General features: G+C 65.0%; 48 protein-coding genes and 1 pseudogene (1 of these 49 running past the window's edge). 23 read left to right on the top strand and 26 right to left on the bottom strand.

Annotation, left to right across the window (positions count from 1 at the left end):
* The 10 genes from M3330_RS24300 to M3330_RS24255 all read left to right on the top strand — a co-directional run.
* A protein-coding gene (locus M3330_RS24300) for a DUF3560 domain-containing protein (RefSeq protein ID WP_059175155.1) crosses the window boundary here: on the top strand, positions 1-377 show its final stretch. The gene continues 565 nt to the left of window position 1, outside the view; only the last 377 of its 942 coding nucleotides appear in the window; the start codon falls outside the window, past its left edge; it ends in the stop codon at positions 375-377.
* Positions 378-440: 63 nt separating this feature from the next.
* The gene (locus M3330_RS24295) at positions 441-836 is read left to right on the top strand and encodes a hypothetical protein (protein ID WP_119699181.1); all 396 of its coding nucleotides are present in this window, start codon (positions 441-443) and stop codon (positions 834-836) included.
* A 481-nt stretch (positions 837-1,317) separates the two neighbouring features.
* A complete protein-coding gene (locus tag M3330_RS24290; RefSeq protein WP_119699180.1) occupies positions 1,318-2,118 on the top strand; it encodes a ParA family protein in 801 nt (266 codons plus the stop codon).
* Positions 2,115-2,456 (top strand): hypothetical protein, encoded by a 342-nt coding sequence (locus M3330_RS24285; RefSeq protein ID WP_059175156.1) that lies wholly within the window; start codon positions 2,115-2,117, stop codon positions 2,454-2,456. Before M3330_RS24290 ends, M3330_RS24285 begins: the two co-directional genes overlap by 4 nt.
* Positions 2,457-3,148: 692 nt before the next feature.
* Entirely contained in the window at positions 3,149-3,373 is a 225-nt protein-coding gene (locus tag M3330_RS24280) for a hypothetical protein (RefSeq protein WP_059175157.1), read from the top strand.
* Positions 3,374-3,521: 148 nt separating this feature from the next.
* Positions 3,522-4,991, top strand: a complete 1,470-nt coding sequence (locus tag M3330_RS24275) for a ParB N-terminal domain-containing protein (RefSeq protein ID WP_119699179.1) — start codon at positions 3,522-3,524, stop codon at positions 4,989-4,991.
* Positions 4,992-5,257: 266 nt separating this feature from the next.
* On the top strand, positions 5,258-5,530 hold the full coding sequence (locus M3330_RS24270) for a hypothetical protein (protein WP_059175158.1): 273 nt from the start codon (positions 5,258-5,260) through the stop codon (positions 5,528-5,530).
* A complete protein-coding gene (locus M3330_RS24265) occupies positions 5,527-6,084 on the top strand; it encodes a DnaB-like helicase N-terminal domain-containing protein (RefSeq protein WP_119699178.1) in 558 nt (185 codons plus the stop codon). Before M3330_RS24270 ends, M3330_RS24265 begins: the two co-directional genes overlap by 4 nt.
* A 65-nt stretch (positions 6,085-6,149) precedes the next feature.
* Entirely contained in the window at positions 6,150-6,374 is a 225-nt protein-coding gene (locus M3330_RS24260; protein ID WP_059175160.1) for a hypothetical protein, read from the top strand.
* On the top strand, positions 6,371-8,287 hold the full coding sequence (locus M3330_RS24255; protein WP_119699177.1) for a Fic family protein: 1,917 nt from the start codon (positions 6,371-6,373) through the stop codon (positions 8,285-8,287). Before M3330_RS24260 ends, M3330_RS24255 begins: the two co-directional genes overlap by 4 nt.
* A gap of 146 nt (positions 8,288-8,433) precedes the next feature.
* On the opposite strand, the gene M3330_RS24250 is transcribed toward M3330_RS24255, so the two are convergent.
* Together M3330_RS24250 and M3330_RS24245 are read right to left on the bottom strand one after the other, a co-directional pair.
* The gene (locus M3330_RS24250; protein WP_119699176.1) at positions 8,434-8,619 is read right to left on the bottom strand and encodes a hypothetical protein; all 186 of its coding nucleotides are present in this window, start codon (positions 8,617-8,619) and stop codon (positions 8,434-8,436) included.
* Between the two features lie 222 nt (positions 8,620-8,841).
* Positions 8,842-9,033 carry a hypothetical protein gene (locus M3330_RS24245; protein ID WP_059175162.1) on the bottom strand — a complete coding sequence of 64 codons (192 nt, stop codon included), beginning with the start codon at positions 9,031-9,033 and terminating at the stop codon, positions 8,842-8,844.
* An 886-nt stretch (positions 9,034-9,919) separates the two neighbouring features.
* Between M3330_RS24245 and M3330_RS24240 the strand changes: the two genes are divergently transcribed.
* The 3 genes from M3330_RS24240 (at position 9,920) to M3330_RS24230 (ending at position 16,974) form a co-directional block, all read left to right on the top strand.
* Entirely contained in the window at positions 9,920-10,741 is an 822-nt protein-coding gene (locus M3330_RS24240) for a hypothetical protein (protein WP_119699175.1), read from the top strand.
* A gap of 372 nt (positions 10,742-11,113) precedes the next feature.
* Positions 11,114-14,227 carry a BPTD_3080 family restriction endonuclease gene (locus M3330_RS24235; protein ID WP_059175164.1) on the top strand — a complete coding sequence of 1,038 codons (3,114 nt, stop codon included), beginning with the start codon at positions 11,114-11,116 and terminating at the stop codon, positions 14,225-14,227.
* A 14-nt stretch (positions 14,228-14,241) separates the two neighbouring features.
* Positions 14,242-16,974, top strand: a complete 2,733-nt coding sequence (locus M3330_RS24230) for a site-specific DNA-methyltransferase (RefSeq protein ID WP_161995221.1) — start codon at positions 14,242-14,244, stop codon at positions 16,972-16,974.
* A gap of 289 nt (positions 16,975-17,263) precedes the next feature.
* Here the strand turns inward: M3330_RS24230 and M3330_RS24225 are convergent, their stop codons facing one another.
* The 4 genes from M3330_RS24225 to M3330_RS24210 form a co-directional block, all read right to left on the bottom strand.
* A complete protein-coding gene (locus tag M3330_RS24225; RefSeq protein WP_255029352.1) occupies positions 17,264-17,431 on the bottom strand; it encodes a hypothetical protein in 168 nt (55 codons plus the stop codon).
* Positions 17,432-17,542: 111 nt separating this feature from the next.
* Positions 17,543-18,301: an ATP-binding protein gene (locus tag M3330_RS24220; protein WP_007633699.1), complete on the bottom strand. Its 759-nt coding sequence runs from the start codon at positions 18,299-18,301 to the stop codon at positions 17,543-17,545.
* Positions 18,298-19,953, bottom strand: coding sequence for an IS21 family transposase (gene istA / locus M3330_RS24215; protein WP_247848311.1), 1,656 nt, complete (start codon positions 19,951-19,953; stop codon positions 18,298-18,300). The genes M3330_RS24220 and istA overlap by 4 nt, the downstream gene beginning before the upstream one ends.
* 89 nt (positions 19,954-20,042) lie before the next feature.
* Positions 20,043-20,561, bottom strand: a complete 519-nt coding sequence (locus tag M3330_RS24210; protein ID WP_255029461.1) for a CBS domain-containing protein — start codon at positions 20,559-20,561, stop codon at positions 20,043-20,045.
* Between the two features lie 255 nt (positions 20,562-20,816).
* On the opposite strand from M3330_RS24210, the gene M3330_RS24205 reads away from it, so the two are divergent.
* Positions 20,817-21,308, top strand: coding sequence for a hypothetical protein (locus M3330_RS24205; protein ID WP_161995220.1), 492 nt, complete (start codon positions 20,817-20,819; stop codon positions 21,306-21,308).
* A 373-nt stretch (positions 21,309-21,681) separates the two neighbouring features.
* Here the strand turns inward: M3330_RS24205 and M3330_RS24200 are convergent, their stop codons facing one another.
* A complete protein-coding gene (locus M3330_RS24200; protein WP_255029460.1) occupies positions 21,682-22,188 on the bottom strand; it encodes a hypothetical protein in 507 nt (168 codons plus the stop codon).
* Positions 22,189-22,326: 138 nt separating this feature from the next.
* A complete protein-coding gene (locus M3330_RS24195) occupies positions 22,327-23,049 on the bottom strand; it encodes a YfbU family protein (protein WP_161995219.1) in 723 nt (240 codons plus the stop codon).
* 241 nt (positions 23,050-23,290) lie between these two features.
* Here M3330_RS24195 and M3330_RS24190 point away from each other — a divergent pair, with 241 nt between their 5' ends.
* On the top strand, positions 23,291-23,878 hold the full coding sequence (locus tag M3330_RS24190; protein WP_006937976.1) for a recombinase family protein: 588 nt from the start codon (positions 23,291-23,293) through the stop codon (positions 23,876-23,878).
* Here the strand turns inward: M3330_RS24190 and M3330_RS24185 are convergent.
* Entirely contained in the window at positions 23,873-25,177 is a 1,305-nt protein-coding gene (locus M3330_RS24185; protein WP_162919257.1) for a hypothetical protein, read from the bottom strand. The genes M3330_RS24190 and M3330_RS24185 overlap by 6 nt on opposite strands.
* A 620-nt stretch (positions 25,178-25,797) precedes the next feature.
* Between M3330_RS24185 and M3330_RS24180 the strand changes: the two genes are divergently transcribed.
* The gene (locus M3330_RS24180; RefSeq protein ID WP_119699199.1) at positions 25,798-26,802 is read left to right on the top strand and encodes a DUF4192 family protein; all 1,005 of its coding nucleotides are present in this window, start codon (positions 25,798-25,800) and stop codon (positions 26,800-26,802) included.
* 231 nt (positions 26,803-27,033) lie between these two features.
* Here the strand turns inward: M3330_RS24180 and M3330_RS24175 are convergent, their stop codons facing one another.
* Positions 27,034-27,258 carry a hypothetical protein gene (locus tag M3330_RS24175; protein ID WP_119699198.1) on the bottom strand — a complete coding sequence of 75 codons (225 nt, stop codon included), beginning with the start codon at positions 27,256-27,258 and terminating at the stop codon, positions 27,034-27,036.
* A gap of 597 nt (positions 27,259-27,855) precedes the next feature.
* Positions 27,856-28,311: a hypothetical protein gene (locus M3330_RS24170; RefSeq protein WP_255029458.1), complete on the bottom strand. Its 456-nt coding sequence runs from the start codon at positions 28,309-28,311 to the stop codon at positions 27,856-27,858.
* Between the two features lie 228 nt (positions 28,312-28,539).
* On the opposite strand from M3330_RS24170, the gene mobF reads away from it, so the two are divergent.
* Positions 28,540-32,958, top strand: a complete 4,419-nt coding sequence (gene mobF, locus M3330_RS24165) for a MobF family relaxase (RefSeq protein ID WP_244213157.1) — start codon at positions 28,540-28,542, stop codon at positions 32,956-32,958.
* Positions 32,959-33,116: 158 nt separating this feature from the next.
* Positions 33,117-34,778 carry a hypothetical protein gene (locus M3330_RS24160; protein WP_162919255.1) on the top strand — a complete coding sequence of 554 codons (1,662 nt, stop codon included), beginning with the start codon at positions 33,117-33,119 and terminating at the stop codon, positions 34,776-34,778.
* Between the two features lie 175 nt (positions 34,779-34,953).
* Here the strand turns inward: M3330_RS24160 and M3330_RS24155 are convergent, their stop codons facing one another.
* The 14 genes from M3330_RS24155 to M3330_RS24090 all read right to left on the bottom strand — a co-directional run bounded on the left by M3330_RS24155 (position 34,954) and on the right by M3330_RS24090 (position 52,348).
* Entirely contained in the window at positions 34,954-35,574 is a 621-nt protein-coding gene (locus tag M3330_RS24155; protein WP_119699195.1) for a hypothetical protein, read from the bottom strand.
* Positions 35,571-37,382 (bottom strand): type IV secretory system conjugative DNA transfer family protein, encoded by a 1,812-nt coding sequence (locus M3330_RS24150; RefSeq protein ID WP_244213151.1) that lies wholly within the window; start codon positions 37,380-37,382, stop codon positions 35,571-35,573. The genes M3330_RS24155 and M3330_RS24150 overlap by 4 nt, the downstream gene beginning before the upstream one ends.
* The gene (locus M3330_RS24145; protein WP_119699204.1) at positions 37,379-38,812 is read right to left on the bottom strand and encodes an ATP/GTP-binding protein; all 1,434 of its coding nucleotides are present in this window, start codon (positions 38,810-38,812) and stop codon (positions 37,379-37,381) included. Before M3330_RS24145 ends, M3330_RS24150 begins: the two co-directional genes overlap by 4 nt.
* A gap of 65 nt (positions 38,813-38,877) precedes the next feature.
* Positions 38,878-40,470: a hypothetical protein gene (locus tag M3330_RS24140; protein WP_119699194.1), complete on the bottom strand. Its 1,593-nt coding sequence runs from the start codon at positions 40,468-40,470 to the stop codon at positions 38,878-38,880.
* Positions 40,470-42,593, bottom strand: coding sequence for a hypothetical protein (locus M3330_RS24135; protein WP_119699193.1), 2,124 nt, complete (start codon positions 42,591-42,593; stop codon positions 40,470-40,472). The genes M3330_RS24140 and M3330_RS24135 overlap by 1 nt, the downstream gene beginning before the upstream one ends.
* Positions 42,594-42,595: 2 nt before the next feature.
* Positions 42,596-43,336: a hypothetical protein gene (locus M3330_RS24130; RefSeq protein ID WP_119699192.1), complete on the bottom strand. Its 741-nt coding sequence runs from the start codon at positions 43,334-43,336 to the stop codon at positions 42,596-42,598.
* 33 nt (positions 43,337-43,369) lie between these two features.
* Positions 43,370-43,687, bottom strand: a complete 318-nt coding sequence (locus M3330_RS24125) for a hypothetical protein (RefSeq protein ID WP_225623901.1) — start codon at positions 43,685-43,687, stop codon at positions 43,370-43,372.
* A gap of 106 nt (positions 43,688-43,793) precedes the next feature.
* A complete protein-coding gene (locus tag M3330_RS24120) occupies positions 43,794-45,308 on the bottom strand; it encodes an AAA family ATPase (protein WP_119699203.1) in 1,515 nt (504 codons plus the stop codon).
* Between the two features lie 10 nt (positions 45,309-45,318).
* The gene (locus M3330_RS24115) at positions 45,319-45,918 is read right to left on the bottom strand and encodes a hypothetical protein (protein WP_119699191.1); all 600 of its coding nucleotides are present in this window, start codon (positions 45,916-45,918) and stop codon (positions 45,319-45,321) included.
* The gene (locus M3330_RS24110; protein WP_244213148.1) at positions 45,915-46,589 is read right to left on the bottom strand and encodes a hypothetical protein; all 675 of its coding nucleotides are present in this window, start codon (positions 46,587-46,589) and stop codon (positions 45,915-45,917) included. Before M3330_RS24110 ends, M3330_RS24115 begins: the two co-directional genes overlap by 4 nt.
* 37 nt (positions 46,590-46,626) lie before the next feature.
* On the bottom strand, positions 46,627-48,231 hold the full coding sequence (locus M3330_RS24105) for a peptidoglycan DD-metalloendopeptidase family protein (protein WP_244213147.1): 1,605 nt from the start codon (positions 48,229-48,231) through the stop codon (positions 46,627-46,629).
* Positions 48,232-48,389: 158 nt separating this feature from the next.
* The gene (locus M3330_RS24100; RefSeq protein ID WP_119699189.1) at positions 48,390-50,366 is read right to left on the bottom strand and encodes a cutinase family protein; all 1,977 of its coding nucleotides are present in this window, start codon (positions 50,364-50,366) and stop codon (positions 48,390-48,392) included.
* Between the two features lie 6 nt (positions 50,367-50,372).
* Positions 50,373-51,131: a hypothetical protein gene (locus M3330_RS24095; protein ID WP_255029446.1), complete on the bottom strand. Its 759-nt coding sequence runs from the start codon at positions 51,129-51,131 to the stop codon at positions 50,373-50,375.
* Positions 51,132-51,157: 26 nt separating this feature from the next.
* Complete coding sequence (locus tag M3330_RS24090; RefSeq protein ID WP_244213146.1) at positions 51,158-52,348, bottom strand: insoluble domain protein; 1,191 nt, start codon at positions 52,346-52,348, stop codon at positions 51,158-51,160.
* A gap of 229 nt (positions 52,349-52,577) precedes the next feature.
* Between M3330_RS24090 and M3330_RS24085 the strand changes: the two genes are divergently transcribed.
* The 5 genes and pseudogenes from M3330_RS24085 to M3330_RS24065 form a co-directional block, all read left to right on the top strand.
* A complete protein-coding gene (locus M3330_RS24085; RefSeq protein WP_174824749.1) occupies positions 52,578-53,075 on the top strand; it encodes a helix-turn-helix transcriptional regulator in 498 nt (165 codons plus the stop codon).
* Between the two features lie 141 nt (positions 53,076-53,216).
* On the top strand, positions 53,217-53,402 hold the full coding sequence (locus M3330_RS24080; RefSeq protein WP_003939322.1) for a toxin-antitoxin system HicB family antitoxin: 186 nt from the start codon (positions 53,217-53,219) through the stop codon (positions 53,400-53,402).
* A gap of 341 nt (positions 53,403-53,743) precedes the next feature.
* The gene (locus M3330_RS24075; RefSeq protein WP_119699187.1) at positions 53,744-54,754 is read left to right on the top strand and encodes a replication protein; all 1,011 of its coding nucleotides are present in this window, start codon (positions 53,744-53,746) and stop codon (positions 54,752-54,754) included.
* A 233-nt stretch (positions 54,755-54,987) separates the two neighbouring features.
* Positions 54,988-55,989 carry an IS481 family transposase gene (locus tag M3330_RS24070; RefSeq protein WP_119699186.1) on the top strand — a complete coding sequence of 334 codons (1,002 nt, stop codon included), beginning with the start codon at positions 54,988-54,990 and terminating at the stop codon, positions 55,987-55,989.
* 29 nt (positions 55,990-56,018) lie between these two features.
* Positions 56,019-56,219: pseudogene (locus tag M3330_RS24065) on the top strand (IS30 family transposase); the annotation flags it as partial.
* 459 nt (positions 56,220-56,678) lie between these two features.
* On the opposite strand, the gene M3330_RS24060 reads toward M3330_RS24065, so the two are convergent.
* The gene (locus M3330_RS24060; protein ID WP_082661309.1) at positions 56,679-57,671 is read right to left on the bottom strand and encodes a helix-turn-helix domain-containing protein; all 993 of its coding nucleotides are present in this window, start codon (positions 57,669-57,671) and stop codon (positions 56,679-56,681) included.

The raw sequence follows: 57,671 nt of genomic DNA, 5'->3' as shown, positions 1-57,671 counted from the left end.
TCGAACGACAGAGCGCCGAACTACGCAGCATCGAACGCCGCCTCACCAAGTACCGCGCTGCCGGACACACCGCCGAGACCAGCAGCCACATGCACCAGCTCGAACTCAACAAAGCCGAGCTCGAGCGCGACATCGAATACTGGACCGCAGTACGCGCCGAACAGGACGCCACCGACGGCCCCAAGCTCTACAGCCGCGCCGACCTGCGCCCCGGATGCTTCGTCAACTGCTCTGGCACCTGGCACAAGGTGATCCGAGTCAACGCAAAGTCGGTCACCGTCGCCACCGCCTACAGCTGGACCGACCGACTGCCCTACGACAAGATCACCGACGCCCGCGCCGAGGACGCCCAAACCCCCATCCGCCCAGGTCAGTAACCCGCAATCCGGCGGCCGCGACCCCCGTCGCGGCCGCCGGTCCCCACTCGCCGCGAGGACGCCATGACCGCCGAATCCCTGTTCGCCGAGTGCATCATCCCCGGATGCACACAGCCCGTCGCAGACGAACTCACCCCCTGCCAGACCTGCCGCACGATCTTCGGACCCATGCTGCAAGAAGCCGACCGCCCCCCGAGCTACACCACCGCCGACCTCGCAGAACGAGACGCAGGCACTGCCGCCGCCTACCGCATGATGCGCGCACTACATACCGCGGCCGAGCACGACGACCTGGACTCCGAACGAGAACGCCGCACAGCCGAACACGAGAAAACCGCAGCACAAGAACGCGGCGAAGCCGAAAAAGCCAACCAGACCTGCTGGCTCTGCGAAGAACGACGAACCTGCCATCTCCGCCCCCGAGGGTGGGAGTGCCGCCAGTGCCGCAAGATCCGCTGACACACGGCCCGAGCCGGACGCTCCTCACGGCCCCGGCTCGGGCCGCCGCCACATCCGCCACACCCCTACGGGCTGCCGCCACCGCAAGGCCGGCCGAGAACCGAACCCGAAGGAGCGGCTGCGCCGCGCAGGCCCCACCGCCGACCACGAGCCGGCGCGAATCCCAGCGGCCCCCTGTGCACGAGCGCCACCGATAGTGTTGGATGTTGGCTAGCGTCACGCACCAGCCGCCAGGGCTGGAAACCCCGCGAACGCAACCAGATTCAACCCACCACCCCACCCCAGTGGCAGCGGTGGCCGACGGCCAGGGCATCGAGCCCTGGCCGTCGCCGTTCCATCCACCACTGACATGAAAACCGCACCTGAACAGATGCAACACCACCCAGTCCGCGCCAGTCACGAAACTGCCATCCGATAAGAACCAGAAAAGCACGTTTTATGAATCATAAGTGATGTATTCTTGCATCAAGAAAGGGAGGCCATGAGTTCGAAAATCATTCTGATCGGCAACGAGAAGGGCGGGGTGGGCAAGACCACCACCGTGCTCAACGTCGGTGAAGCTCTCGCCCGTGCCGGCGCGAAGGTGCTCCTGGTCGACCTTGATCCCTCCGGCAACCTCACCCACACCCTCACCAAGTTGCAGCCCGACCTCCGCGCCGCAGCGAAGGTGACCGCCGACCACATCGTCGATATAGACCCGGAGACCCGAAAGCCTGCCGCCGAGGCGATCCTCGACGCAGTGCGCCCCGGCGTCGACCTCATCGCCGCCCCAGCGAACGCGGCCCACCTCATCGGTGCCGAGAAGAACATCACCAACGATCCCATCGAAGGCCCCCACGTCCTGCGGGAATCACTCGAGCCGATCCGTGACCGCTACGACTACATCCTTGTCGACTGCTCCCCCACGCGAAATGCCCTCGAGATGTGCGCGCTCGTGGCCGCTGACCAGCTCATCGTCCTCAACGAAGCGCATGATTTCAGCATCGCGGCCATGCAGGGCGTGACCTCGTACGCCCAGAGCATCAAGAAGCGGCACAACAGCAATCTGTGGGTCCGCGGCACCATCCTCAACAAGGTGCAGTCCGGAACGGTCCTCGCTCGCGCCTGGACCACCCAATTCACCGAGGCCGGCATCCCCGTCCTCGGCAGCGTCCGATCCGCCGAGCCGATCAAGAGGGCCGTCAACGACGGGGTATCCCTCGCCGACACGAAGGACGGTTGGCGTCACCTCTGGGTCTATGACGACCTGGCCACCACCATTACCCAAAGGAAGAAGTCATGAGCGACATCCGCAGCATGTTCGACGCCGAAGCTCCCGACGAGAAGGTCCCGGCACGGGCCGCAGCACCGAAGAAGATCGTGCAGCAGCCCATCTTGACCCGGCGCACGTTCACCCTCGCCGAATCCGTCATCGACGCTGCGACCAACGCTCAAAAGGGTCTGCGCGGTGTCTACCCCGGCGCGCACGGCAGTCTCAACAGCTTCATCGAGGCCGCCATCGCCGAGTACACCCGCAAGCTCGAAGAGGAATACAACGGCGGCGAGCCCTTCCCCGAGGTGGAGAAGGTGCGCCGGCGCAAAGCCCGAGGCAGCAAGAACGACAGCACCGACGAGGACTGACCGCCCCGCAGTCCAACCGTTGAAGGCCCCGACCTCCTGGTCGGGGCCTTCGGTTTATGCGGGGTCCCGCCTACGGGCACAGAAACTCCCGGCCCGACTCGCATCGTTCTACCGACCGGGGGCTCCGCCCCCGGACCCCTGTCCCTTCCTCCCGAGGTTCCCGCTGCTGCGCGTGTACCGCGCCCGGTCGCCACACCACGGCCCTACCGGGCCCGTCGACCACCGAGCAAGGGAAAACCCGCCCTTGCCCGGCAGCCGCCGCGCCCGGTTCACCAGGGCTGCATCGACCGACCGAGGTACCCGCTCCACCACCGCCACCGAACCACCCCGCTACACCCGCAAAACCGCAGGTCAGAACCTAAAAGCATGTGACCAGCATCACCAGAAAAGCACCAGGCAAGCACCAACGAAACATCTAAAAATCATCAAAACAGATGTAAATTAGAGTCATGAACAACCACGAGAACGAACCATCGCCCCGCCGGTCTCCTGCTCGATGTCTACCGCGCCCACCGCAACGGCGACTGCACCAACGGCGGTATCAGCGCCGCCGCCGACACCCTTCTTCTGGTCGGCGTCCTCGACGAGCGCCGCGCCCGCACGGGCCGCATCGCGCCACTGCCATCCGGCTGCACCCCCACGGAGCGCGAAGCCACGTCGGCGGCCGCGAGCAGATCAGCCCCACCGTCGCCGTGCAGGTTCGCCGCTACGCCTTCATCGAAGGCAGCCATGCCGCTCTGGTCGGAGTCGAATGGAACGCCGACCATCGTCGGTACGAACTCACCGAGTCGGGGCGAGTGGTGATGTTCGGAGGCAACTACGCCGGAACCTCCGACTCGAGACTGGGCGAGCTGTCCGAACGGTATCTCGGCCACCGATCCATGATCCTGCCCGTCCACGACCGCATAGAAGACTGAACCAACGGCCCCGCCCCGGCGGGGCCGCTGTCATTGCATGGAAACCCCAGCTCAGAGCGTAAAAAGTGTGACAGCAGTCACCAGAAAAGCACGAGAAAAGAACCAAACAAACATCGAAAAAGCATCAAAACAGATGTAAACTTGAGTCATGAACAACGGAAGCACCGCCGAATTCGCCACCCTCGACCCCGCTGACCTGCTCACCGACTCCAACATCCGCCATGACCTGCGCCTGACCGATGCCTTCCGCGAGTCGATCGCAGAGCAAGGAGTTCTGACCCCCATCACCGTGTGCCGCACCGCCGCCGGACCCCTGCGCGTGCTCACCGGCCACCGCCGCACCGCCGCAGCCCTCGAGGCCGGACTGGCGCAGATCCCCGCCCTCATCGTCGGCGACGAAGGCGATGGCACCGCCGCTGCCGTCGAACGCCTCGTCACCCAGTGGAGCGAGAACGAACACCGCGCCGCGATCACCAACGGCGAGCGCCTGGCACTGTTCGAGACCCTGGCCGACCACGGACTCACCTCCACCAAGATCGCCCGTCGCACCAAGGCGCCCCGCACCGAGGTCGAGGCGGCCCTGACCCTGCGCGACACCGACCAGCGCGACGCTGTGCAACGAGGCGAGCTGACCATCGAACAAGCCGCCGCCCTCGCCGAGTTCAACGACGATCCCGCCGCCGTCCGCCGCATCGAGTGGGCCATCGGCAGCGGACGACTCGACCACGCACTCTCCGCCGAACGGTTGCGCCGCACCGAACGCAACGCCGCACTGGCCCGCGCCGAGGCGTACCTCGCAGAACACTCCATCGCCGCCGTGCCGCTCGGTGCTCTTCACGAGCGAGTGGGGGAGGGGACCAGCCATCTGGTCGAGCGCGTCACCGACGAAGAAGGCAACACGCCCGCCATCGAAGAAGTCGCCGCCCTCGGACACCTCGGGCTGTACGTCTACAGCTGCACCACCTATTTCGACCGCGAGAGCGGCGACGAGATCGACCCGGATTTCATCGTGGACGAGCTGCCCGACGGCGATGCCCGCGAAGACTGGATGATTCCCCGCGAGAACGTCGTCGAAGACCACGAGACCACGCTGTACTGGCACGTCGTCAATATCGAAGACACCCCCTGGCGCACCTGGTGGGGACACCGCCGCCCCGCCGAGTCCGAACAGGAACAGAGTGCCGAGGACCGCGCAGCTCAGCGGCGCGAAGTGATCGAGAACAACCGCGAATGGCGAGCCGCCACCGAGGTCCGCCGCAAGTGGATCGCCCAGCAGACCACCCGCAAGACCGCCCCCAAGGGCACCGCCTCATTCATGGCAACAGTGCTGAGGAAGTGGCCCCAGATCCCCGCCGCCTATCACGCCCGCACCCTGGCCGAACAGATGCTCCCCACGTCCGACACTCTCGCGAAGCTCGCCAGCGCCACCGACCCCCGCGCCCTGGTCCTGCTGCGCGCCCACATCCTCATCGCCCTCGAGTCCCAGGTCGGCGTCGAGCACTGGCGCAAGCCCACCGACCTGTCGCAGTTCTACCTGCGCGCCGTCGAAGCCCAGGGCTACACCCTCGCCGACATCGAGCGCCGCGCCGCCGGACTCGACCCCCTCGACGAGCAGTAACGCCCCTTCCGGTGGGCCGGTCGTATCGGCCGCCCACCGGGCCGGACCACTCGCCGGGTGCCGGCCTCCGGCACGCATGGCCGTCGACCGGGGCATCGAACCCCGGTCGACAGCTCTGGCACGGCCCTCATCTATTCATCACAAAAGAATCAAAAAACAACCATAAAATCATGTAAAAATCATCGAAAAGGCTTCACAAAGCATGTCAATTAAGCGACAATGGACGAGTGCCTGGGTAAACCCCGTCGAGCCGAAGGAGCGTCGCAATGATCGTCTGGACCGTCACGCTGGCCGCGCCCACCGTCGCGCGCTCCGATTCTGGCTGCACCTTCACCCTCGCGGCCGCCGCCTCCGACGCCGCCGAAGCAGCGCGCACGCTCGCGCTCGCTTACGGTGCGCCCGCCGGTAGCGCAGTCACCATCACCATCGACGGAAGCGTCATCGCTCGCGCCGTCATCGGCCATTCGGCCATCGGCCACCCCGACCCGACTCCCGTGCTCGACATCGCCGACGCCCTCGACGAACGGATCAGCGCATGACCGTAACCGACCAGACCGATCTCGACCGCTACCTCAGCGCCGACGAGTGCGCGCCCCCAGACGCCGACACTGAAACCCTGCTGCTGTGCGCGCTGCTGTTCTCCACCCGCGCCGCGGCCGCCGGCATCGTGGACCTGCTCACCACCGACGACTTCCACCAGCCACTCCACGCCGAATTGTTCGACGCCATCGCCGCACTGATGAGCACCGGCCAACCCCACGACCCCGCAATGGTCCTGGCCCACCTTGAGCGCCACGGCCAGCTCGCCAGTCACCACGGCCGCCGACTCGCCTACGCCCTGACCGCCGCCACCACCGCCGGTGCCGACCCCACCGCCGCGCCCTACTACGCCCATGCCGTCATCAGCGCCGCTTACCGCCGCAGCTTTCGCACCGCCGGAGCCGCCATCACCGAAGCCGCCGAAACCCTGCCCGAGCACGACCTGTTCGACCACATGGTCGCCATCGGTCGCACTCAACGCACCGCCACCCGCCGGCTCGAGCACGTTCGCGCCCGTATCGGCGCTACGCCTACCGTCGGAAACATCAAGTAGACATGGCGATGGGGGAGGGGAGCCTGCCTCCGCTCTGACAGTCCGACGCTCGCGAGGGGGAAACCATGACCGACAAGGAAAACCACGATCAGACACTCCGAGAGATATTCGCCCCACACGGCGAAGAAGCTCTCAAGAACCACATTGCCCAGAACATCCGCGCTGCCAACGCAATGGCAGGCAAGTTCGACATCGAAGACCCCTGCACAATCATCGACAGGCTCGAGGCCGGTGAAACGCTCGACGATCTGATCAACGAGCTCCTCCCGCACAGCGAGGACGCGGAGTGACCGCATCGGCCGCCGAATCCGAGGGCTACATCCCCGGAACCGACGTCCGAATCAACCTTCTCGGCATCACCGATGCACGCCTACTCGAACGCATCGAGGACCGAGCCTTCGCGGCTGGGATGTACGAGTTCGCGCAGGTCCCATCGCCCGAGAAGTTCACCGGCGATTTCCTGCGAGAGATCCACCGGCGCGGTTTGTATCGCGTGTACTCATGGGCCGGCCAGTACAAGACCGTGGCCACCACGCAGGGGAACCTTCCGATCACGCACTCGAGCCCGGAGGACGCCGCCACCGACGTCGAGGAACTGTTCGCCGACCTCGCCGACGAGAACAACCTGACCGGACTCGATCACCGCACCTTCGTCAGCCGCCTCGCCGACTACTGGGCACGCATGACGGAAATCCATCCCTTCCCCGACGGAAATTCTCGAAGCCAATTCGAGCTGTTCCGGCGCGTCGCCATCAAGGCCGGATGGGTGATCGACACCGATCGCGTCGATCTCGCTGCATTGTCCGCAGCCCGCTACGTCACCGCGGAGAGCGGAGACCCCAGACTGCTCGCCGATGTCCTCGCGCCCGCCGTCGTGCCGGCCACCGGCTACGCACCCATCGAGCCTGCGCCCGGCCGACCCGTTTTTTCCCTGGTCAGCCACCTGGCGATGATGCGCGACTACGACCGCGACCGCAGTGGCACCTACACCGCCACTGAGACATTTCGCGAGGTAACCCGAGAGCGATCCTTGAGCGGAGCCGAACTCGACAACGCTCACGCCCTGGTCCGCATCGGCCTGAACCTGGCCGAACGCACCGACTACGGCCCCGAACACGATGCCGCCGTACGCCGGATCCTCGAGGGCACCTCCACCCTCGCCGCCGAACGCGCCGCCGCAGCACTACCCGAGCCGAACCACCGCTACAAGGACCTGTTCGACCCCGCAGCAGGCAAAAACACCATGCGCTACGACACCGGAGCCCCGGTCAACGCCTTCGACGAGCGCGACCCCGCCCGGCTGCGCCGCCTCATCACCTGGGAGTTGGCACTACGAACCGCCGACTACCTCGCCCACCGCGAAATCACCGGTGACGGCAGCGAACTACACGCAAGTGTCATCCACCGTGAGCTGCACACCGACTTCATGCCGATCATCAGCGACACTCCCGCCTACACCAGCCCGGTGATCGCCGCCCCGGACGAGGACACCCTCACCGACCCCCACCAGCTCGGACGCCACATTGCCGCCATCCAGGAGGAAACCGAAGGCGTCCAGTCAGTCGCCGTCGTACTCATGACCGACCAGCTCGTCCACGACCGCCCCGACCGCACGATCGACTGGCGCACCATCGACCCCGAAGCGCTCCGTGCCGCCACCCACGCAGCGAACTACCACGACGATCCCCCCGAAGGCATCGAACCGGACCCTGCCCTCGAGGACGCCATGCGAGTTGCCGGCAGGGAAGCCTTCGCCGCCGAACTCGCCCGCGCCACCACCACTGAGCTCCCCGCCGCCGCCCCGGACCTCGGCACCGTCGACGCCGCGCAACGGTACGAGAGGCACTGGGATGTGCTGGCCCACCGCAGCTACGCCCTGCTGGAGAATTCCCCGGAACGCAACGAGACCTACGAGCCGCTGACCACCGCAATCCAGGCGGACGAGGAACCCCGTCACGCCACGTCGACCAGGACCGACGATGCCCCAGAGGAAGCGAAACCGAATCCCGCCGACGGCGAGCCGCACCGGAATCTCACGCATGCCGACGAGGTGGGGGAGGAGCAGGGCCCGCTCTCAACAGTGAAGGCCCTCCACGGACCACCGCAGGTGCACCACACACCACCACAACCGAACAGCCGACCTCCGGCCATGCATGAACACCAACCACCCACACCCGATCTGCACCTCGGGCCGCAGCTATAGGGCCTACGAGGCGTGAAGGTGTCGGGTAGCCGAGAGAGATACGTCAGCCGCGCGCAGTGGCACTCTGCGAATCTGCTCCACAGACCGCTCAACGAATACCGCAGCAGACAGAAATGAAGAAAAAACCGAATCAGTACGAGATCCGGCTACCGCCGACCTTCCAACGTGGAGAGCAGAACGAACTTCGTACTCATCAGATCGAACGCCTCCTCGCTGTCCCCGGCGACGAGAAGTTCCCGCTCACGGGCGTGCAGCGCCGCAATTGCGGTCTCGAGGTCATCGTCGGTCATCGCATCGGCGGCGTCGCCGATCGCTCGCGTCCTGTCCTCCACGCCGCCGAGAGTAGCCACGGTGTCGTCCGCTGCACGCACAGCCCGGCAACAGAAAGGCGATGGTCCCCGGCGGAGGGCGCCGGGGACCATCCTTCGACCCGTCAGGGAATCACTCACCTGTCGGGGAACTCGTGGGATTGCAGCGGTCACCGTAGCGGAAGGGCGTATCGGCACCAAACGGGTGAAGCGAGAGCGACCGGCAGGAGGAAGGAACTTTCGGAGTCAGTTCTCGACGGCCACGAGATCGGTCAGACGCGCCGGCCACGGATACGTGAGCGGGCTGTCGGCGTCGACCTCGATCATGGCCAGGCCGGTGTCCTCATCGATGTCTTTGACGGTGAACACGAACGTGCCGCGTGTGCTGACCTTCACCTGATCGCCAGGCTTCATGGTGGTGCTGTCTCCGATCGACACGACAGAACGGGACGTGTCGTTTTCCCAGTTCACACCACAATTTCAGCGAAGCTAAATGTTCTGGATCCTGGTGGGTCGCCGCGTCTGCGATCCGGCCGGCTCGCTCGCCTCCCGAGCCGGGTCGCGGCGGCTCCTGCGTCTGTCTGGGCGGGCCACTGCACCCCGGAGAACGGTGGCCCCGTATGGGGCGGAACGAGGATTTCCGCATCGCAGACGGGTGCACAGATAGGTGCGGTGTCCGGTCGCTCCCGAGGGGCGCAGGGCTGTCGCGCAGGTGCACGGTGTCCACCCACGACCACCCGGTGGGGTCCCAGTCGGTGGCCCGTGCGGGCACCGTTTCGGTGCGCGTTCGTAGGACACCACACCGCAGATTTTCGCACATGTGTTCGACTCGGGCGTTATGGTCGGTGGGCGGCAGGTCGACGGAGGGACGCGAGAGCGGACTTCGGGAAGCATCGGCCTGCCGCATCTTTCCGCAGGAAACCCAGCGTCGAGAGCGGGAGAACCTCCGATACCGGGCACCTTCGCACCGGCCTGCACACCCGCCTCGGCCGCGGTCCCTGCCGTCCATGAGGCGGGGGGGAAGTGGGTCCGCCGGCACCGTCCTGCCCCTCGAACGACCGGGGATCGACCAGGCTGCCACCCGCGTCCTCGCGACGATGACATCGCCGGTGACCACCGCGGCCCCCCGGTCCATGGTGGAGGGAGCAGTCGACGAGGTGCCCGGGGGCGCGGAAGCCTCCGGGAGGTGCGCCGACGGCAGGGGCCGATGTTCTGGTCGGAGCATCGATCCCCACCATTCGTAACGTACGTATCATGATACGTACGTTACGAATGGTGTTACGATGCTGGATACGGAACGTCATCGGGTCGGGAGGGCGAGGTCATGGCCGAGGAAGCCAGAGGGGGACGGCGCCGCGAATACGCCACCGACGCCGAGCGGGTACGGGCCTGGCGGCAGCGCCAGAAAGACAAGGCCCGCGCCCAGCAACAACAGGATGCGCTGCCGACCGATCCGGTCGAGGCGATCGGCACCCTCGCCGACGCGGTACCACTGCTACGCCGCGAAGCCCAGGCGATGCTCGAGACGCTGACGACGATCGCGTCGTCGATCACCACCGCGACCGATCTGCTCGCCGATCCGGCGGCGATCGATGCACAGCTGCGGCGCGTGCAGGCCGATGCCGACAAGGTCCGGGCCGACGCCGCAGCCGAGATCGCGGCACTGCGGGACGAACTCGACACCGCTCGCACCGAACGCGCCGACGCCGATGCCGCCGCCACGGCCGCCGACGCCGAGGCCACCGAGGCCCTCGCCCAGCTCACCGCAGCCCGGGCCGACCACGCCGCGGCGCAGGACCGCTGGCAGCAGCAGCTCGATCAGGCCGCATCGACCCACCGAGAGCAGATCCTCGGCCTCGAGCACCGGATCGAGCTGCTCACCGGGCAGCTCGACGAGCACCGCGAGCGGCTGACCCGAGTGATCGCCGAGAAAGACGCCGCGGCGGCCGCCGCAGCCGAACACACCCGGCGGCTCGAAGCTGAACTCACCGCCGCCCGCACCGCGGCGGCAGCCGAACGCGACCGCGCCGAGACCGCCCGCGCCGACGCCGCCGCCGCACACGCGCAAGCCGAAGCCGCCCGCGAACGTGTTGCCGAACTGCGCGCCGAACTCCAGGACCTGCGCACGCCCCCGGCCGGCCCGTGAACCCCCAGCCGGCTCCATGTACTGCCCGGCTGCGAGAGCTGCGGACCTCGAGGTTCGAGGGGCCTGAAACCCGACACCGGCATCATCCGTGACACGGACTCCGGTAGGACGTCCCAACCCCACTCGGACACGCCTCGCGCCTCCGGGCTGTCACGGACGGTATCGGCTCTTACGTCAGGTGGAGAGGGGCGAGCGAGCTTGCGTGTCTACCAGCGGTATGACTGTTACCTGCTGTGCTGCCGGTAATCTGCCTTGCTGTTGGGATTCTGCGGTCCCTGTCTATTGAATTTTTGTGGGTAACGCCCCGTGGGCGCCGAACGAGGGGATGTGACGGTCGATGCGAAAGCACAGCAGCTCGGGGGATCGGTCGGCATGAGCGAGACCATCGCCCACCCGATCCTCAACGATCCGTACGAACTGCCCAGCCGTCACCATGAGCTCGGACAGCAAGGCCCGACCGGGAAGATTCTTGATGGGCGCCGCCCCTCAGAGTCGTTCGTCCCGATTGCCAAAGCGAAGAAGGGCGCAACACCGGCGGCGGCAATGTCGGTCTCCCGCTCGGAACAACAGTCACTGGATCTAGACATCACGGGCGAGCGCCGCGAAGCGAACGACCTGATCAATTCGCTGCGTCGCGAGGTTGGGCTGTGGCGGATACGCGGCTATCCGACGGTCACTCCGTACACCCGCAAACTCCTTGAGCACTGGTCGAATCCTGCCAAGGAGAACCGGGTGCTCTTCGCTCAGCGTGAGGCCGCCGAGACCGCCATCTACCTCGCTGAAGTTGCCGGCCGGTCTGGTAATGCCGACTGGCGCACTCGTTTCGACGATGTCAACGCTGAACACAATCATGGACTACCTCGTGTTGCCCTCAAACTCGCTACTGGTGCCGGAAAGACCGTCGTGATGGGCATGCTCATTGCCTGGAACACCATCAACAAGGTCCATAGTCCCCGCGACGGCCGCTTTTCCAAACGGTTTCTGATCGTCGCCCCGGGCGTGACTATCAGGGACAGGCTTCAGGTTCTGCAACCGTCCGCGGCGGATAACTACTACGACCAACGCGATCTGGTACCGCCGGATCTGCAGCATGCACTCGGACAGGCAGAAGTCCGGATCATCAATTACCACCAGCTTCAGCTGCGCGACACCAAAGAGATTAAGGGCGTCGCGAAGAACACACGGAAGCTTCTTAACGCGGATAAGAGCATCGACCCGTTCAAAGAGACCCCTGATCAGATGGTCTCGCGGGTGTTGCGAGGGTTCGCCGGCAAGGGCAAGCTTTCCGAGATCGTCGTTTTCAATGACGAAGCCCACCACTGCTATGTCGACCGTGCCAGTGACGAGGACGCGGCGCAGGTCAAGAAGCTCTCTGCGCTGGAGAAGTCCGAGGTCGAGGAGGCCACCGAGGCGGCCAGGACCTGGTTCCGTGGCCTGGAGTCCGTTGCGAATAAGGTCGGCATCAAGACGATTTACGACCTGTCCGCTACTCCGTTCTACCTCACTGGTTCTGGGTGGCCGGAGGGATTCATCTTTCCGTGGGTCGCGTCGGACTTTTCACTGATGGACGCCATCGAATCCGGGTTGGTGAAGGTACCGCGCACCCCTATCAATGACGACGCCTCTACCAACACCGTCGCTTATCTGAATCTGTGGGACAACATCGATCCGCCCCTGCCGGCCCGCAACACCGATAAGAGGATCAACCCCGAGACGTGGATGCCGCCGCCGGTGGTCCAAGGAGCACTCGAATCGCTGTATGCCGACTACGAGAAGGCGTTCGTGCACTGGCAGAAACACATGCAGCATCTTGGTGAGCCGCCGCCTGTGTTCATTGTGGTGTGCTCAAACACTCTGGTTTCGAAGTTGATCTATCAGTGGATCGCTGGAACTGTCACCGTCGCTGATGACGACAACGAACGCGACCACTACCGGGCAGGGAACCTGCCGTTGTTCGCCAACGGAGAAGGGGATCGTCCCTACTCGCGTCCTGTGTCGCTGCTCATCGATTCGAAGACCATCGAATCCGGCGAGGCATTCACAAGTGATTTCACTACAGCGGCGGCCGCAGAGATCGACGCATTCAAAACTGAGTACCGGCTGCGTTATCCCGGTGCGAACGCGGATGCAATCACCAACGAGGAGCTGCTCCGCGAAGTGCTCAACACAGTTGGTAAGCGGGGCAAACTCGGTGCCGATGTGCGGTGTGTGGTGTCGGTGTCAATGCTCACCGAAGGCTGGGACGCCAACAACGTCACTCATGTCCTCGGGATCCGGCCGTTCCGGTCGCAGCTGCTGTGTGAGCAGGTTGTCGGTCGCGGTCTGCGACGCCGCTCCTATGCACTCAATGACCAAGGCATGTTCGACGTCGAGTACGCCAACGTCTATGGCATCCCGTTTGCGTTTATTCCATCTGACGGCACCGTGGTCGACAGTCCGCCAGCCCCGCCTGCTGTGGAGGTGTACACCAAACCTGAGCGGGAGCTGCGCAAGATCACGTTCCCACACGTGCAGGGCTACCGAGTTGAGCAGCCGGACTTGCCACCGACGATCGACACGGCGAATGCGCCGACCTACCTGCTCTCTGCCTCAACGGTCCCGACATGGACCGAAACCTCCGGACTGGTCGGCGAATCCGTTGTCATTGAAGGCAGGGACACCCGAAGCATCAGGGCACAGACCGTCGCCTACAAGCTCGCCGAAACCCTGATCGCCCGCCAACTGACTGCTGAAGACAACTCGCGTCGACCGTGGCTGTTTGGTGGCATCGTTGAACTGTGCCGCACCTGGCTTCGCGACTGCGTTGTGGTCGAAGCGGGTCGCCACATCGGTGAGATCCTTCAAACCACCGAACGCTTGGTTGAGGCCGCCGAGCACATCTACCAGGCGCTCACCGAGCAGGACGAGGACAAACGCATCACCTGGCTTCGGCCTGTTTTGCGCGAGTTCCGACCGATCGGCTCGACCGACAACGTTTACTTCCAGACCCGTAAGCCGGTCCTTGAAACCGATCGTTCTCCCGTATCCCATGTAGTCCTCGACCCTGCCCGTGCAGGCGGCGCCAACCAGTGGGAGAAGACCGTGGCCGAGACTCTTGAGGACATGACTGAGCAAGTGCTCTCGTACGTGAAGAATGATCATATTGGGTTCGCGATCCCGTACGTGTTTAAGGGCAAGCCTGCCGAGTACTATCCGGATTTCCTGGTACGCCTCGCACCACGGGACTGGGATCCGCACACCCGGACTCTCATCATTGAGGTGTCCGGCGGCCAAAAGGCGGCCGGACCGACGAAGGCCAAAGCAGACACCGCGCGCAACACCTGGGTGCCCGCGGTCAATAACCACGGCGAGCTAGGTCGCTGGGGCTACGTGGAGATTCGCTCGATGGCAGGTATCAAGCACACGTTGACCCAGGCCATCGAACTTCTCTACGCGGACACTCCGATCCCTGAAGACCTGTCCACACCCGACCAGCTCACCATCTGAACGGAGCCCGAACTATGAATGCACGCAAGGCTCCTACATCGAAGGGCCCGACGCCGGTCGAGAGGATTAAGCACGGCGACAAGCGCACCAACCTGCCGACTGCCGACGCCCACGAGTTCGTCACCCCCGAGATCGAGGCACCTCGGACCCTCCTCTATCCGCGGGACACCTCGCTGGATCCACAGCTGGTGTGGAAGGGCAAGGACGAGCAGGACTCGCGCGACCTTGAGATCGATGCTCCACCGATCTTCATCCAGGAGAAGATTGATCCACGCGTCCTAGTCGAAAACCTTCGCCAGACCGCAAAGGGCGGTCAACTCGAGCCTGAACTGACGATGTTCGATGTTTTCGACGGTCTCGACGAATACGATGCCGTCGACTTCTATCGCCACTCCGCGAACTGGTCCAACCGCATGATCCTCGGCGACTCTCTTCAGGTCATGGGTTCCCTCGCCGAACGCGAAAACCTACGTGGCAAAGTTCAGATGGTCTACATTGACCCGCCGTATGGCATCAAGTTCGGCTCCAACTTCCAGAGCTCGGCTCGTAACCGGTCGGTAACCGACGGTAAGGTCCAACACGTCACGCGTGACGCAGAGATGATCAAGGCTTTCCGTGACACTTGGGAGTACGGGATCAACTCGTACCTGTCGTATCTCCGCGACCGTCTGGTCGCGGCACATGATCTCCTCACCGAATCCGGTTCCGTATTCGTCCAGATCAGCGAGGAGAACCTGCACATGGTGCGCGGTCTTCTCGACGAGGTATTCGGACGGGACAACTATTACTCGACCATCGTGGTCCAGAAGACAACCGGTGCGGGAAGCCCTGGCGAGCTGCGCAGCATTCCCAGCGTCGCAGATTTCGTCCTGTGGTACGCGAAGGATAAGGAGCGGGTGAAGTACCGCGCATTGTGGAAAGAGAAGAGAGCTGGCCAGGAAGGCGGGAGCCTCTACACAAGTGTGCGACTCGCAGACGGTACTTCTCGGCCGCTCTCCAAGGATGAGAAGAACGGCGGACCATTGCCGGACGGAGCGCGGATTTTCGGGGTAGACAATCTCACATCCTCATCCGGTGTGGACAAGACGCGCTACCCAGTAACTATCAACGGCCGTACATACCAGCCACACCCGAACGTTTGGAAAACCAGTGAAGAGGGCATGAAGCGACTCATCCTCGCTGGCCGGGTACATGCAGGTACTGGAAAGAACCTGGGGTATATCCGCTACTTGGACGACTTCCCGGCGTATCCCCTGGTCAATATGTGGACTGATACTGTCGGGCAGAACCAGTTCGGCGGGGACAAGCTCTACGTAGTCCAGACTGCGAACAAGGTGATCGAGCGGTGTTTGCTAATGAGCACCGACCCCGGCGACCTGGTTCTTGACCCAACATGCGGCTCAGGTACTACAGCGACAGTTGCCGAGCAGTACGGTCGTAGATGGATCACCATCGATACTTCCCGTGTCGCAGTAGCGATTGCCCGACAGCGCCTGATGGCAGCGAAGTATCCGTACTTTCTACTCAGCGATTCAGATGCCGGTCGTCGCAAGGAATTTGAGTTGTCGGCCCACTCGGCCCCAACGGCACCTGCAACTAACGACATCCGTCATGGATTTGTCTACGAACGCATCCCCCACGTCATGCTGCGATCGATCGCTAACAATCCCGACTTGGTTGAGGGCATGACGCAAGCCGAAATTGACAAGACAATCGCGCGCCATGCGGACCAAGAACTTCTCTACGACCGACCCTACGAAGACAACAGAAAGGTGCGAGTGGCGGGCCCGTTCACGGTCGAGTCGTTGTCGCCGCACCGTTCTACCTCGTTTGACAGTCCAGACCAAGCCGCTACTAAAGCCTCTACGAGTAAGCAGTACGAGCTCGGTGACGAAGTAACGAACGACGAGTCGTTCGAGCAGATGATTCTTGCGAACCTCGCGGCGGCCGGCATCCAGAACGGCCGTAAGTCGGAACGCATGAAACTCGAGACGCCCGAGGCATATCCAGGACAGTTCATTCAGGCCGTTGCTACTCAAGTCGTGGATGACAGCAGTGCTGCGCCGCTCAGGGTGGGGTTGGCGCTGGGTCCGCAATACGGGACGGTATCTCCCCGGTTCGTGAAGGATGCAGCACGAGAGGCGCTCGCAGCCTCAGATATTGATGTCCTCGCTGTGCTGGCATTCGCGTTCGACCCCGCAGCAAGCGGGGTGAAGACGGCAGACGGGGGCGGAGATCTGGAGAAGACCGACGACTTCGCCGAGGTCGCAGCCTCACGGAACCTGGGCCGACTACCGGTGCTGTTTGTGCGGATGAACCCGGATCTATTGATGGGTGACGAGCTCAAGAAGACGGGATCCGGAAACATGTTCATGGTGTTCGGCGAGCCGGACATTGAGTTGCGCCGTGACGGCGACGAGGTCGTGGTGGATCTACTTGGTGTGGACGTCTACGATCCGAACACCGGGAAGGTACGCAGTAGCGACACTTCGCAGATCGCGCTGTGGATGATCGATACCGACTACAACGCTGAGTCGTTTTTCGTCCGACACTGCTACTTCACTGGCGGGAACAAGCCCTACGAACAACTGAAACGTGCATTGAAGGCTGACATCGACGTTGACGCATGGGAGTCGCTGTACTCGACGACGTCCCGCCCGTTCCCGGCGCCGAGCACTGGACGTGTCGCGGTGAAGGTGATCAATGACTACGGCGATGAGGTGATGAAGGTCTTCGCCGTCGAGTAGTCGTCTCCACGATGGACGACAGGTATCGCGCCCTCTGAGCGTCGATGCCAAAGGTTGGGTGTGGTCACCTGAGTAGGCCCCAGTTCGGCCGTTGATTGTCACGAATTCCGGCCCCCCGGCTGAGGCGGCCGGTGGCCGCGGACGGGTGGTGCGGCGTGTCGGCACGAATCTTGGCCCCATCCGAGTTCGGATTTTCCAGGGCGCTCATGGTTGCGCAACGCCGCGATCGCTGCTTCGAACTCCTTCCTCGGGCATCGGGATTGAGCCGTCCTACGCCGTGATGAAATCCTTACGCGACTATGTCAGGGAGTCGGCCGAGTAGAGAGGCGAGATCGTCGCGCACGACGACGCCGAGGGGTGTCTGCGTCCGTCGTCCGTGTTCGGTGACTATCACCGCCACCAGCGAGTCGGCATCGTCGCCCTTGCGGAACTCGTCGATGATCGCCGCGACAGTCACGGTGCGGGCGCGGTGTGTTTGGGACGCCTTTCGGAAAGCGCGGTTCTGATGATCGGGTAGCGGTCGGACGGGTATCGGATAGCGGAGTTCACCCGTCCGACCGCTGGGCCGCTATGGCGTTGCCGTGGCGAGGTGTCGTCTCATGTTCGGGCCGTCGAGGGCGATGATCTCGGCGCCGGCGACGATCCGGTTGAGGATCGATTCGGCGATGACCGCGTCTTGGAGCGACTTGTACCAATCTGGCGGATCGAACTGCGAGGTCACCAGCGTCGAGCCCCGCCCCTCCCGAGCGGCAAGGATGTTGAGCAGCTCCGCCGCGGTGTGCGGGGCCACCGGCGTGGTCAGGAAATCGTCCAGCACTAGCAGGTCGCAGTTGTGCAGATCAGTGAGGAAGTCCAGCCTGCGCTGCGAGGTCGGCTCCAGCACGGCGAGCCGGTTGGCCAGGTCGTCGAGCCGGAAGAACCTCGCGGTGTAGTACTTTCGGCACGCGGCATTGAGAAGCGCCTGGGCGAGGTAGGTCTTGCCCACGCTGGATTGGCCGAGCACGACGAGATTGCGAGTGGCGTCGATCCATTGACAGCTGGAAAGTCGTGCGATTAGCTCGCGGTTGACGTTGCGGTCAGGCAGGTAGCGGATCTCTTCTACGCAGGCGTCAGGGTTTGGCGATCTGGAGGCCTTGAGTAGTTTCTGGGTCCGGCGTTCCTGCCTGGCCGTGATCTCTTTGTCCAGGGCGTGGAAGATCTTCTCCGAGAAGGTCCACTCGTCGCAGGCGGGATCGTTGGCCAGGTCAATGACGGTCTGGCCGAACGCGGTCATCCGCAGCTGCGTGAACAGCGGCATGTCGGCGTCGGTGAGATGACGATCAGTCACTGCAGCTCCTCCTGCCCCGCAGTGCCGCTGCTCGGGCCTCCGGTGAGGGCGGCGAGGCTGAACTGCTCGGGCCCGGCCAGATGCGCCCCGGTGGTATCTCGCCGACCCGGCGGCGGCTCCAGCCGGTCCGTCGTAGCCGCCACCGCCGGCTGCGTGGTGGTGGGCCGGGCGGCGGCCTGGGTCCTCAGGGCCGCCAGCTGCTGCTTGACGGCGGTGTAGCTGATCGCCCGGCGTGAGGTCTCGGAGACGAGTTGGCCACAGGCCCGCTCGAGCAGCATCTTGTTGTCCCCGCGGGCCAGGGCGAGGATGTTCTGGCACGAACGGTAGCCCTGAGCCTCGATCCGCTGGCGATCCAGGACCTCACTGATCGCAGCCACGGTGTGCGGTCCGATCTTGTGGGCCTGGCGCACGAAATACGCCCGCGACCACAGGTCCGATGACTGCAGATGCTGCGCGGGAACATGGTCGGGATCGGTGACGAAGGCGTGCCGCCTACCGGAGACGGTGTGGGAGGCGATGATCTCGCCGCCAGCCATGACCACCAGTGTGGGGCCGGTGATCTTCACGTCGACGTGCTGGCCGGTGAAGGTGTAGGGCACCGAGTACTTCACCGTGGCGATCTCCACGTGATAGTCCCGGTTGACCTTGGACTTCTTCCAGATGACCGGCTGCCAGCGGACCTCGGGCAGAGCGATCAGCTCCGACTGCTCGTGCTCGGTGAACAGCTCGCGGCGGCTGGTCTTCTGGCCGCGGAACGGGATCCGGTCGTTGATCGCCTCCACCTCGGCGGCGATCGCCTCGTTCAGATCGTCCAGGCTGGCGAAGCGCCGATCGGCCAGCCGTCCGATCACCCAGTTCGTCACCACCTTCACCCCGGCCTCGACGTTGCCCTTGTCCGTCGGGCGCACCGGCCGAGTGGGCACGGCGGCGGTGTGGTGGTACTCGAGGAAGTCACGGTATTCACGGTTGACCTCGCGGGCCCGGTCGCCGCGGGCGATCTGGTTCGATGCCGTCGAGGCGTTGTCCGGGACGATCACTTGCGCCGCGCCGCCGAAGTACTCGAAGGCCTGCAGGTGCGCGTCGAGCCAGTTCGCCATCTTCTCGTCCACGCAGCCGCACGCGAAGACCATCCCCGAGTACGGCAGCGACGCAACGAACACCGAGACCGTGGTCTTGGTACCGAGGACGGGGTCGAAGATCGCCATCTTTGTGCCCGCCCAGTCGACCTGCATCGTGTGCCCGGGCACGTGCGCGATCCGCATCGTCAGCTCGTTGACCTCGACGTACTCGCCGACGATCTGGCAGAACCGCTGATAGCTGTAGTGCCGCTGCCCCGGCGATCCGTCGCTGTCGAGGTAGTTGGCCCACAGCACCCGCAGCGGCAGCTTGTTCTTGCCCGTGCGCTTCTTCACGGTCGCCGCCACGTCGAAGGCGACGAACTCCTTCGACGGCGTCTTGCGCCCATCTGCGAACAAGACGTCGATCTCCTCGCCGCTGAGCGCCTCGACCTGGCTCGTGGCGGTCAACCCGTGCTCGTGGCAGACCTTCTTCGCCTTCGCGACAGTGCGATGCGAGCAACCCGCGATCGCCTCGATGTCCCGGTAGGACCTGTCCTGCAGCAGTAGCGACATCACCAATCGGTAATCAGTCACCCGTGCCTCCTGTTCGGATCCACGCGCAGCCTTGTTGCCACGCGTAGAACCGACACGAGCACACGAGGACCGGCACCGCTATCCGATGCTCATACTCGCGCTACCCGATCATCAGAACCCTGCTTTCCGAAGCACGTCCCTAACACGCGGTGGACAACCTTCTCGGTCGGCTCGACATAATCGAGTACTTCCCGCACCCGAACCCGGTCGACCAGGATCTCCCCGGCATCGCTGATCTGCGCGGCCAGCCACCTGGCGACGGCGTTGGTAGTCAACAAACTCAAATAGCTGCCGTTCTCGTAGACCGGCAGCTGGGAATAGGTGTACTGCGCCATCTCACGTAACGCTTCGCGCAGCGGCTCGTCCGGCGTTGCCGTGATCACCCCTGTGGACCGCAGGCACTGCCCGATCCGGACAGGGTTGAGCAGTTCACGGTGGATGTCGCGCAACGAATCGACCGTCGTCGCCCGTGGCGTGGCAATGGGGGCGCCCTCACGATAACGATCGTGCGAGATTGCGTTGCGCAACTTCCGGAATGCGGACAATGCGCGATAGTAGCGACGAACGAGCGGGTCCCGATCCCGGGCGGCATCGAGGATTTCGTCCATACCGGCGCGCCATCTCGGGAAGCGTGTCCTTGTGCCGCAAGTACTGTTCGATATCGGCCCAAAGGTCGAGGAACTCGCGAGCCAGGTCAGGTGAATCCGATGCGGTCACTTTCCCATCGTGACCCGCTGCGGCGTTGCCGCAAAGCAGTAGCGGCTCAGGAATCCCTGATCATTGCCGGATCGTGATGGCGGATTGCCAGCACGGGGATATGCGTCCTCGATACCGTGGAGCAAACCTCGATGTCCGGAGGCAGCATGCCGAAACGAGCCGCCAGCGGGCGCACGATCGCACTCGAAGAAGCCATCGCCGCCGCAGGCGATGAACAGTCCGCCACCCTCGGCCTTCCAGACGAGGTCGAGCTGGGTAAGGTCTCGTTCACCTTCATGTTCGACACCGGAAATGGATTTTCTGCTCAGGACATCACGTTCGCCTGGGAGGGTGTTGCGTGGCTCACCTGGACTCAGGACATCTCCGAACACGAAGGCGGGCTGTCCCCCGGCTCGAGTGCCCCGGTCCACGGCTGGGCGTCGTGGAGCAATGGATCCGACCTGCTCTTGGCCTACACCTGGCCCGAAGTCGGCACCGACGGGTGGGCGCACATCCCCGGCGGTGCGCCGGGGGAGAAAGGCGAGCATCCCGAGGAGGTACTTTATGAACCGCGAGCCTGGGTCGAGCTGGCCAGAACAATCGTCAGTGTCCTGTACGGCAATGAAGTGCCTGAACGGACCGGCCGGACCTACCCTTGACACGCCGCTGGTGAGTGGCCGCCTCGGTGAAAGGCGCCGTACCCCCCGCTTATATGGGTTCTACGTCAACTTCCGTCTATCGACTGCCAAGGATTCTTATCGACCGCAACGACGGTGTCGTATAGGCACGTGTACTCCGTTTTTCCATCCCCGGGGCGACGTCAGTGGGAAGGGGTGTGTCTCGCGAGTGAGGGATAGTAGGGGAAAGTGGTACCGTTAGGATGCCCAAGGCACTAGCCGAGGGAAGTGGTTCGTGTAGGAGGTCTCCGGAGCGTAAGTACCCCTGTGGGGCAGCTCCACCTAGCGGTTTCCAGCCTTGCGCGCCCATCCTGCTTCAGAAGAACCCCATCCATAGGTGGGGTTCTTCTCGTTGTCAAAGCCTGGACACCTCGATCCGGTGCGCAATTTTCGCCCTCATCTGGCCACCGCGGCCCCAGGCCCATGCGTGGATATCGGGAAGCCACAGCAGCGGATCGCTCGGGGAAGCATGGTCGTAGACGAACGGCACGTCGGCGCCCAACGCGTCGCGGATCGTCCGATTGTCCTCTCGGTCCTGATTGCAGGATTCGATGAGGACCCGACTCACCGAGAGCGTTGCCAGATCCCGAACAGCTGCCCCGAGAGTGAGATCGCGGGCGCTTCGTTCGGGCATCTTTCCCGATTTCACGATGTAGAGGCGACTGGCCGCGTCGAGCTTCGCTACCTCGGTGACCAGCTTCGGCGCGTCCTTCTTGCTGACGGACTTCATGTGTATACGTGCGCTGCCTCGCGGACGCAGCGCATCCACCTGTTTACGTAGGGCCGCGACGTCGCCGGCGGCGACGGTGACAGCGCAGAGCATGTAGCAGTCACGCTTGGACTCGTCAATGAATGCGTGCACAGCCCGGAATCTTGTCAGTGGGGGGTGCAAGGTGAGTCGGGCTGCCGAACCAGGTCGTCGTTGTGTCGGCGACGACGGGTCCCGTCCTTGTGAGTTTCCGACCCACGCCCGTAGTTACGGGTTCTGTACAGATTTCCGTCATCGGAAGCTAACCTCCGCCAACTCGATGAGTTGTTCGAGGTCGAGGCGGTAGGCATCGAGAGAGTATCCCCGGCTCTTGGCTCGGGCGGTGATGATCGGCTGGTAGGTGTCGAGCAGAAGTCGGTAGAAGGGCAAGTATCGGTGGTGAGAGTTGCCGTCGTCACCGATCTCCTCCAAGCGAGGTCCGATTTCCGCCCACCTCCTGCCGCGCACCAGATATTGCACATATGACAGCAGCCGGCCTTCCAGTTCGTCGCTGATGTCGAATCCCTGGAACCGCAGCCGGTCGATGCGTTCTTCCCCGAGGACGGCTCGATCAGCGGGGCTGAGCGTCTCGATGCTTGCGCTCAGGACGCGGAACATGTCGAGCAGGTCCCAGACCAAGGCGCATTCGGTGCGGGTGAGTTCTGGACCAACCGCGGCAAACACGTCGCCGTACTCGCCGGCGTACCCCTCCTCAAGGGTTTCGCTTCGTCGTGTGTAGTAGTCGGCCTCATCCGGATCGAGAGCGGCCAGGATCCTCGCCTGGTTCGCGAGCAGCAGCCGTTCGGTCATCGTCAGTGACTGAGGAACGTCACCACGGTGCATCTCCACGTCGCGACCGAGCAACTGATCGATCTGGTCCCGCAACAACGCGCTGACGGTCGTGCCCTTGGACTGCGCCAGCGCCTCCAGTTCTTCTCGGGTCTCGTCGTTGACGCGAAGGGTGAGGGTGGCCATCGGTTCCTCCATGTAGTCTGAACTACAAATAGAATACAGCATTTATTTTGTAATACCGCATTACGTCGCGGCGGCGTGGCGACTCTGGGTAGCTGTGCTGTTTGACGATCCTCAAACAGCACACCCCGAAACGGTCCGGCACTTGATCGTGTCCTGCGGAAGGCGGCCGTGCGACCGTCCTGTTTAACCGTCCTGCATGTTGGTCTCGTACAGCTGACCTAAACAGCACTATCGTCGCCTCATGGACGGAATCCTGATCGGCTATGCCCGATGCAGCACCGCGGGCCAAGATCTGCGAGCGCAACGCACAGCCCTCAAACGCCTCGGAGTCCCCGACGACCGGATCTACACCGACAAGGGCTACACCGGCCGCAACCGACACCGACCCGGTCTGCGTGAAGCACTCGCCGCCTGCCGCGAAGGCGACACCCTCGTCGTCTCCAAACTCGACCGCCTCGGCCGCTCCGCCGTCGACCTCCGGGCGATCGCCGACGAACTCGAGGCCAAAGGCACCCGCCTGAGCATAGGCGGCTCCGTCCACGACCCGACCGATCCCACCGGCAAACTCTTCTTCGGCATGTTGTCGCTGATGGCCGAGTTCGAATCCGACCTCATCCGCGCCCGCACCCGCGAAGGCATGGCCGAAGCGAAGAAGGCCGGCCGACTCAAAGGCAAGCAACCGAAGCTGTCCGCCTTGCAGCGCAAACGCCTGCTCGCCGACTACGAATCCGGCGAATACACCGCCGGCCAGCTCTGCGAGATCAGCGGACTCTCGCGTTCTGCGATGTACGCAACGCTGCGCCGTGCACGAGACGAGTCGACTTTATAAATGCGACTTCATCCACTCGATCACGTCCTCGCGTCCTGACTGCATAACGGGGAGAGAACCATCACCTTCTGCCTCCCCTTCCACATTCATAGCTGTGGCACGCCAGGAATATCTAATTTCCTCGATCCCAGTTTGATCGAAAGGGACCATCAAAACCACCGCGGGCTCCGACTCGTAGGGCTTTACCTGTCTACGAAGGTCGGGAACACTAACGGTAAGGACAACGTCGTCTCCAACGGTGCCCCAGGATGAATGAAGAATTAGATTGTAAGCTGGAAAATCTGGTACGTGGACGCCAAACGGAGGGTGTGAACTCTTGGATTTCCGCAAAGGGGTCCATATATCGGTGAATCTGTCCTCGGTGGGATCGAGCCCGCGCACGCCGTAGAACACGAACTCTACTTCCAGGTCCTTGAGGACCTTGGAAGTAGAAAGTGCGACCTTTATAGGGAGTGCCGCTGCCGCTGCAATCTTTTCGTCGAAAGAAGCCAAGTTTGCGCGAGTTCGAGCGGTCCATCCTTCCATTTCTTCGGCTGGGTTAACCGATGAGCCTGAATTAATGGAGACGAAGGAACGGGCAATTACGTCATTGGCTGAGGGAATTCCTTCCCGCTTCTTCTCGCGTTCCAATTCATTATCAATGAGCACTTCGATGAACTCGGGAAGATCCGGATGATGCCAAACTTCATTTTCGTCCAGAGAGACTTCGAGATCCAGTTTTGAAACAGACGCAGCGGGGACTGGCTGAAGCGTATTTCCTCTAGTCTTCAGAATTCGAGCGTCGCGCCAAAGTGTTGCCTCAACCTTATCGATCAAGGATTCAAGCGAGTTATACGTGTGATACAACCCGCTCGTATTTTCGTGGAAAGTCTCTCGATACGTCTTGAGCTTGCCCCAGTCCGCCATCTTCTCGGTGCTGCCGGCGATCGTCATCGGGAGGCTGTCGCCCTGCCAGAAGAACATGTGTGCCATCCCGGTCTCACTCCGAGCCTCGGCCTCTTCGACGGTGCCCGAATATTCGTTCCGCGGAGTCGGGGTGCCGAGGCGGTATTTGAACAACGCGAGGATCACGTCTGCATGATTGGTGATCTGCTCGTTGATGATCGCCTGACCATCGACACCTGCACGTAGGACCGGGACCGTATCGGTCGAATAGTGCTGGGGGACGAACACGACGCCCTCATCCCTGGCGTGGCTGCTGTTCCATTTCGCGATGGTGGCCCTGACTGCTTCAACTTCTTGTTCGGTGTCGGCAGGACCCGAAATCATCACAAGTGCAGCTACCGCATGGAACGTCATGAGCGTAGTGAACCACCCAACGCCGACTGGCTCCGAGACGGTCTCGGTTCGGGGATGTCGAGGCCGAGAAAGTGTCCTGTCTCCGGGGGAAATCCGCCCCCGGACCCCCTTCGGGTCGTGTCGGGTGTTGACGAGCAGTGTGTTCGAGGGGTGGTGTGGCAGTCGGATCTTTGCCTCGTTGGTCTCGAGGCCGGCAAACGTATGCTCCCGCGGCCGGCGGACGGTGCCCCCTCGCCCTGGCTAGGAGTGTGCCCCGGCTCGTCTGCTGTGTGTCGGCTCTACCGATCCCGGAGGCTCCGCCCCCGGACCCCTATCCCTCCCTCCCAAGGTTCCCGCCGCTCCGCGTGCACCGCGCCCGGTCGCCACACCACGGCCCTACCGGACCCGCCGACCACCGAGCAAGGGAAAACCCGCCCTTGCCCGGCAGTCACCGCGCCCGGTTCACCAGGCCGCACCGACCGACCGAGGTACCCGCTCCACCACCGCCACCGAACCACCCCGATACACCCGCAAAACCGCAGGTCAGAGCCAAAAAACGTGTGACCGGCATCACCAGAAAAGCACCGGAAAGGCACCAGCAAAACATCGAAAAAGCATCAAAACAGATGTAAACTAGGGTCATGAACAACAACGAGAACGCCCCCGTTACCCGCCTCAACACCGCCCAGTTCATCGAAGGCATCCCCGCCTTCCTCGGCATGGTCCCGAACGAATCCCTCGTCATCGCACTGATCGATCCCCAGGGAACGACCGGCCCCTTCGCCCGCCTCGACCACGCCACCGCCACCGCCGTTGTCGCTCTCGACAAGCTCATGGCCGCCGCCGAATCCGCCGACTTCAACGCCACCATCGCCGCGCTCGTCAGCATCCACCCCAACGGCGACACCGCAGAGGAAACCCTTCTCGCCGCCACCCGCCACGCCTACACACTCGGTCTGGCCGTGCCCATCGCCGCCGTCCTGCCCGAGTACACCGCCGGTGAGACCTTCTTCAACTTCCCCAGCGCCGAATCCGGAGAACTCGGCGACATCCTCGCGAGCACCGTTGCTGTCCTCGGAGTCATCGACGGCCGCGCACCCATTGCCCCCAGCCGCGACGCCCTCGCCGCCGAACTCGCACCCGCCGAAGACCTCGGAGTGTTGTTCGAGCGCCAGTGGGACGCGCGCCAGGCCCGCGCCCAGGCTCCCGAAATCACCGACGCCGCGAACCTCGAGACGCTGCGCGACGCCATCGAAGCACCCCGCGAGCTGACCTACCCCGAAGCCGTCGCCGTCGCGATCACCCTCACCGACAACCCCCGCGCCCGCGACGTGGCCCTGTACTTCTCCCGCAACGTCGCCGCCGTCGCCATCCTGACCGACGCCGCCCGCAAGACCTCCGGCTACGCCCGCTTTACGATCCTGTCCGTCCTCGCCGCCGTCGCCTACGCACACGGCTACGGAGTCCGCGCCGCCGTCGCCCTCGACGCCATCGAGAACGGAGTAGCGCACGAGACCCAGATCCCCAAGCTCGCGCTTCTCATCCGCCAAGTCGTCGACCACGGCCTGCACGCCAAGGGAGTGCAAGAAGTCCTCGACGCCGGTCGAAACGTCCTCCCCGAATTCGGATTCACCCCCGAGGACTGACAACCCAGCACGAGGCCCCCGCACCGATCCGGTGCGGGGGCCTCGCCCTATCTCCAACCCACCAACGAACCCGCCCGCACCTCCGCAGCGCGCAGGGCCGAGCTCAGGGCATCGAGCCCCTTCGCCCGGCTTCTCCCGCAGCCCGCGCACGGATCCGCGCCACCGTGCCGGGACGACACCCAACCGCAGTGCGACGACCGCGCATCGTCACGGTGCGATTCAGGCGAGCCGTCAGAGAATGTCCGGCTTATCCGAGAAGCAGATGTCGATGCCGCGAGTGCAGGGTACGTCCAGCACCGGTATGCCGGCGACCGCCGCATCGAGGGCCAGATCCGAAATCCGCATCACCTCGAGCACGGCACCGAGCAATGCCGCTTCCGCTTCACTGCGCTGCATGAGAACCCCTAACGTCTCCGAAACCGCCTCGACTCGCGTGCAGCGGTCATCTCTCATCATCGAATATCCACCGTGGTCGCACCAATCGCCTCGACACATCAGATGACGATCGCCTGCCAACTACCACAGCGTTCCTTGCGCCCCGTCGTACAGGGCTGTCTCGATCGCGTGCTGATCCCAGCCATATCGCAACACCGCATCGCGCACCGCTCGTGAGCGTCGAGCACGTTCGGCACGGTCGGCACCGAACCACAACCGCCGGCCCCCCGCCGCGACCCTTACGCCCCATGTCCGCCATGTTCTCAGCGGCCGACGCGAGCACCACATGGGCAGCGAAGGCATCACCGTCGCCCGTGTTGACGCACAGCGGATTGTCACAACGCCGGTGCATCGCCACTTCGTCGTCGTCGAGGCCACGTTCCAGCTCCACAGCGAGCGCGTAACGGTGCGGCCGCACCACGATCTGATGACCGTCTCGATCTATCCAGAACCGTCCGTAGCCGTCGTCAACGAGCGCACCGATCCAGAGGTGACAGGAATCCAAGTCCGGTCCGTACACCACGCGTTGGAAGAAGCGAGTCCGTTCGATCTCGTCTCCTGGCTCCCACCGCACAGTGGCTCCGTCTCTGACCTCGCGCTGTTGCTTGCTGCCTCCGATCAGGAGCCGGAAGCAGCTACAGGCACGTCGGGCGTCGGTTCCTTCGCCTCACTGCCGCCCTCGCTCGATCCTTGTGCGGGAGGCGTCGAGTCGTTGTTCTCTTCGGCCAGCTTCACCAACCGGCGCACCATCGCCACGTCCAGATCGACGAGTTCGGAGATCGAGGTCGCGGTCTCGCTACGTCCAGCAACCTGCGCCAGCGACCTGCCCGCCGCGAGTTCGGCCGCAGCCTTCTTCTTCTCGAACTCCTCGTTCGCCTTGGCGATCGCCGCATCACGACGAACAGCGGCCTTGTCCACCTTCTCCAGCGACGCCAATGCGCGCTCGAGGTCGCGCTGGTTGTCGCTGATCCGCTTGAGCAATTCAGCGCGCCGTTCCGACAGCTTCGACCGTGCCTGACTGCGTGCCGAGATCACCTTCGTCTCGTTGTGCACCGCATCCCCCGAACCACTCACTGCGACACCCTTCCCGTCTACAACAACTCACGCCGAGTCTAAACCAGCAACCCGACCAAACCCGTCGCTTCGCCGGAGCGGTCTGCGACCGCCGGCTACACCGATCTACATCGCACCGTATCCGGGCACCAGCAACAGAAGAAAGGGGACACACCTCTTGCAGTTTTACTGACATTCGGGAAACCCGCTCCCAACCTGCGCGTTTCCACCGCTAAGATCGAGCCCGTGATGACCCTCCACGTCCTGCACGCAGCGGACGGCTACGAGTACCTGACACGTCAGGTAGCCACAGCCGACCGCGAGCGTGAACGTGGAGCAGAACTGACCGACTACTACACCGCGCACGGAACACCGCCCGGTGAATGGTTCGGCTCAGGAGTGGACGGTTTGAACGACCTTCTCGACGACATCCACGTCGAGAACGCCGACCGGATCTCCGTCGGAGATGTCGTCACCGAGGCGCAAATGAAGGCCCTGTTCGGCGAAGGACTCCACCCGAATGCCGACGCCCTGATCGCCGAACTCATCGACCGGGGCGTCCCCTCCGAGGACGCAATCCGGCTCGCCCGACTCGGACGGAAGTTCCCGACCTTCAAGAACAACGTCGAGCTGTTCGACCGACATGCTGCCGAAATCGCCGAGTACACCGACACCCACGGACACGCCCCGAGCCCGGACGAATCCGCTGCGATCCGCGACCGCATCGCCGGAGGAATGTTCCAGGACAAGCACGGCCAGCCGGTGGCGAACGAGGCCGAATTGCGGAACTGGATCGCCCACGAGAAGGGCAAAGTCCGCCACCCGGTAGCCGGCCACGACCTGGTTTTCACACCGCCCAAGAGCGTGTCGAGCCTGTGGGCACTGGCACCGAACAAGACGCGCATCGAGATCGAGCGCATCGTCGATGCCACGGTGAAAGACACCCTCCGGTGGCTCGAAGAGAACGCCTGCTTCACCCGCGTCGGCCGCAACGGCGAGGAGCAAATCGACACCAACGGCTTCGTCGCCACCCTCTACAAGCACTTCGATTCCCGCTGCGGGGACCCCAACCTGCACACCCACGCGGTCGTGTCGATCAAGACCCAGGGTGCCGAAGACGGCAAGTGGCGAGCCGTCGACGGATCGACAATGTTCCGCTTCGCCGTCGCCGCCTCGCAGCGATTCAACGCCGAAGTGATGCAACGCCTGAGCACCGAACTCGGCCTCGAGCTGACCCACCGCGAGATCGAGCAGGGAAAGCAACCCGTCGTCGAACTGGCCGCTATTCCCCGCAACATGCTCGAGATGTTCAGCTCCCGCCGCAGCGCAATCGAGGCCCGACGCGACGAACTCGTGACTGAGTACCGCGCCAAGTACCAGCGGATGCCCGCCGCCAAGACGATGTATCAGCTCTATCAGCAGGCCACTCTCGACACCCGCGAAGGCAAGGCCGACGCGAAATCACTCGCGGAGATGCGCGCAGAATGGCGCGAGAAAGCCGCCGAAATACTCGGCGGAAACGAGGCCGTCGATCAGCTCGTCCGCGACGCCTTGGCTGCCGGTCACGCCCCGATGCCCCAGCGCCGCGGCCTCGACGACGACGCCCACGACGTGATTACCAAGCTCGAATCCAAGCGCTCGCGGTGGCAACTGCCGCATATCGCCTCCGCTGTCCAGGCCCACCTCGGCGGCGAGACGTTCCCCGACCTGGATACCTACCGGACGGCAGTCGATCGACTCACCAGCCGGGTCATGGAGTTGTCGGTGACCACCCCACGGGTCGAACTGCCCGCGATCCCGAGGCGTCTGCGCCGACGTAATGGCGACTTCGTTCTGTCCCACCACGGCAGCCACAAGCACAGCTCCCAGCGCATCCTCGACGCCGAAACGATGCTCGTATCGGCCACCAGCGAACCCACCGTCTTCACCGCCCGCACCGCCTCGATCCACGAGGTGTACGAGACGATGCGCGCCGAGACCGGGCGCAACCTCAACGCCGGGCAGCGCACCCTGACCGAGCACTTCCTGCAATCCGGGGCACTGCTGGCCGTCGGTGTCGGGCCCGCAGGAACCGGCAAGACCACCAGCATGAAGGCCGTCGTGCAGGCATGGCAGAGCGAAGGCCGTGGCGTCATAGCCCTCGCACCCTCTGCGGTCGCCGCCGAAACACTCGGCGAAGAAGTCGGTGTCACCGGCCTGACCCTGGCCTCCCTGACCTATCCCTGGCGTGGTCTCGTCGGCAGTAGCCCCGGCACACTTCCGGCCGGCATCGACATCGCACCGGGCACGATGCTGCTCGTCGACGAAGCCTCCCTTGCCTCCACCCTCGACCTCGCCGCCGTCGTCGAGATCGCCAAGGAACGTGGCGCAGTCGTCCGCCTGCTTGGTGACCCGGCCCAGCTCGACGCTGTGGAGACCGGCGGAATGCTGCGCTATCTGGCGCAGAACACCGACGCTCCCGAGCTCGACACCGTGGTCCGATTCGGCAACGACACCGCCCAAGCCGAAAACTCGATGCTGCTGCGATCCGGTGACTCCACCGGCCTGGACCTGATCTACGAACGCGATCTCGTGCGCGAAGGAACGCGCGAAGAAATGATCGGCGAGGCCGTCGAGAACTACCTCCACGACCTCGCAGATGGCAAAGAGTCCATCGTCATGCTGCCCACCCGTGAGGACGTCAAGGCTGCCAACGTCCAAGTCCAGGCCGTGCGCCGCCACGACGGAATCAGCGACGAATCCACCACCGTCGCCCTCGCCGACGAACTCACCGCCGGGCGCGGAGACATCGTGCTTACCCGCAGCAACCGCCGCGATCTGAACCCCTCCGGCGGAAAGAAAGCCGGAGCGTTCGTGCGAAACGGCGACCTGTGGGAAGTGCTCGATGTCGTGGCCGAACGCGGCGCACTGACCGTCCGGCACCTCGAACACGGCGGCGTCATCACCCTGCCGGCCGACTACATCAGCACCCACGTGCAACTCGGCTACGCCTCCACCGTGCACCGCGCCCAGGGCGTCACCGTCGACACCGCCCACGCCATCATCACCCCCGACATGGACCGCTCCGGGCTGTATGTGGCCGTCACCCGCGCCCGGTCCGACAACCGGATCTACGTCCCGGTCGACGTGCCCGTCAATCTCGACACCGAGCGTCCGCACCTGGAAGACAAGAACGTCTCCACCGGCCGGATGATCCTCGAAACCGTCGTCGCCACCGACAACGGCCACCGCACCGCCACCGAAGAACTCGCGGAACAAGCCGTCCACTCCACCGACCCGGAGCGGCTGCGCGAGGCATATCTGGCCGCCCAACGCCGCCTCCGCGACGGCGCACTCGAGATCGAGATGCGCCGCACCCTGCCCGAACACATCGCGGCCACCATCGAAGGCACCGAGGGATGGGCACAGCTTCGCCAGGTCCTCGCCGACGCCCATGATCACGGCCACAGCACCCGCACACTACTCGGACACGCACTCGCCGAAGGCCCCCTCGCCGGAGCGAAGGACATCGGAGCGGTCCTCGCCCACCGCACCCGCGCAATTGTCGGCCAGTTCACCGAACACCCGACGTTGCCGCCGCTACCGATTCGCGACCCGCTCCACACCGACGCGGAAATGCACGACTTCGCGGTCGAATGCGCCCGCCGCTACACCGAGGTCACCGACCGTGCCGCGGCCGCAGACACCGGCATCGGCGAAGTCATCCGCCGCTACCGCGACACCTCCGCACTCCTCGAAACACAGAGAGTTCGCACCCTCGCCACCGCTGCACTCGGAGAAGAACTCGGTGCCCGCATCGCCGAAGAATCCTCCGCACGACTGCTCGCCCGCCAGCTCCACCGCGCCGCCCAAGCCGGCGTCGACCCGATCAACCTGCTCACCTGGCACCACGAACGCCTGACCGCAAACGGCGTCGACACCACTGCGGCCGCGCTGCGCTCCGACATGGCCAAGCCCCTGACCGAACTGATCGCCCGCCGCAACACCGCATGGCTCACCGAGCACGAAGAGACCATCACCGAGCACCTGCCCACGCTCGCGTTGCAGACAGACGACGAACGCGCCCAGGCCATCGCCGGACGCATCGAACACCTCCACCGCCTCAGCGGAGCGAGCATCGAGGAAGTCGTGGCCGATCTGGCGGAGCGGGCCGGAGCCACCGCCCCAGCGACCGCGCTGCTCGCCGAACTCGACCGCATCGCCGCCGACGGCCGCGACCTCACCAACCCCGACGCACCCGAATGGGTCGTCGCGCCCGTGTCCGACGCCGACAGCATCGACCCCGAACTCGCCGCCACGATCCGCGAGGACTACCGGACCATCGCCGAGCTCCATCGCGACTACCGCGACCGGCTCACCGACGACACCGCACCGATCTGGGCGCACTCGAGCCTCGGTGCCTGCCCCGACGATCCCGAACACGCTGCCCTGTGGCGGGCCGCCGTCGCGGACGCCGCTGCGTACCGCAGCACCCACCATGTGACCGATGAGGACACGCTGGTCGGGGGCCGGCCGAAGGATCGCCGTGCCGCACTCGACTGGACACACGTCGAACGTGATCGCGTACGATACGAACAGCAGCGCCAGCACGGGCACCATCGACCTGACCCGGAACCACAGCCTCGCCCCGAGTTCGAGCATGGCACGCAGAGAAGGTGGCGACCCTAGCTTCGATTTGACGAAACCGAGGCCACCGAGGGAAAAGTGGTGAGCCCCCTAATCGGGACTCAGCACTCACCTGGTCCTAGAAGTCAGACTGCGGCACGCAAGGACATCCGCGTGAGGTCTGCCGGACGTGAGAGTCAGGCGAAGAGCATGATTCCGTCATGTCTGATGATGTAGCTCTTAGGATGCGCCCGGCCGCCGGAACCCATCGTTGTCAATGGAGGATTCCTGCCGACCTGGCCAATACCAGGGAAAATCGGTCTGAAATAGTCCTGATCGCGATGACCGACGAGGACCCGGAAGGCGTCCAGGTGCCCGACGGAGATCAGGCTCCGGAAGGCGTCGAAGGGTCCGAAGGCGAGGACGAGCCAGAAGAGGGCGATGACGAACCCCGACTCTTCCCCGGTGACGTAAAACATGATCCGAATAGGTTCCCTCGGGGGACGCTGTATGGCTGGCTGCCAGATCCTGCGGTTGATCCAGAGTCGGGTGAGGCCCAGCACCTCCTACCGATGACATTCAAGCTTCCCTGGCTACATGGCAAGTTGGAGGACAATTCTTTCGACGTCCTGCTTCTCGATGTGACCATTACAGTGTGGAATTTGGGGCAGGCGGACATAACGGCCGCTGCTGCACTTACCGGAACCGATCTGCTCTCGTATCTGACGGACGGTGAAGTGCCCGCGTTCGTCGGTGCAACCATGCAAGTAACAAATCTCGACGCGATCTGCGGGTTCAGGCCACTGGCTAAGACAAAGTTCCCCGGCAGTTCGCCAGCTCAGACTTCCGATGAAACAAAGACGGATCAAGAGCAGCAGGTCGCGGAGTGGGGAGCTGTAGCAAACGACAAGAGCAATCAGACTTGGTCTGATGACGATGCCGAGCTTACCCTCGGATTCCGTACAGAATACTCGGTATTTGATCCGTATCACTTCAGGGTCGCATTTACCCCGATAGTTGAGATCGGCGTCGCTACTGGAATTACTCTACGTGATTGGATCGACCGTTGGGCTGATCCCTTGAAACGAATTGTTTCGGTAGCTACCGGCCGAGAGGAAGTAATTACACATTTATCTCTCAACCTGGAAGGTGGTCGAGATCAAGATTTCAGTGCCCAGGTGCAAGTCTGGGGCTCGGGTATCACGCAGGAGCCGTACTCCTCCAGGCAGCGTGCTATAAACGAGGCGAACAGCACATTTATAATCCCTCAGGATCACAGTTCGCTCCTGGATTTGATTCGCACGTGGTGCAGGCAACTCGACGACCACAACCCGATACTTGAAACTTACAACCCCGTCATGCTCCGGGACACTCAGCACCCTCGGGCGCGCTATCTCACGCTAGTCCCCTGTTTGGAGGGTCTGTACGGGTATCAGAATCGGAGTGAATTCGAAAAGAAAAGCAAGGATCGGATTGAGACTCGAGAAAAATTGCTCACCCGACTTAAGTGTTTGGTCGAGAACAAGGAAGTTGAGTTTGATTCGAAAGACTTGAATTTCGTAAAAAATAACATATCAAAACGCCCCCCTTCTGACTTGTCTGTTGCCTTGAGGAGATTGTTTCACCAGGTCGACGCCGATAGTTTGTTGGACAGGCTGAAATCAACAAATCTTGTCGTCGAGGTGGACAAAGGGTATGGCCATGACGGGCAGATAGGCCGCTCTCTGAGTCAGATAAGGAACGATCTTGCTCATGGAAACAGGGGCTACCCGGCCGGCGACCTTGCCGAGGTCTCGGACATACTCCACCGGATTGTGCGGGCGCAAATCCTAAGAACGCTTGATGTATCACAGGAAGCGCAAAAGCGAGCGCTTCGCATGTAGAAGGGAAGCAGTTGCCTCGCATGACCACGGTCTCGACCAAGTCCTGAACTCGGTCGAGACCGTGGCGGGTTTGTGGCGGTCGGTCGCCGGTGCCTGGGCGGGCACTTCCGCCGGCCGACCGCCACACCGAGGAAAGGCCAGGTGGTGAGCCCAGCCCTGTGTCCCTCGGCAGTCTCTAGGTCCGCACGTACCCCTCCGTATCGTCGGACCACTCCCACACGTGACCGTCATACGAGACCGGCCCGAACTCGTCGTCAGGATCGACCGGTTCGGCATCGCCCGAGTCGGTCAGATCGACCATCCGCGCAGCATCGATCACCGCAGGCCCCGCTCCATTGCCCGAGTCCGGGAGCGATCCGGTCGCGGCGACCGCCGCCGCGATCGGGGTCGGCCGCGTCGCGATGTCGACCGCGATCCACTCCCGCACCCCGTCGAGCAGCGTGACCTGCACGGTCGGCGGCTCACAACGCCCGTCGATACAGTCGCCGAACTCGTCGGAGTTGGCCGCCAGCCGTTGCAGAAGCGGTTGATAGACCTGGTAGTGCCAGCTTCCCGGCGACCACGAATGCACCTGACCGTCGCCGAGCTGTTCGTAGGCGACCTTGTGCGCCGACATCGCCGCCGTCAGTTCCTCGACCATCTTCGGATGCCGATACCAGCAGCCCTTGATCCGATCGGTGAGCCGGTAGCAGCCGCGAAACCACTCCACCCAGTCGATCAACTCGTCCCACAGCTGTTGTGCTTGTTCCTGGTCGAGATGCCGCCACGACAGCCGGCCCGGTGTGTACCCGCTCATCCGAACACCACTTCCCCGCCCGTGCGGGACCAGGCCCAATCGGGCAGCTCCCCCGTCTCGCAGACCCAGTTGTAGACCTCTCGAGAGTCGAGCACCCGCTTCTTCCAGTGCGGAATGTCCCACACCAGCGGGAGATGGACCCGAGCCGGAGCCGCACCCCGGTAGATCATCAATGCCTGGTCAGCAGGCATTCCGCGAATCTCCGGGGCGGTCATCACCTTCGTCTGCCGAGGAGCCTGCGTCGGAGACCACCACTGTTCGCGCTCACCGGTCAATCGGGAGATCTGCTCGAGCTCGTTCACATCACCGAGGCCGGGCAGGATGATCCGCACCGGCGAGTTCGTCGTGAACATCTTCCCCGCGCTCGGCCCCCATCGCCGGATGTTCTGCTCCTGACCGTGGCAGAACGCCCAGATCGAGATTCCTCGCCCGGCGCTGTCGGATACCTTGTCGGGCAGATCCGGGATGGGAGCGACGTTGTTGACCTCATCGAGAACGAACCGCACCGGAGGGTCGATTCTCTCCTCTGGGTACTCCCGGGAAATCTCTTTGGCCATGTAATACGCCTCCGCCGCCAACGCCGTGACGATCGGTGCACTCGAGCCGTAGGAGCCTTCGGAGATCAGATACAGCGTCCCGCCGTCGCGGATGAGCTGCGCGAGGTTCACCGACTCGTCGGCGGTGACATTGACTGCCGCCATCAGCTTCGGTGAGGCGAGGGGATCGAGCAGCGTCGAGACCGTCGACATCACATCGTCGACCGAATCCGATCCCGAGCCGCCGAGCTGCGAATACTCCACGCTCCACGTCGGCAGGTCCCGGTCCAGAATCTCCTTGACCTTCGGCACCTGCCGCTGCATCGCCCAGCGATAGAAGGTAGTCACATCCCCACCGGACACCGCGGCCGCATACAGACAGCACCGCAGGTACTTCGCTGCGTTCGTCGAGAAGTACCCACTGTTCTTGGTATCGCCGAGGGGAACGGCCTGCACCAGCGCATCGGCACGTCGGATCGCCGTGTCCGGGTCGTCGCAGCCGGCCAGCAGAGACCACCGCATCCGGGTCGGCCACCGCGTGATGCCCTCGGGGTCGAACACCTCGACCGGACCGGAGGCCAACCGCTGCCCCACCGTCGACCACAGCAGATCAGGTTTGGTGGTCGTGGCCAGCACGAACCCGACCGACTCGACGATCCGCTGCCAGGCCAACCGCCAGCTCTTGCCCGAACCGGTCGGACCCTCGACCAGCGTGCCGTCCCGGTACTGGACGAACACCTCGGCATCTTTGCCATGCTCGCCGTAGAGCGTGCCGATCCGGGTCGCCACCTGATGCGCGTCGATCTTGCGGGCCGGAGTATCACCCAGGCTCGCCCGGTTCGTCTTCGCGGCCTTCACCGCGCTCCTGCGGTCGAGACCGCGATTGCGCAGCTCCGCCCGATCCGCAAACCCTTCTTGGCGCGTGCGCTGAGCGCGCTGACGTGCCGACATCTTCCCGTCGATCACGAGGACGACGGCGATATAGACCAGCATCGCCGCGATCAGGCACACCCACACCGCGACCGCCGAGCCCGGCCGCGAGTCCTCGGGCCAGCCCCCCGTCGGATCGCCCGGCGTGAGCACCAACGCCCGCAGCACCGCCAACGTGCCGTACAGCCCTTCCGGAAACACCGGACCCGCCCCGGTCACCAGGCCGGCAACCGCGCCCCCGACGTACACCGTCCACAGCACCCCGCCGATCACCACGACCACCGGGCCGGTGCCGACCGGAATCACCGGCTGTGTCGGCCGCTGCTGATCCCGCGCGTTCACTGCACCACCCCCACCAGCTCGGCCAATTCCTCGGCATCGAGAGTGTCCGGGAGACGGGTCTGCCCGACCAGCGTGCTCGCCTCACCCCGAATGACCTCATCGGTGTCGGTGAGGGTGATCTCGAGCGGGGACCGCTCGTGCTTCATCAACACCGGATCGGACTTGCCCATCACGACGAGGCACTGCCCCTTGTGCATCGACATCAGCAGATCGACGCAGTATTCGGGCAGGTGGTACATGCGAACCGTCTGCTCGGCGTCGTCCACCCGGTCCTGCCCGTACAGGAACACGATCCCGGCTTCCTGCATCAACGCCCTGGCCGGAGAATCGGCCGGGAGGTCGGCGATGTGGTGGAACGCCGACACCGTGGACAGGCCCAGGCCGCGAGAGAGCTTCATGTTGTCGCGGAACACCCGGCCGGTGGAGCCTTCCGCGATGTGCCAGCCTTCCTCGACGATGAGAATGGTCTGCTTGTGCTCGGATGCTCGCGCCGCGAGTACATTCGACAGCCACGTGTTGATGACCGTCATCACCACCCGCAGCGCCGGTCCCTTGTTGGGCAGTTCGGACACGTCGAAGTGCACGAGCGGATGGTCGAGCGCATGACGGACATCGGCCGAGGTCGGCTGATCGACCAACCCGCGCAGATCCCCTTCGCAGAGCTGCCGCAGCGCCAGGCCCGGATCCCGACCCCACCGGCACGCTTCCTTCTCCCACACCGCACCGAAGGTGGCCGTCGCTTCTTCCGGCGTCGACAGCAGCAGATCTGCGACATCACGCAGGATCGGCTCGGTGCCCTCGCTGCGGGCACGTTCGTTGACCAGTCTCAGCGCCAGGTTCAGCGCCGCGATCTCCGTCTGCACCAACGTTCGCTGCATGGTGTCTTCGAGTACCGCGGCGATCAGCACTTCTTGACCGGCTGGCACGATGCCGCCGGAAGTGGTCACCGACGACGAAATCGCCGGGTCCATGATGTTCAACCGCGCTCCGTCACCGCCGGTCTTGAACCTGATCGACGGCACCCCCAGCGACTTGGCGAGCTCGGTGTACTCACCACCGCGATCACCCTGACGCTTCTTGTCGATCACCACGACCTGACGGCCGGCCGCGATCTGCCGCAGCCCCAGGGTGGTCTTGATCAGTGAGGACTTCGCCTTGCCGATGTCACCGACCACCGCGACGTTGATGTTCTCGATCTCACTGCCGTACAACGCGAACGGATCGGTGATGACCAGCGCATTCGACATCAGGTTCCGCCCCGACACGAGACCTTCGTGGCGCACGTTCTTGCGGGTGGTCGCCAGATTCAGCGCTTCGGCCTGCCGGGTCGTCGACCACACCCCTTCCGGGCGAGGTTCGTACCAGCCCCACCGGTCGAGCCACTTGTTGCGCTTCGGCGGACGCCGACGAGGAACCACCGGCGTGTCCACCTGACCCACCTCCGGCGCGGTCGGCGCAGGCGCAGCGCCCTTTGTGCGGCTGCGTAGTGACGGCATCAGACCCCCTTGGCCCGGGTGTACTTGGTGGCCGCGAGACCGCGGCCGAGCGGCAGAGTGAGAAATTGCGCGACATCGTGGCTGTCGTCGAACCAGGTGAACTCCTTGATGGCGGCTTGGTCGGCGGCCTGCTCGAGCCGCGCACACGCCCGCATCACCGCATCCTCATCCGGTGCGGTGACCGACACCGCCATCGACCAGATCACCCCGTGATGCCCCGATCCCGGCTTGAGGTCTTCGCGGCGACGCAGCGACGCCGACGCCATGACCTCCGATGCCCCGTCGGTGACCTGGCCTTTCTTTCGCTCCTTGTACTGGCGTGCTGCATCCTCGGTCGCGTCCTTGCGTGCCACCTGGCGCGCTTTGACCGCATCGACGAAATCCATCCGCACCTTCACCGTGCGGATCGTCGGCTGGGCCGGAATCCCTTCGACGGGATCGCCGGGGTCGGGGTCGACGCCGGTCAACAGCGGCGAGAGCCATTCGGCGTGCAGCGGGATCGGTTCGATCGAACCGGGCCGGATCAACCCGACACGGGTATCCCATCGATCGGACACCCGTGCCGACAGGTCCCCGCCGACATACGACGGCCAGCAGTTGCCCCAGCTCGCGCCACGATGGGCATCGAGCGCATAGGACGGATCGAGCATCGAGCGGAACACCGCACAGGCACGCTGTTGGCCGAGCACCTGCACCTGACCGAGTCGAGCCGAGGTCAGCGCACCGACCGCCCGCATGGTCTCCTCGACGATGACCTGGCCGATACCGGCCCTCACCTCTACGCCCTTACGCTTGGCGACCGCGCCGGCCGCCGACAGCAACTCGACCGACTTCGGGAAGATCAGCGTGGCGTAGCAACGATGCTCTTCCGACTCCGGGGCCAGACCGTCGATGAGCTGGCCGTAGGACTCGACCGCGGGCATCACCCGGTGTGCATGAGGATTCGCCCGCACCACCGATTCCATCCACGCCACATGCGGAGTCAGATCGGCCGGCACCGAGCGGTGCACCATCTCGAGCCCTCGAAGCAGCGAGGATCGGCGCGCGAACGAGGCCAGCGTGCGCGAGAACGCCTGCGAGGTCACCGCCCATTCCTCCGCGCCGCGCAACCCTTCGGCGAGCCCTTGAATCGACAGCACCACCGAGTAGTAGTTGTTGTCACCAGGCGTCCGGTGCTCGAGGATGAACATGTCATCGAGACCCGTATCGGTCAGATCCAGCGGAGCGACATCCCCGAGCGGCACCGGGAACTCCCAGCCCGGATCGGCCCCGAGCACCCCGTACAACTCATCACCGGGTGCCCGGTAGACGTGCTCACCGTGCTTTCGCCGCCGCCGATCTCGGATCCGGTGCAGCTTCTCCCCCGCCCATGACCGGCGGCCGCCCAAGTCGGTGGTCGCCCACAGGGTGCCGCCCACTACCGCGAGGACACCGGTCAGTGTCCAGATCGTCGATCCGAAGAAGACGAACAGGAACATCGAGACCATCAGCGCCGCTGCATAGGCGAACAGCACTGGTTCGGGAACGGGGATCAGTCCTCGGCGAGCGATTTCCGAGCCGAGGATCGAGGTGCGCTGCTCATTGTCACTCATCACTGATCTCCCATGCCCTCGGCCCGCTCGGGAGCGTTCTGCGCTGCCTGCGCCGCCTTGTTCAGTGCCGCACCGCCGACCGTCCCGGCCACTACCACCGCACCGACCCCGGCCGAGGCGACCGTGCCGGAGACGCCCTTGGCCGCACCCATGAGCTTGCGGGTGCTCGCCCCACCGTGCCCACTACCGCTATGACCTGCGGTAACACCCGAATGTTGGTGGGAGGTCGACCCGGCCGAACCATGAGACTTCGACCCGTTCGAGGTGGAGGCCCCTCCCCCACCGACGCCCCCGCCGCCGACAGGATGGGCGTGTGCCGCCCCTGCGGAGCGGGCCACAGCGACCTCACCGCCACCACCGCCGCGGGCCATCATCGCCATCTGCGCGGTCTGCAACGTGCCGCCCAGCCCCTGTCCGGTCGCCGAGCCGGTATCGCCGAAGCCTTCCGAATCTTCACTTGACGGCATGAACGGGGCGTACTTGAGCAGCGACCACGGTGCGAGCCCGACCAGTCCGATGCACACCGCCGACATCGCCAGGGCACCGAGCGATGCGAGGTCACCGTCGACGTAGGCCCCGGCGCTGCTGTCGATCAGCACCGTGGTCAAGAACCCCAGACCGAGGAAGATCACCGGCTTGGAAAACACGATCGAGATGAAGACGAAGATCGGGCGCATCGCCTTCTTCCGCAGGGTCGGATGCACCCACAATCCGAACGCGACACCGGTCAGGCCGGCGAGGATCGGCAAGGCAGCGGCGTGCATCAACATGCCGAAGAACAACGCCAACGACCCGAGAAACAACAACCCGAAGAACACGATGCCGGTCAGAGAGCCACCGACGACGGTGTCGCTCGTGATGCCTCCGAGCATCGTCGACACCGACACCACCGCCTGCTCCAAGTCCTGCTTGAGCAGGCCGGACAGGGAGGTGGTCAGCGCGTGCGAGAGCTGGACCAGCATTTCGGCGGCGGCCGGGGCGAACATCATCGACAGCACACCCAACGGGGCATATCCGATCAGGCTGTGCGCCAGTTCCATGCGGGTCGATTTCTGTGCCGAGGTTCGGTAGATCGTGAACAGTGCGGTGATCGACATGACGAACACCCCGATTCCGCAACTGACCGCGTACCACCGCAGGAAACCCTCGTCCCGCGGGTTGAACTCGTGGATGTTCGCCAAGCCCTCGAGGACCGAGGCGGTCAGCGATACCGCGCTTTCCTTGGTGCTGTTGGCCCAGTCGTCGATCACGCTGCCCGGATCGTCGATGAAGGCGATGACATCGCCGGCCTTGTCGAGAGCATCCATCCCGAGGCCGACACCGAGTTTGATGTGCAACGGGGTGGCAGCCTCGAGGACGACACCGCCGAGTTCGGCGAGGTCGACGAACCGGTCGGCGAGGTCTTTGTTCTGTTCCTTCCAGTTCCAGATGCCGCCGAACATCGCGCCGACCTGCTTGTTCCAGGACCGGCACTGCTTGAGTTCATCCGGCCCCGAAGCCTTGCCGCAGTCGAGGAAGTAGGCCCGGTTGCACAGCATCTCGTGGTCGCTGCACGGATTCTCGAAGATGTCGTCCGGCAGATTGTCGACCCACCGCTGCTGCTTCATCAGTTCGATGGAGCCCGCATCGGGCTTAGCCGCCCAGGTGAATCCCCAGGGATTTCCGGCAGACTCGGACCACTTCGCCAGATCAGCGGCGCACACCTTCGGCGGCGAGAATGTCTCGTCGCCGCCCGGGAAGGACTCGGGCCAGGTGGTCGGAGACTGGCCGTCGAGCACGGCCTGCTTCGCCTCTTCCTCCGATACGCCCATCAGGTCGGCGTACTGGGCGATGCGCTGCGTCACCGGGGACGCCCAGTAGAGAATCTGCTGGTCGAAGCGGAGGTACTGCGCGAGATACAGGCCGTAGTCGCCACCCTTGTCCGCACACGCCGGATCGGTCGACCACCCGGCCGCCTCGAACTCCGGGTGACCGGGAAAGAACTCTTTGAGTTCGTCGGGCATCCCGGCAGGCCACCCCTCGGCAGCGCCACTGAGCGGCTGCGCCCCCGCGGGCGTCGCACTCAAGGCCAACGCGAGCACCGCCAGCAGCACCGCAAGAAAAGTACGGACAAGGGATCGCATGATTACTCCACGAAGAAGGTGTATAGGCCGTTCGCGCCGAACTCGGCGAGAGTGGAATCCCCTTCGGGGAACGAGACCTCTTCGGGCTCGGGTCCGGAACGGAACGCCCAATCGACGGCCTTCCAGTCCCCGCCCTCCCACTCCAAGGTCACCGTCGTCGTCGACCAGAACGTCGTGATGCTGACCTTGCCCGTGCCGCTCAGATCCTCCTGGCTGGTCGAGACCGCCCACACCGACACCACCGCACGGTCGTCCGAATACTCGGTGACGTTGACCAAGGCCGGGATGGTGTTCATCACCGAGTCCTCGGAGTGAGACACGTTGTCCTCGACAATGGCGATCAGAGCATCGCTGGCGTCGTCACCCACCAGGCCGTTCTTCACGTCCTCGGCGGTGATCCGCCCGAGGGCGACCTGACTCACTGCCTGCACGAAGTTGGCAGCGGCGGTTTGCGCTCCGGCCTCGGTGCGGTCGTAGCCGTGCGGCACACCGTTGGTGATCGAGTTCGGCCCGTGCCCGGTCCGCACCGTGTCGGACTCCGAACCGCCCGATCCCCCGAGAAGGGTGACGAGGATCGTCACCACGAGAGCGGCCGGCAGGGCGATCTTGAACCACGTGGGCAGCTTGGCGAATCGCGCCTTCCAGCCGCCCGCCTCGACAGTGCTCGCCGAGGACGGCGGAGGTGGTGTGGCCGGGGCCGATTGCTGGGAGCCCGGCTTGATCGAGCTGAAATCGGGTGCCATCTGATTCTCCTAACAGTGCTGGTAGATCGGCTATCAGCCGTTGACGACGAACAAGATGGCGCCGACGATGATCCCGGCTCCGGCCACGCAACCGAACGCCACACCAGCGGTCTTGGCCGAATCCATCGAATCGCTCAATTCGCTCTGGTAGCCCCCGGCGCGAGCCTTGCGGATCTTGTAGAGCGAAATGATCAGGTTGACTGCGGATACCGCCAGGACCGCACCCCAGATACCGCCCGCAATCCGCGACCAGGTGCTTTGGAACGTAGGACCGAACACCCCCAGATCAGGGGAGATTCCGTCGAGCGGATTGTCGGTCTGAGCCGAGGCGGTACCGGCGGTGAGCAACACCGTGCCGATCGTGGCCGACAACAGGGACGCAGCGCGGGCCACGCTACGAGGTAGCGACCGCATCGAGGTATTGCGAGACATCACAGGGTTCCTTTCACACAGAAGGTCAGGCGTAGGGATCGAAGCTCGACGGCTTCGGTGGTTGCGGCCGTCGCGCCGGGGCCGGCGGTTGGTGCACCTCAGCGGCCGATTCGATCGAGGCATCCGGTTCGGGGGCCGCTTCCGCCGCCGCGGCGGCGGGCCGGTAATCCAGGGGCAGGTCCCGAGCCGGGTCCGTCTCAGGCACCCGGACAGCAGGAGCGGCAGCGGGTTCGGCTACCGGGGTCGGAGACGGCTCAGCTGTGGAAACCGACTCGGGAGCCGGGGCCGGCTGGGGCGCTACGAAGCTCGGAACGTTCGCCGCGAACGTCGGCGGATTCGGCTCCGGGGCGACCGCCGGAGCCGGTACCCCTTGCTGCCGGAGTCCGGCCTGCCGCTCGACGATGGCCTCGGCCAGCGCATCGGTCACCATCGCCGTGACATTCGTCCACGCGATGATCGAACTCTGCGACAACGCCTCGAGCGTGATCCGCTCACCGGTGGCGAAGACCGGCTCGAACGGGACCCGAACGTAGGTCTGCACCCCGAGAGAGTCGAACTCGTCGACAATCGCAGTTTCGAGGTTCGGATCGGACCCCGGCGTCGCGCACAGCAGCACGATCGCCGAACGCACCAGATGCTCGAAGCCCCGCTTACGGAGGCCGTCGAGCATCGCGTAGGCGTGCTGGGCCATGTCCCGGCGCATCGGCAGCGGCACCACCAGCACGTCGGCATGGCGTACCGCCCACTGCCACGCCCCGGCCTGCGGAGTGGTGGCTGTGTCGATAATCAGCAGGTCGCGGTGGCGACGAAGCACCGCGCCCAACGCCGCGCACTCGTCCTCGCCGAGCATGTCGTCATAGGAAGAATCGGTGTCCCCGGCCAGGATCTCGTCGTGGGTGGGCTGGAGCCGCAGATACGCCGCCAGCTCCCCCGCCTCGACGTCGGCGGACATCAGCCGCGATGCGTTGTCGAGGACATCCCACACCGTGCGTTCGATGGGTGCGGTGCGCGCTGCGCGAATGCCGAGGGTGCCGCCGGCCTCGCTCATGTCCACCGCCACGACCCCGCGGCCGCGATGCTTACCGAGCATCGCTGCCAGCGCAATCGTCGTCGGGGTCTTGCCGGCTCCGCCCTTGGTGTTGACCACAGCGACCGTGCCCGAACCCGGCAGCGTTCGCTGGATCGCTTCGACCGCCGCCCGGTGGCCTGTCTCTGCCGATGCCGGTGTCGGGGCCAGTTTCGTGCCCAGAGCTGCATTGATCCGGCCCCGCCAACCCCACTGGGCGGGCTGGGAAAGCGCCGGTGAGGCGGCCTCGTCGAACAGTGCGCCGTGCCCGGTGGGCGGCACTGCTGTCGGAGCGGTCGGCTCGTCGACGGCCGCGAGAGCATCTACTCCGACCCCGTACGGATCGGCGATGTCCTCGGCTACAGGCTCGGGAGCCGGAGCCGGTTCGGGTTCGACAGCGGGACGGTTCGGGCGTAGCCGCAGCCGACGCGGGTCGACGGTCGGTTCGTGGTTGTAGTCAGCGATGTCAGCCATCACGCTCACCTCACACAGTGGTGACGGACGACACGCGCCACCCGTCGCCGTTGTCGGTCAGCACCACGGCGACGTACTGCACGTCACTGCCGATCTCGGTGCCGCTGGAATCGGTGACCGTGCTGGTCACCTCGTACATGCCGTGATACTTCGTCGCGGTGTTGGCCTGTCCCTGGTTGGGGACCTCCACCGCCACGGCGGTGACCGTCGCGCCCTGCGACGCCCACTGTGCCCACTCACCGCTGGCCTTGACCGGGATCTGCACATCGGCGCGGACCTGCGCGTCGAGTTCGCCGGTCAGCGCGCCCAGATCGGCGGCCCGCACCGGGGCGTCGTTGCGATTGGTGTCGGTGCGGGTGTCATAGGAGAACCAGGTCTCGACGACCGTGCGGCCGAGCTCGCCCGGATCGTCGGTGTCGACCGGCGGTGACGCCGACACCGTCGACGGCTCGGGGGGTGCGGTGGCCTCGGTGGGAGGCCAAGCCTGCGTCGAGGTCGACCGCTGCGCAGTGGAGGTCGACGGCGCCCGATCCTGCTCGGACCCGGAGCTGCACCCCGCTACGGTCAGTGCCCCGGCGACGGCGCCGGCCAGGGCCAGTCGGCGGATCATTCGGCCACCACGAGGTCCGACAGGCGGATCGCCCGCCACTCGCCGAAACCGGGTTCGAGGCACCACTGCTCGGCCGGGTTTGCGGTCTGCACCACCTCGAGGTCGAGGATGACCTGCTTCTTCGCGGCCAGATCGGCCAGTTTCACGCCGTCGATGCGTTCGCTGCTCACCCGTAGGCGCAGGCGCACCGCCGCCGCGTCGAGGTGTTCACGGACCTTCGCCGCGAGGAACACCGCCTTGCCTGCGCTGGCCTCATCGGCCGAATCCTGATCGCCGGGCCGGAAGATCCGATCGTCCTTGTGGAACGAGCCGTACCATGCAACCTCGCTGGTGCCCGCGTTGCCGACGACGGCGAACGAGCCACGGTCGTCGCCGGCCGACCACAAGCCGACCACCGGCGCGTCCGCCGCGGCCGCCGTCAGTGCCTGCGCCCGTTCGCGCTGCTCACGCTCGCGCAGTGCGTCGTAGTCCACGTCGAACTGCTTGTAGAGCTCGCGCTTGACCTTCGGCCACTGGGTGCGCGTCATGAGCGTGTTCTCCGACGCCCATGCCCGCAGATCCGACGCCGTCAACTCCTCGACCTTCCGGGTCGATCCGAGGCTGCGGACCGCTGCCTCCGCCTTGTCCCATTCGTCGCTCACAGCCGTGGCGCCCTCTCTCTGGTGTCTCATCGTTCCCGATGTCCTGGTGTATGAAAACTGTTGTGTATCAAGTAAATCGCATGGCTCTGACATTCTCCGGCGGTGTCCATTCGGTGATCTGAACCTTCCCGCCCGACTGGGGTGCCTCCACAACCTTGTTGTCCCCCAGCCAGATCCACACATGACCCGGATACGGCTGCACGATGTCTCCGGGCCTCAAGTCCGAGGATGTGGTGATCGGTGTCCCACGAGGATCGCTCACCTGAGCCGAATCCTGGTGCGGCAGAACGACTCGTCCGTCCGTCGCTTGGGCGACTGCGTAGAGCACCAGGCCCGAGCAGTCGAACCCGATCTTGTTGTGGTCGCTATGCGCGTCGGCCACACCGCCGTCGGCGATGCCGCGCGTCGGGCCGCTGGTATCACCGCCGCCCCAGGCGTACTCGGTGCCCAGCCACCCGAGTGCCGCATCGACGACCGGTGAACTGGTCACCGGCGGCCGCGGAGCCTGGTCGACCCCGGCGAAGTCGGGGCGGCGAGCGATGATGTCGCGGACGTATCCGGTGGTCTCGGCGTTGCCGCACACCCCGCCGGAGGCGAGCGTGCCGCCGGGGCCGCAGTTGTAGGCCGAGAGCATCAACTCCGTGCCGTCACCGTGGACTTTCCCTTCACGAAGCCACTGCTGCGTCAGCTCCCACATCTGGCAGTCGTAGTCGGCCATCGACATCACCGCATCGCCGATCGAGTTCACATCGGCCACGCCGTCGCCGTCGTAGTCCTTACCGATTCCGCTCCACGTGGCGGGCATGAACTGGCCCGGTCCGCGTGCCCCGGACGCAGAGACCGGCGCGCTCGGGCCGTGGCGGAAGTTGTTCTCCTGGTAGAGCTGGGAGGCGAGCAGGGGTGCGTCGATCGCGTCGCAGGTCTGTGCCGCCTCGAGGATCCACTCGCGGAACTCCTCGGGCACCGAGCCGGCCTCGAGGGTGCTCCCACCGGGGCGAGCCAATCCGGCGCAGCCCGCACCGAGGGAGGTTTCGGCCGCCACCAGCCGCACGTTCGGCGTGGCCGGCCCCTGCTCGGGCGCATCGAGCTCGCCTGCATCGGCCAGCCAACCCATCGGGTCGATCGGGGATCCGCCGTCGAGCCGGCCACCGGGCCAGACCTCGAAGTGCAGGTGCGGGCCGGTCGAGCCACCGGCGTTGCCGACCGCGCCGATCAGATCGCCGGCCCGCACCTCATCGCCGACGTCGACGAGCACACCGCCGGGGTGCATGTGCCCGTACACGGTCGAGATGGTCCGCCCGTTCGAGGTGACCGAATCGACGATGATCCAGTTGTCGAAGCCGCCCTCATCACCGGGGCCGGAATCCCCCGCCGCGACCACGATCCCGTCCATCGGTGCGTAGAAGGGCGTGCCGATCGGGGCCGCAAGGTCGACCCCGTTGTGCTGCCCGCCCCACCGCGGGCCGAAGCCGGAGGTGAACGTATACGTGCCGGTCACCATCGGCTGCACCTTCTTACCGGAGGCGCCGCGCAGGCTGTTCGGCGACCGGGACGCTCCCTGCGTCGGCAGGCAGTTGTCCGGCTCGGGGTTGTCGCTGCCGCACATCACCAGCGACCCCATCACCGCGACGACACCAGCCGCCAGCGCGAATCTCGACGTCGAAGAAGCCACATCTCTCACCCCCTTTGCACGAGTGCTTGTCGACAGCCCGCCCAGGCCATGCACCGTGAGTGACTTCGCATCCGCCCGCCCGAGGTCGGATGCCGCGTTATTTCCGGGAAGGTGTCGGTTCTGGCGGCGGCACCACCCACCGCCAGAACCGCCCGGTGTTACCCGATCGCCTTGGCGAAGAGGTTCACCATCGTGTCGATCGCGGTGCCGGTTCCATCCGGCGACCAGCTCGGATAGGCGATGTGCGAATTCGAGGCGTAGAAGCTCGCCGCAGTGAATCCTTCCGCCACGAGCTGCCCGAGCTCGACCGCACTGTCACTGCTCGCCAGTGACATCACCGATCGGCTCAGGCCGGCCAGATCACTGTCCTGTACCTGCACCGCCATCAGCGATCCGATCGGATCGCCAGGATCGTGCAGCTGCTCCGGGCTCATCTTCTGCCCCGGCGTGAGCACGCCGAGGGCCACCTGCGCGAGCTCCACCGCGACCGGCATCAGCCGCGACAGCTCGAGCACGTTCCCGGTTTCGGCGACCGACCAGGCGATTTCCTGAATCTCGCCGACAGTGCGCGCCAACCGGATCACGTCGACGTTGCCGAGCAGATCGAGCACCACCGCCGCAACGGCGGCTGTGCCGGACGGATCCGGAACCATCGCCACCAGCCGCGAGAGCGTCTTGAAGTCCACCCCGGCCGCCATCTTCACCAGCGGGGAGAGCTGATTGTTCAGATCCCCCGCGATGGCGTGTGCGCCGCGCACATCCCCGGTGGCGAGCTTGCCCGGGAGCTGCTGCAACCCGGCCGCCACCGCCGGATAGTCGACCGCGGTCACGCCGGAGACGACGTTGAGCAGCTGATTGATGATCGTCGTCGGCTTGGCCACCGAGAGCACATGGGTGGCCGTCCGCAACTCCGGCGGACCCGAGGCCGCCAACGGCGACAGACCCGCCACCAGCGCGTCCGCCGAACTCGCCAGCGTCGCGACATCGACCGGCTCACCCGAGGTCCGCGCCTCGAGCAGAGCTGTGCTCGTGTCGGTCACCGCTTCGGCGGCCGAGAGCACCGCCGGAACGTCGACCTGCTCGAGCATGTCGAGCACACCCGCGGTCGTCGCCTCCGGCGACCCCGCGGGAGCCGAGGTGAACGTCTCGCGCGCACCCGGATTGCTGTCGATCCACGCACGCGCCTGGTCGACCGGCGTCAACGTCTCCGACACCAATCGAGCCTGCTGCGTCATCCGGGCGATGTTCGCTGCCGAGGTGGTCGACGTCGGCCCACCGCCGTCGAGCGAGGACACCGCCTCGGCCAGCCGCGTTGCCGCCCCGACCGCCGCCGACAGATCGGCATTGCGCCACTGTCCCGGCGAGGACAGCTCATCGACCAGCGACGATGGCGCCACTGTCGACTCCCCGGTGATCGTCGGAGTCTGCGGAGTCGCGGTCGAGGTGAGCTCGGCAGAGACATCCACCGCGCCGGGAGGGTTGGCGATGATCCGGCCCAGCGACGCCAGGAACGGTGTCGACTCACCGTCGGTGTTGCAGTACGCATCGTCCGGGTGGCAGATATCGAACACCTTGCCCGCGAGCGTGCCGAACCCCTCCGGCGCCGGCCCCGCGATGCCCTGGCCGGCGAGGGGCGGGCCGATCAACGTCGCACCCTCGGTGCCCCGCTTCGGATTGGCGAGCAGAATCACCGCCTTGACCTGCTGCGCAGGCACCGGGCCGAGGCCGTGGCCGATGTTGACGGCCAGATCGTTGCCGATCTGCGCGCCCTGGCTGTACCCGGCGACGACGAACTTCGACGTCGCACAGCGCTGCATCAACTCCGCCGCCGCCTCGTCGCCTCGCGACTTCGATTCGGCATACGAGGTGCCGTTGAAGAACGCCTCCCCCGGGTACGGCACATACAGCGCGTCGAGGTTCTTCCCGTATCGCTGTTCGAGCGCATTACCGACGGCCGCGAGCATCCCCGTCGGGGTGTTCGGATCGGCATTGGCCGAGGTCTCCGTCGTGCCGGGAATCATCAACGCGATCGTGCGCGCACAGCCGTTCGCCTCGGCAGCATGGGCCGGCGCCGGCGCCGTCATTGCGGCCGCGGCCGCCGCCGCGACCGTCAGGGCAATTCCTGCTTTCCTCATCCCGGACTATCCCCCGACCGCTTCGATGGAGCGGATCAGCACCCGGCCGTCCTCGGCCGTGGTCGTCGTGATGCGCTGCTTGAACTCGTAAGGGCGATCCGGGCGGACCTCGGTGATCTGCGCGCTGTAGGTGTTCGGGCCGATCGTCGTCACCTCGAGGCAATGCGTCGTGCCCAGCGGGACGGTGTCGATCCCCTGCTGAATCGTCGCCGCGTCGGGCAACGGCGCATCCGGTGCCATCAGCTCCCGCACCGCCGGACCCGACCGCAGCAGGTAGTAGCGGTGCTCGAGCGCCGCGATCACGCCCTCACCGGAGACCTGATCACCTTCGCCGGGTGAACACCGATCCTCCGCCGCAGCCGCCGTGGTCGGTGCCGCAGTTGCCGTCGCCGGAACCAAGCCACCGAAGTCCGCGTCGTCGTCGCCGCTCAGCGCGCCGACCAGCGCCGACACGCCCCAACCGGCCATGCCCACCACCGCGACAGCCGCCAGGCCGACGCCGCCGTAGAACAGCCCACGACCGACCGGTGAGCGGGTCGCGGAGGTGGTCGATCCCGCCACCGCCGACGCAGCCGGCCGAGCGGGGCGGCGACCGGCCTCGGCCGCCGCCACCACCCGAGACACCGACTCACGTGCACCAGCTCCCCCAGCGGAGGAGAAACGCTCCTCCGGCACCGGTGCCGACACGCACGTGCGCACCATGCGGGTTCGGGGTGCCGTCGCGTCGAGGACGCGCGGTGAACCCGGTAGGTTGCTCCGTTTCATCGCCTCGTCTCCCCCTCGACCGCGACTCAGACGCCGAGCGTCGGATCCGCGGCGCCGTCCTCAGCGGGAGCCCCGCCGGCGACACCGCCTCCGACCGCTTCACTGAGCAGACGCGAGGCCAAGCCCGGCGTCGCGTCCTCGAAGAAGGACCCGAGAGTGTCATCGACCTGCTCGATCACCTGCTCGCCGCCCGGCTGCGCTGCGACGAACTCGCGGGCCTGTGCATCGAGAGCCGGGGCGTCGGCCATGACGAACTGCGTCACCGCTTCGGCCACCGGAGCGGTGGCCGGATCGGCCTGCCACTCGGTGAGGGTGGAGGCGACCTGGTCGGTGATCGACTCCTGGTCGACGTCCGGAACCTCGATGTCAATGGGCGAACCATCCTCACCCGCGCCGTAGACGGTCCCGGCCGCAACACCGAGAGCGCCGCCGCCGACCGCACCGACCACGGCAGCAGGGACACCCGCCACCGCCGCGCCGATACCGGCCCCGGCCGCCGTACCGGCCACACCCCCGGGCACCCAGCCGATGCCGGGCACCAGGACGCTGCCTGCTCCCACGCCGAGGTTGCCGCCGATCGTGCCGCCGATCAGACCACCGGTGACCGCAGCCGGGACACCCAAGACGGCCGCGCCGCCGATCGCTCCGACCGCGCCACCAGCGACCTGCGCGGCCGCCAGACGCTCGGCCTCGGTCGTCTCGATGCCCACCGAACGGTAGCCATCGGTAACCATCGCCTCGATCGCGGCGGTGTTGCGGTTCACATCGTCCGCATCGGGATCGGACACCCAGTTCGGCTGCTCGAACAGCAGTCGACCGGCCCGAATCATCTTCGGCGGTGCCTGGATCGGCGCCGTCGGCTGGACTGCGACCGGCAGATGGAGCCGGCCCGGATCGATCGGGGCCGGCGCGCTGTAGTAGTCGGCATCGTAGATGCCGGTCTCGTAGTCGTACCCCGGCAGCGGGCGGGTCTCCCCCCGGTACTGCACCGGCACCGGAACCCAGTAATCGGCCTCGTTGTTCTCTGCCGGAGCTGGTTCGGGCGCAGGAGCCGGAGGCGTCGAGGTGATGCCCGCTTGGCCTCCGCCGCCGGGCTCGGGTGTCGAAGTGATCCCGGCCTGCCCCCCGCCGGAATTATCGGTCGGAGCCGCTGCCGCGGTCGGCGCCAGTGCGATGACCAATCCGGCAGCGGCCGGAGCCAGCGTGGCGGTGCTCAAGACCGCACTGGTTGCCCTGCGGCGGCGATGTCTGCTCACGAATAACCCTCCCGTTTCATGTGGCGCGCCGGGGGAGATAACCGCATGGCCCCCCGGCCGTTCGGTGCCCCTTGCGAGCGAGCTGAGCGTACTGATCGACCGCTTTCCCGCCCACTGCGGCTCTTTGTATCATAATACCACCGCAACTTACTACCGGAAATGCAAATCCGCACGTCAGGAAGGGTGCAAGATGGATGAGTTCCTAGCCCAGAATCTGTCCCAGCAGGGAGGGAGATTGTCGAGAAGCACGGTTCGCGGCTTCAGTGGAGCCCGGCTTCGCCGCCTACGGGAAGCGCGCGGACTGACCGGAGACGACCTGGCCGATGCCGCAGGCATCTCCGAAGCCACGCTGCGCTCCTGGGAGATCGGGCGTGCCAATCCCACGCCCAGCCTTCTTGCCGACGTCGCGAAGAAGCTGCGCGTGACAATCGGTGACCTGCTCGTCCTTCGCTCCGACGAACTCACCCTCGCCGATCTTCGCACCCTCGCCGGCCTCAACCAGGCCGATGTCGCGCAAAAGCTCGGCGTCGGCACCACCACACTCACCCGCATAGAGAAGGGCCGGCGCGACTACGACCCTGAGGTCGCCCGCGAACTCGCACGCATCTACAAGGTCAAAGTCCGCGAGCTCCGCACCGTATGGGAGCGCACCCGGCAGATCCGCCTCGACATGCTCGAGAAGCTCTAGGCCGACCTCGTTCGGCGAAGTTAGAACCGTACAATAAAACCACGCGCCACGCCGAGGTGCGCGGAAACTGACAAAGGCCACTCGGCCCGCTAACCTGAAGCAGATTCATCGGCCGATCTTGAAGAACGGGGGGTTCGCACAATGGCACAGCCACACAAAGGCGACCGCGCCGCGATAACTCTACGTATCCCCGCGGAGCTGCATCAACAGCTCCGTCGGGACGCCGAAGACGCCAGGATCGCGCTGTCTCAGTACGTCGCCGACCTACTCGCACTCCAAGCCGGTAGGCCGGACCTTGCCCGCGAGATCAAGGCGGTGCCCGTGTAAACCCCAGCCCAGAGGGACGGTAGCCGCCAACTAGACGCCCCTCAGAAGCGGAAAACCCCCCACCGGCCAAGGTGGAGGGTTCTCCAAACCAAATATCTGCCCGATCGGTCGCCAAACGTTTCGGGCATTCGAACTTTCTCTCCCAGAAAGTCTTCGCTATGCATCTTAGCGAGCGCACCGCGCTTGATTCAACTTTTGTCCACACGAGGCGTGCCAACCGTCGAGGCCCCGGCCGCGCCGCTCCCAAGACCCGCCGCGGCCGCCGTCGCGGTAGCTACCACCTCCACGTCGCCGATGGCGCCTACTCCCCCATCCCCGTCTGGGACTCCCGCGCCGGATGGATGCGCCAGATCATCACCTGGGCGCGCAGCGACACCGGCATCCAAATCTGCCGTCAGCACCGCGTCGCCCCGGACAAGTTCATCGCCGCCGCGAACGCGCACGCCGCCTATGCCGACGAATCCACCGGCCGCAGCCTTACCGCCGCTCGGGAAACCCTCGCCGAGTACGCCGGCATCAGCACCGACGTCCTCGACCGAGCCCGCCGGATCCTTCGCCGCATCGGAGCCGCAGTCGAAATCGTATGCGGTCGCTACCTGACCATCGCCGAACGCATCGAGGCCAGTCTCACCCACGGAGGCCGCCAGCTCCGCGCCGCTTCCGTATGGGCATTGACCAGCAAGTTTGCGCTGGATCCTTCGGTTTATCCCCAGTTTCCGAATCATGCGGATCTACCGGAGAACCCCTTGGGTTCTACAGGTATCTCTTGTTCTCGAGTAATCACCAACGCGCGCGCTTCGCGCCGCGCCCGGGCTCTGACGAAAGCTTCCCGTAGTCCACGACCCCTGCACGCTCAGATCGCCGCTGCGCGCCTGGCAGACAGGCTTGCACCTGTCATGCCCGGCTACCGAGGTATCGACCGCCACGGCCACTACGTGCCCGGTACCGACCACCAGCACATCGGAAGCATCACCGACGCACTCCTCGACGCGGACATCGACACCACCCGCTGGACCGGAGACGCCATCGCCGACCGGATCACCGAGTTCCGCCGCGACCGCACCCTGCTGCACCTAGCGTCCCCGACAGCCTTCCTGCGCTGGCAACTCCGCGCCCTCACCGACGTATGGGCCGGACCCACCCCCGCCGAACGCCGTGCCCAGATCCGGGCCGAACGCGCCGCAGCTCGCGATGCAGAGCTCGCCCGTCGCGCCGTCAACCACCCGGCCAGTGAACAAACCCGAGCGAGAGCGAAGGAACAGCTTCGACGGGTCCTCGCAAGACACCAAGCTGATAAAGCAACTGGACGGCTTTACCCTGATCGCTTCGGCCGGCGTGTTCAGGGTCGTTAGGTCGAGGATCGGTCCTCTCGTGAGAGGCAAGTTAGGCAACGCAGTCGTCGCAGCACTCTCGATCTGAGAGGCTGCGACGACTGCATGAATCCGATTCGCGAAGGTCCTTCTAGATGTTGCGGGTCATGACGTTGTAGACACCAGGCCAGGCGGGGGCTGAGCGAAGCGGACGGGTCTTCCGCGGCAGGATGAGAAGTACCACCAACGCATCCGCCAACAGGAAGAACCCGTCCGTGCTCCACCGTAACGCCCCGCTGTCCGTCGAGGGTCGCCGCCGTCTCGTGCAGCGGTGTCAGACCCGTCCGATCTCCCACGTCGCCGCCGAGATGGGCATCTCCCGCGCTTGTGCCAGCAAATGGGTACACCGCCACCGGCAGTTCGGTGAGTTGGGTCTGCTCGATCGCCCCAGCGTGCCGCACCACCAACCCACCACCACCGCCGCCGAGGTGGTGGTCCGGATCGAGCAGCTACGGCGTGAGAAGAAGTGGTCGGCACGGCGCATCGCCCTCGAACTGGCCACCGACGGGTGCCCGATCTCGGTGCGCACCGTCAGCCGGCACCTGGCGCACCTCGGCCTGAACCGACGCAGGTTCCTCGACCCGACCGGAGACAGCAACCGCGAACCCCGGCGGATCGTCGCGCATTGGCCCGGCCACATGGTGCACGTCGACATCAAGAAGGTCGGTCGGATCCCCGATGGCGGCGGCTGGCGCGTGCACGGTCGCGGCAGCGAGCACGCCAAGAGGGTCGAACGCGCCAAGGCTGCCGGGGCCCGCGCCGGCTACGTGTACCTGCATTCGGCTGTGGACGGGTTCTCCCGCCTGGCGTATACCGAAGCGTTGCCCGACGAGAAAGCTTCGACCGCAATCGGGTTCGTGCACCGGGCCCGGGTGTTCTTCGCCGCTCACGGCATCGGCCACATCCACCGCATCGTGACCGACAACGGGTCCTGCTACCGCGCGAAGGACTTCGCGAAGGTGCTGCACGGGGCTCGGCATCAGCGAATCACCCCGTACACCCCACGGCACAACGGCAAGGTCGAGCGCTACAACCGGATCCTGGCCGAAGAGTTCCTCTACGCCCGCACCTGGACCAGCGAACAGCAACGATCGGAGGCCCTGCACGTGTGGAACGTGCACTACAACTACCATCGACCCCACACTGCCGTCGGCGACCGACCGCCCGCGAGCAAGCTCCGCGCCGGTGTCACCAACGTCATGGCCTCATACATCTAGAACAGGGCGAACTCATTCACCGGGGACACGCCAGAATCGGACTCGACCCGGGAACGATTTCACGTGAGCTGCGCCGCAACGCGGCGACCCGAAGCGGATAGCAGGTCCCTGGCGGCGCAGTGGAAGGCGCAACAGGCCGCCAACGTCCGAAGGTTGCGAAGCTGGTGGGCAGCGATGCGTTGCGCGAGTACGTGCAGGAACGGCTCGCCGGCAACGTTCGGCACGATGAAGTGGGTCGACTGGTTCAACAGTCGCCGGCTCCACAGCACCCTCGGCTACATCACGCCCGAAGAGTTCGAGGCGATCCACTCTCCAACCGGAGTTGTCGCCAGCATAGGAGCGGCAAGGAACCCGGCACGGTTCAGGGTGCCGCGATCGGTATGGAAGATCACTGCTCGGGACGCTGGCCCTTCATGGCCACCGTCATCGCCCGTACATCCTCGACTGAGATCGGCGCGCATCGAGGTCGACCGCCTCTTTGTCGATCGCCGGTACGGCTACTACAAGACCCAATCGTTTCGCGACATGCGCGATAGGACGTCATCGCACCACAGCGTCCAGATCCTCGAAGACGACGTCAGCGCCTGGTGTGGAACGCGAACCCGAAACCCTTCGTGTGGACCAAGACCGCGGATGTGATCCGCGGCCTACTGCACCCGAGTCAATAAAACAATCAATGACTCAGGACACTAGAAGCCTTCCCCCTCCGACGCTTCGCCCTGCCGCGCGTCTGCCCGGTAGGCAGTGGGCGACAGCCCAAACTGCAGTTTGAACGACCGGGTGAAATGGCTGGCATCTGAGAACTGCCAGCGTGCCGCAATAGAGGAGATAGACAGATCCGTTGCCGCCAGATCCGCCCGGGCGCGGAGGAGGCGGCGCCTCCGAACCGCACTCCCCAAAGTTTCGCCAGTCTCGGCGAACACCCGATGAACCGTGCGGACCGACACCGCATGTGCGGCCGCGACCTCCGTCGGGGTGATGTGGAGCCTTGCCAGGTGTTGGTCGATCCACCGGTCCATTGATGTCCTCAGCGCCGGAATGGTTCCGCTCACCGGCAGATCGGTTCCGGGCCTCAATGCGCCCTCGATCAGCTCGAGTGTGGCGTTGCGCGCCGATATCGTTGCCTGCAATGAGAGCTGCGGCAGTGCGACCCAGAGCGAATCGAGATAGCTCATCAGCAGTCGCGCGGCGGGCGAGCTAACGAATCTGTCCCCCTGAGGGACGACGGCTTGCATTGGTTCGAATACCCGCTCGGGGATCATCAACAGCCGCTTGCGGAGGTTGCGCTGGATGTCGAAGCGCGCGGCGCGGGTGGAGTCCCATAGGAGCGCGTCGCCCGGCCGCAGCGCCGTCCTCGTGCCGCCCTGCGCTACCACTTCCTCACCGCGCTCGATCATCAACAAGATCATGTACCGCTGATCGCTGTCGGCGATCGTGCTGGTCGTACGTGCCGCCGACGAGCGGCCGCACTGAAGATCGACGAGTGCCAGCTCCGCGATCCACCGACGGCGCAGGTACTCGCGATGGAACGGGGCCTCAGGGGCGACCGCACCCATCGCCAGCGAGAAGCCGAACGCTGAGGTTGCCGATTCCCATTGGGTCGCGCGATCGGTCGCTGAAATGCTCTCCACGTCGAGCGCTCCGGTAGTCAACAAACGAGTTACCTCCGCATGTCCTGCCAT

The sequence above is a fragment of the Rhodococcus sp. GA1 genome, assembly GCF_024321955.1.
Lineage (GTDB): Bacteria > Actinomycetota > Actinomycetes > Mycobacteriales > Mycobacteriaceae > Rhodococcus > Rhodococcus pyridinivorans.
Note: the sequence above shows the minus strand (reverse complement) of the source record. Positions and strands in the feature narration are given on the sequence as shown.

Coding starts and splice junctions, on each gene's coding strand:
- M3330_RS24295 (WP_119699181.1), top strand. CDS start 441: ATGACCGCCGAATCCCTGTTCGCCGAGTGCATCATCCCCGGATGCACA.
- M3330_RS24290 (WP_119699180.1), top strand. CDS start 1,318: ATGAGTTCGAAAATCATTCTGATCGGCAACGAGAAGGGCGGGGTGGGC.
- M3330_RS24285 (WP_059175156.1), top strand. CDS start 2,115: ATGAGCGACATCCGCAGCATGTTCGACGCCGAAGCTCCCGACGAGAAG.
- M3330_RS24275 (WP_119699179.1), top strand. CDS start 3,522: ATGAACAACGGAAGCACCGCCGAATTCGCCACCCTCGACCCCGCTGAC.
- M3330_RS24270 (WP_059175158.1), top strand. CDS start 5,258: ATGATCGTCTGGACCGTCACGCTGGCCGCGCCCACCGTCGCGCGCTCC.
- M3330_RS24265 (WP_119699178.1), top strand. CDS start 5,527: ATGACCGTAACCGACCAGACCGATCTCGACCGCTACCTCAGCGCCGAC.
- M3330_RS24260 (WP_059175160.1), top strand. CDS start 6,150: ATGACCGACAAGGAAAACCACGATCAGACACTCCGAGAGATATTCGCC.
- M3330_RS24240 (WP_119699175.1), top strand. CDS start 9,920: ATGGCCGAGGAAGCCAGAGGGGGACGGCGCCGCGAATACGCCACCGAC.
- M3330_RS24235 (WP_059175164.1), top strand. CDS start 11,114: ATGAGCGAGACCATCGCCCACCCGATCCTCAACGATCCGTACGAACTG.
- M3330_RS24230 (WP_161995221.1), top strand. CDS start 14,242: ATGAATGCACGCAAGGCTCCTACATCGAAGGGCCCGACGCCGGTCGAG.
- M3330_RS24210 (WP_255029461.1), bottom strand. CDS start 20,561: ATGGACGAAATCCTCGATGCCGCCCGGGATCGGGACCCGCTCGTTCGT.
- M3330_RS24205 (WP_161995220.1), top strand. CDS start 20,817: ATGCCGAAACGAGCCGCCAGCGGGCGCACGATCGCACTCGAAGAAGCC.
- M3330_RS24195 (WP_161995219.1), bottom strand. CDS start 23,049: ATGGCCACCCTCACCCTTCGCGTCAACGACGAGACCCGAGAAGAACTG.
- M3330_RS24190 (WP_006937976.1), top strand. CDS start 23,291: ATGGACGGAATCCTGATCGGCTATGCCCGATGCAGCACCGCGGGCCAA.
- M3330_RS24185 (WP_162919257.1), bottom strand. CDS start 25,177: ATGACGTTCCATGCGGTAGCTGCACTTGTGATGATTTCGGGTCCTGCC.
- M3330_RS24180 (WP_119699199.1), top strand. CDS start 25,798: ATGAACAACAACGAGAACGCCCCCGTTACCCGCCTCAACACCGCCCAG.
- M3330_RS24175 (WP_119699198.1), bottom strand. CDS start 27,258: ATGATGAGAGATGACCGCTGCACGCGAGTCGAGGCGGTTTCGGAGACG.
- mobF (WP_244213157.1), top strand. CDS start 28,540: ATGACCCTCCACGTCCTGCACGCAGCGGACGGCTACGAGTACCTGACA.
- M3330_RS24160 (WP_162919255.1), top strand. CDS start 33,117: ATGTCTGATGATGTAGCTCTTAGGATGCGCCCGGCCGCCGGAACCCAT.
- M3330_RS24155 (WP_119699195.1), bottom strand. CDS start 35,574: ATGAGCGGGTACACACCGGGCCGGCTGTCGTGGCGGCATCTCGACCAG.
- M3330_RS24140 (WP_119699194.1), bottom strand. CDS start 40,470: ATGAGTGACAATGAGCAGCGCACCTCGATCCTCGGCTCGGAAATCGCT.
- M3330_RS24135 (WP_119699193.1), bottom strand. CDS start 42,593: ATGCGATCCCTTGTCCGTACTTTTCTTGCGGTGCTGCTGGCGGTGCTC.
- M3330_RS24130 (WP_119699192.1), bottom strand. CDS start 43,336: ATGGCACCCGATTTCAGCTCGATCAAGCCGGGCTCCCAGCAATCGGCC.
- M3330_RS24120 (WP_119699203.1), bottom strand. CDS start 45,308: ATGGCTGACATCGCTGACTACAACCACGAACCGACCGTCGACCCGCGT.
- M3330_RS24115 (WP_119699191.1), bottom strand. CDS start 45,918: ATGATCCGCCGACTGGCCCTGGCCGGCGCCGTCGCCGGGGCACTGACC.
- M3330_RS24110 (WP_244213148.1), bottom strand. CDS start 46,589: ATGAGACACCAGAGAGAGGGCGCCACGGCTGTGAGCGACGAATGGGAC.
- M3330_RS24100 (WP_119699189.1), bottom strand. CDS start 50,366: ATGAGGAAAGCAGGAATTGCCCTGACGGTCGCGGCGGCGGCCGCGGCC.
- M3330_RS24095 (WP_255029446.1), bottom strand. CDS start 51,131: ATGAAACGGAGCAACCTACCGGGTTCACCGCGCGTCCTCGACGCGACG.
- M3330_RS24085 (WP_174824749.1), top strand. CDS start 52,578: ATGGATGAGTTCCTAGCCCAGAATCTGTCCCAGCAGGGAGGGAGATTG.
- M3330_RS24080 (WP_003939322.1), top strand. CDS start 53,217: ATGGCACAGCCACACAAAGGCGACCGCGCCGCGATAACTCTACGTATC.
- M3330_RS24075 (WP_119699187.1), top strand. CDS start 53,744: ATGCGCCAGATCATCACCTGGGCGCGCAGCGACACCGGCATCCAAATC.
- M3330_RS24060 (WP_082661309.1), bottom strand. CDS start 57,671: ATGGCAGGACATGCGGAGGTAACTCGTTTGTTGACTACCGGAGCGCTC.